The sequence below is a fragment of the Paenibacillus pini JCM 16418 genome, assembly GCF_000576305.1.
In the GTDB taxonomy this organism is placed as follows: Bacteria; Bacillota; Bacilli; order Paenibacillales; family Paenibacillaceae; genus Paenibacillus_AQ; species Paenibacillus_AQ pini.
This window is the reverse complement of sequence record NZ_BAVZ01000020.1, coordinates 1-57,671: the sequence shown is the minus strand read 5'-3', so window position 1 is coordinate 57,671 and position 57,671 is coordinate 1. Positions and strand designations below refer to the sequence as shown.

The 57,671-nt window shown below is 43.3% G+C and carries 66 protein-coding genes, 6 pseudogenes and 1 other annotated feature (1 of these 73 running past the window's edge); of the genes and pseudogenes, 1 reads left to right on the top strand and 71 read right to left on the bottom strand.

The window, feature by feature from the left end; all coding sequences use genetic code 11:
* From cwlD to JCM16418_RS19730, 63 genes and pseudogenes are all read right to left on the bottom strand, one after another.
* Positions 1-661: pseudogene (gene cwlD, locus JCM16418_RS20035) on the bottom strand (N-acetylmuramoyl-L-alanine amidase CwlD) (it extends 1 nt beyond the left edge of the window).
* A 166-nt stretch (positions 662-827) separates the two neighbouring features.
* Positions 828-2,000 carry a sulfate adenylyltransferase gene (gene sat, locus JCM16418_RS20030; RefSeq protein WP_036652554.1) on the bottom strand — a complete coding sequence of 391 codons (1,173 nt, stop codon included), beginning with the start codon at positions 1,998-2,000 and terminating at the stop codon, positions 828-830.
* A 22-nt stretch (positions 2,001-2,022) separates the two neighbouring features.
* The gene (locus JCM16418_RS20025; protein WP_036652553.1) at positions 2,023-2,715 is read right to left on the bottom strand and encodes a phosphoadenylyl-sulfate reductase; all 693 of its coding nucleotides are present in this window, start codon (positions 2,713-2,715) and stop codon (positions 2,023-2,025) included.
* 190 nt (positions 2,716-2,905) lie between these two features.
* Complete coding sequence (rpsI, locus tag JCM16418_RS20020; RefSeq protein WP_036652551.1) at positions 2,906-3,298, bottom strand: 30S ribosomal protein S9; 393 nt, start codon at positions 3,296-3,298, stop codon at positions 2,906-2,908.
* A 19-nt stretch (positions 3,299-3,317) separates the two neighbouring features.
* The gene (gene rplM / locus JCM16418_RS20015) at positions 3,318-3,755 is read right to left on the bottom strand and encodes a 50S ribosomal protein L13 (RefSeq protein ID WP_036652549.1); all 438 of its coding nucleotides are present in this window, start codon (positions 3,753-3,755) and stop codon (positions 3,318-3,320) included.
* Positions 3,756-3,929: 174 nt separating this feature from the next.
* Entirely contained in the window at positions 3,930-4,715 is a 786-nt protein-coding gene (gene truA, locus JCM16418_RS20010; RefSeq protein ID WP_036652547.1) for a tRNA pseudouridine(38-40) synthase TruA, read from the bottom strand.
* Positions 4,716-4,920: 205 nt separating this feature from the next.
* Complete coding sequence (gene rplQ / locus JCM16418_RS20005) at positions 4,921-5,286, bottom strand: 50S ribosomal protein L17 (protein ID WP_036652545.1); 366 nt, start codon at positions 5,284-5,286, stop codon at positions 4,921-4,923.
* Positions 5,287-5,321: 35 nt separating this feature from the next.
* Positions 5,322-6,266: a DNA-directed RNA polymerase subunit alpha gene (locus tag JCM16418_RS20000; protein WP_036652543.1), complete on the bottom strand. Its 945-nt coding sequence runs from the start codon at positions 6,264-6,266 to the stop codon at positions 5,322-5,324.
* Between the two features lie 132 nt (positions 6,267-6,398).
* The gene (rpsK, locus tag JCM16418_RS19995) at positions 6,399-6,794 is read right to left on the bottom strand and encodes a 30S ribosomal protein S11 (RefSeq protein ID WP_036652541.1); all 396 of its coding nucleotides are present in this window, start codon (positions 6,792-6,794) and stop codon (positions 6,399-6,401) included.
* Positions 6,795-6,813: 19 nt separating this feature from the next.
* Positions 6,814-7,182 carry a 30S ribosomal protein S13 gene (rpsM, locus tag JCM16418_RS19990; protein WP_036652539.1) on the bottom strand — a complete coding sequence of 123 codons (369 nt, stop codon included), beginning with the start codon at positions 7,180-7,182 and terminating at the stop codon, positions 6,814-6,816.
* 19 nt (positions 7,183-7,201) lie between these two features.
* Positions 7,202-7,315: a 50S ribosomal protein L36 gene (rpmJ, locus tag JCM16418_RS19985; protein WP_026688601.1), complete on the bottom strand. Its 114-nt coding sequence runs from the start codon at positions 7,313-7,315 to the stop codon at positions 7,202-7,204.
* 145 nt (positions 7,316-7,460) lie between these two features.
* Complete coding sequence (infA, locus tag JCM16418_RS19980; protein ID WP_036652535.1) at positions 7,461-7,676, bottom strand: translation initiation factor IF-1; 216 nt, start codon at positions 7,674-7,676, stop codon at positions 7,461-7,463.
* Between the two features lie 2 nt (positions 7,677-7,678).
* Positions 7,679-7,987: a KOW domain-containing RNA-binding protein gene (locus JCM16418_RS19975; RefSeq protein WP_036652533.1), complete on the bottom strand. Its 309-nt coding sequence runs from the start codon at positions 7,985-7,987 to the stop codon at positions 7,679-7,681.
* A gap of 10 nt (positions 7,988-7,997) precedes the next feature.
* Complete coding sequence (map, locus tag JCM16418_RS19970; protein WP_036652532.1) at positions 7,998-8,750, bottom strand: type I methionyl aminopeptidase; 753 nt, start codon at positions 8,748-8,750, stop codon at positions 7,998-8,000.
* Positions 8,751-8,755: 5 nt separating this feature from the next.
* On the bottom strand, positions 8,756-9,400 hold the full coding sequence (locus tag JCM16418_RS19965; protein ID WP_036652530.1) for an adenylate kinase: 645 nt from the start codon (positions 9,398-9,400) through the stop codon (positions 8,756-8,758).
* A gap of 87 nt (positions 9,401-9,487) precedes the next feature.
* Complete coding sequence (gene secY / locus JCM16418_RS19960) at positions 9,488-10,789, bottom strand: preprotein translocase subunit SecY (protein WP_036652528.1); 1,302 nt, start codon at positions 10,787-10,789, stop codon at positions 9,488-9,490.
* Positions 10,789-11,229, bottom strand: coding sequence for a 50S ribosomal protein L15 (rplO, locus tag JCM16418_RS19955; protein WP_036652525.1), 441 nt, complete (start codon positions 11,227-11,229; stop codon positions 10,789-10,791). The genes secY and rplO overlap by 1 nt, the downstream gene beginning before the upstream one ends.
* 44 nt (positions 11,230-11,273) lie before the next feature.
* Positions 11,274-11,459: a 50S ribosomal protein L30 gene (gene rpmD, locus JCM16418_RS19950; RefSeq protein ID WP_036652523.1), complete on the bottom strand. Its 186-nt coding sequence runs from the start codon at positions 11,457-11,459 to the stop codon at positions 11,274-11,276.
* Between the two features lie 12 nt (positions 11,460-11,471).
* Entirely contained in the window at positions 11,472-11,969 is a 498-nt protein-coding gene (gene rpsE / locus JCM16418_RS19945; protein WP_036652521.1) for a 30S ribosomal protein S5, read from the bottom strand.
* 26 nt (positions 11,970-11,995) lie between these two features.
* Entirely contained in the window at positions 11,996-12,364 is a 369-nt protein-coding gene (gene rplR, locus JCM16418_RS19940) for a 50S ribosomal protein L18 (RefSeq protein WP_036652519.1), read from the bottom strand.
* Positions 12,365-12,447: 83 nt separating this feature from the next.
* Positions 12,448-12,990 carry a 50S ribosomal protein L6 gene (gene rplF / locus JCM16418_RS19935; protein ID WP_036652518.1) on the bottom strand — a complete coding sequence of 181 codons (543 nt, stop codon included), beginning with the start codon at positions 12,988-12,990 and terminating at the stop codon, positions 12,448-12,450.
* A 30-nt stretch (positions 12,991-13,020) separates the two neighbouring features.
* Entirely contained in the window at positions 13,021-13,419 is a 399-nt protein-coding gene (rpsH, locus tag JCM16418_RS19930; RefSeq protein ID WP_036652516.1) for a 30S ribosomal protein S8, read from the bottom strand.
* Positions 13,420-13,452: 33 nt separating this feature from the next.
* Complete coding sequence (locus JCM16418_RS19925; RefSeq protein WP_036652515.1) at positions 13,453-13,638, bottom strand: type Z 30S ribosomal protein S14; 186 nt, start codon at positions 13,636-13,638, stop codon at positions 13,453-13,455.
* A 46-nt stretch (positions 13,639-13,684) separates the two neighbouring features.
* Complete coding sequence (gene rplE / locus JCM16418_RS19920; RefSeq protein WP_036652513.1) at positions 13,685-14,227, bottom strand: 50S ribosomal protein L5; 543 nt, start codon at positions 14,225-14,227, stop codon at positions 13,685-13,687.
* A gap of 31 nt (positions 14,228-14,258) precedes the next feature.
* Entirely contained in the window at positions 14,259-14,612 is a 354-nt protein-coding gene (rplX, locus tag JCM16418_RS19915) for a 50S ribosomal protein L24 (protein ID WP_052020592.1), read from the bottom strand.
* Positions 14,613-14,691: 79 nt separating this feature from the next.
* Positions 14,692-15,059: pseudogene (gene rplN / locus JCM16418_RS19910) on the bottom strand (50S ribosomal protein L14).
* Positions 15,060-15,095: 36 nt separating this feature from the next.
* A complete protein-coding gene (gene rpsQ, locus JCM16418_RS19905) occupies positions 15,096-15,362 on the bottom strand; it encodes a 30S ribosomal protein S17 (RefSeq protein ID WP_036652510.1) in 267 nt (88 codons plus the stop codon).
* 43 nt (positions 15,363-15,405) lie between these two features.
* Positions 15,406-15,603: a 50S ribosomal protein L29 gene (rpmC, locus tag JCM16418_RS19900; protein ID WP_036652507.1), complete on the bottom strand. Its 198-nt coding sequence runs from the start codon at positions 15,601-15,603 to the stop codon at positions 15,406-15,408.
* Positions 15,593-16,027, bottom strand: a complete 435-nt coding sequence (gene rplP / locus JCM16418_RS19895; RefSeq protein WP_036652506.1) for a 50S ribosomal protein L16 — start codon at positions 16,025-16,027, stop codon at positions 15,593-15,595. Before rplP ends, rpmC begins: the two co-directional genes overlap by 11 nt.
* Before the next feature lies 1 nt (position 16,028).
* On the bottom strand, positions 16,029-16,694 hold the full coding sequence (gene rpsC / locus JCM16418_RS19890) for a 30S ribosomal protein S3 (RefSeq protein WP_036652504.1): 666 nt from the start codon (positions 16,692-16,694) through the stop codon (positions 16,029-16,031).
* A gap of 13 nt (positions 16,695-16,707) precedes the next feature.
* A complete protein-coding gene (gene rplV, locus JCM16418_RS19885) occupies positions 16,708-17,040 on the bottom strand; it encodes a 50S ribosomal protein L22 (protein ID WP_036652502.1) in 333 nt (110 codons plus the stop codon).
* A 33-nt stretch (positions 17,041-17,073) separates the two neighbouring features.
* A complete protein-coding gene (gene rpsS, locus JCM16418_RS19880; protein ID WP_036652500.1) occupies positions 17,074-17,352 on the bottom strand; it encodes a 30S ribosomal protein S19 in 279 nt (92 codons plus the stop codon).
* A gap of 68 nt (positions 17,353-17,420) precedes the next feature.
* Complete coding sequence (gene rplB / locus JCM16418_RS19875; protein WP_036652498.1) at positions 17,421-18,251, bottom strand: 50S ribosomal protein L2; 831 nt, start codon at positions 18,249-18,251, stop codon at positions 17,421-17,423.
* A 12-nt stretch (positions 18,252-18,263) separates the two neighbouring features.
* Positions 18,264-18,557: a 50S ribosomal protein L23 gene (gene rplW / locus JCM16418_RS19870; protein ID WP_036652496.1), complete on the bottom strand. Its 294-nt coding sequence runs from the start codon at positions 18,555-18,557 to the stop codon at positions 18,264-18,266.
* Positions 18,557-19,180 carry a 50S ribosomal protein L4 gene (rplD, locus tag JCM16418_RS19865; protein WP_036652495.1) on the bottom strand — a complete coding sequence of 208 codons (624 nt, stop codon included), beginning with the start codon at positions 19,178-19,180 and terminating at the stop codon, positions 18,557-18,559. Before rplD ends, rplW begins: the two co-directional genes overlap by 1 nt.
* Positions 19,181-19,206: 26 nt before the next feature.
* Positions 19,207-19,830 (bottom strand): 50S ribosomal protein L3, encoded by a 624-nt coding sequence (rplC, locus tag JCM16418_RS19860; RefSeq protein WP_036652493.1) that lies wholly within the window; start codon positions 19,828-19,830, stop codon positions 19,207-19,209.
* Positions 19,831-19,870: 40 nt separating this feature from the next.
* Positions 19,871-20,179 (bottom strand): 30S ribosomal protein S10, encoded by a 309-nt coding sequence (rpsJ, locus tag JCM16418_RS19855; protein WP_005544556.1) that lies wholly within the window; start codon positions 20,177-20,179, stop codon positions 19,871-19,873.
* A 372-nt stretch (positions 20,180-20,551) separates the two neighbouring features.
* Positions 20,552-21,742 carry an elongation factor Tu gene (gene tuf, locus JCM16418_RS19850; RefSeq protein ID WP_036652491.1) on the bottom strand — a complete coding sequence of 397 codons (1,191 nt, stop codon included), beginning with the start codon at positions 21,740-21,742 and terminating at the stop codon, positions 20,552-20,554.
* A 113-nt stretch (positions 21,743-21,855) separates the two neighbouring features.
* Positions 21,856-23,937, bottom strand: coding sequence for an elongation factor G (gene fusA / locus JCM16418_RS19845; RefSeq protein WP_036652489.1), 2,082 nt, complete (start codon positions 23,935-23,937; stop codon positions 21,856-21,858).
* A 44-nt stretch (positions 23,938-23,981) separates the two neighbouring features.
* Entirely contained in the window at positions 23,982-24,452 is a 471-nt protein-coding gene (rpsG, locus tag JCM16418_RS19840) for a 30S ribosomal protein S7 (RefSeq protein ID WP_036652487.1), read from the bottom strand.
* A gap of 39 nt (positions 24,453-24,491) precedes the next feature.
* On the bottom strand, positions 24,492-24,914 hold the full coding sequence (gene rpsL / locus JCM16418_RS19835; protein WP_036652485.1) for a 30S ribosomal protein S12: 423 nt from the start codon (positions 24,912-24,914) through the stop codon (positions 24,492-24,494).
* A gap of 141 nt (positions 24,915-25,055) precedes the next feature.
* Positions 25,056-25,307, bottom strand: a complete 252-nt coding sequence (locus JCM16418_RS19830) for a ribosomal L7Ae/L30e/S12e/Gadd45 family protein (protein ID WP_036652483.1) — start codon at positions 25,305-25,307, stop codon at positions 25,056-25,058.
* 168 nt (positions 25,308-25,475) lie between these two features.
* Complete coding sequence (gene rpoC, locus JCM16418_RS19825) at positions 25,476-29,090, bottom strand: DNA-directed RNA polymerase subunit beta' (protein ID WP_036652481.1); 3,615 nt, start codon at positions 29,088-29,090, stop codon at positions 25,476-25,478.
* Positions 29,091-29,174: 84 nt separating this feature from the next.
* Positions 29,175-32,719, bottom strand: a pseudogene (gene rpoB, locus JCM16418_RS19820) (DNA-directed RNA polymerase subunit beta).
* 344 nt (positions 32,720-33,063) lie between these two features.
* Positions 33,064-33,678 (bottom strand): class I SAM-dependent methyltransferase, encoded by a 615-nt coding sequence (locus JCM16418_RS19815; RefSeq protein WP_036652479.1) that lies wholly within the window; start codon positions 33,676-33,678, stop codon positions 33,064-33,066.
* Between the two features lie 138 nt (positions 33,679-33,816).
* Complete coding sequence (gene rplL, locus JCM16418_RS19810; RefSeq protein ID WP_036652477.1) at positions 33,817-34,176, bottom strand: 50S ribosomal protein L7/L12; 360 nt, start codon at positions 34,174-34,176, stop codon at positions 33,817-33,819.
* A gap of 66 nt (positions 34,177-34,242) precedes the next feature.
* Entirely contained in the window at positions 34,243-34,746 is a 504-nt protein-coding gene (gene rplJ / locus JCM16418_RS19805) for a 50S ribosomal protein L10 (protein ID WP_036652475.1), read from the bottom strand.
* A gap of 60 nt (positions 34,747-34,806) precedes the next feature.
* Positions 34,807-34,955, bottom strand: a sequence feature (ribosomal protein L10 leader region).
* 80 nt (positions 34,956-35,035) lie between these two features.
* Entirely contained in the window at positions 35,036-35,728 is a 693-nt protein-coding gene (rplA, locus tag JCM16418_RS19800) for a 50S ribosomal protein L1 (RefSeq protein WP_036652474.1), read from the bottom strand.
* 97 nt (positions 35,729-35,825) lie between these two features.
* The gene (gene rplK, locus JCM16418_RS19795; protein WP_036652472.1) at positions 35,826-36,251 is read right to left on the bottom strand and encodes a 50S ribosomal protein L11; all 426 of its coding nucleotides are present in this window, start codon (positions 36,249-36,251) and stop codon (positions 35,826-35,828) included.
* Positions 36,252-36,323: 72 nt separating this feature from the next.
* A complete protein-coding gene (gene nusG, locus JCM16418_RS19790) occupies positions 36,324-36,857 on the bottom strand; it encodes a transcription termination/antitermination protein NusG (RefSeq protein ID WP_036652573.1) in 534 nt (177 codons plus the stop codon).
* 31 nt (positions 36,858-36,888) lie between these two features.
* Positions 36,889-37,080 carry a preprotein translocase subunit SecE gene (gene secE / locus JCM16418_RS19785; RefSeq protein WP_036652470.1) on the bottom strand — a complete coding sequence of 64 codons (192 nt, stop codon included), beginning with the start codon at positions 37,078-37,080 and terminating at the stop codon, positions 36,889-36,891.
* A 21-nt stretch (positions 37,081-37,101) separates the two neighbouring features.
* Positions 37,102-37,251 (bottom strand): 50S ribosomal protein L33, encoded by a 150-nt coding sequence (rpmG, locus tag JCM16418_RS24430; RefSeq protein WP_081765519.1) that lies wholly within the window; start codon positions 37,249-37,251, stop codon positions 37,102-37,104.
* A 403-nt stretch (positions 37,252-37,654) separates the two neighbouring features.
* Entirely contained in the window at positions 37,655-38,299 is a 645-nt protein-coding gene (sigH, locus tag JCM16418_RS19780; protein ID WP_036652469.1) for an RNA polymerase sporulation sigma factor SigH, read from the bottom strand.
* Between the two features lie 160 nt (positions 38,300-38,459).
* Positions 38,460-38,984: an NYN domain-containing protein gene (locus JCM16418_RS19775; RefSeq protein ID WP_036652467.1), complete on the bottom strand. Its 525-nt coding sequence runs from the start codon at positions 38,982-38,984 to the stop codon at positions 38,460-38,462.
* Positions 38,985-38,989: 5 nt separating this feature from the next.
* A complete protein-coding gene (rlmB, locus tag JCM16418_RS19770; protein WP_036652465.1) occupies positions 38,990-39,736 on the bottom strand; it encodes a 23S rRNA (guanosine(2251)-2'-O)-methyltransferase RlmB in 747 nt (248 codons plus the stop codon).
* Between the two features lie 72 nt (positions 39,737-39,808).
* Positions 39,809-40,261, bottom strand: a complete 453-nt coding sequence (locus tag JCM16418_RS19765) for a Mini-ribonuclease 3 (protein ID WP_036652463.1) — start codon at positions 40,259-40,261, stop codon at positions 39,809-39,811.
* Positions 40,258-41,664 (bottom strand): cysteine--tRNA ligase, encoded by a 1,407-nt coding sequence (gene cysS, locus JCM16418_RS19760; protein WP_036652461.1) that lies wholly within the window; start codon positions 41,662-41,664, stop codon positions 40,258-40,260. Before cysS ends, JCM16418_RS19765 begins: the two co-directional genes overlap by 4 nt.
* Positions 41,665-41,696: 32 nt before the next feature.
* Positions 41,697-42,395, bottom strand: coding sequence for a serine O-acetyltransferase (gene cysE / locus JCM16418_RS19755; RefSeq protein ID WP_052020591.1), 699 nt, complete (start codon positions 42,393-42,395; stop codon positions 41,697-41,699).
* A complete protein-coding gene (locus tag JCM16418_RS19750; protein ID WP_036652460.1) occupies positions 42,355-42,669 on the bottom strand; it encodes a hypothetical protein in 315 nt (104 codons plus the stop codon). The genes cysE and JCM16418_RS19750 overlap by 41 nt, the downstream gene beginning before the upstream one ends.
* Positions 42,670-42,923: 254 nt before the next feature.
* Positions 42,924-44,387 carry a glutamate--tRNA ligase gene (gene gltX, locus JCM16418_RS19745; protein WP_036652458.1) on the bottom strand — a complete coding sequence of 488 codons (1,464 nt, stop codon included), beginning with the start codon at positions 44,385-44,387 and terminating at the stop codon, positions 42,924-42,926.
* Between the two features lie 57 nt (positions 44,388-44,444).
* A pseudogene (gene ispF, locus JCM16418_RS19740) lies at positions 44,445-44,932 on the bottom strand (2-C-methyl-D-erythritol 2,4-cyclodiphosphate synthase).
* Positions 44,929-45,627 carry a 2-C-methyl-D-erythritol 4-phosphate cytidylyltransferase gene (ispD, locus tag JCM16418_RS19735; RefSeq protein WP_036652570.1) on the bottom strand — a complete coding sequence of 233 codons (699 nt, stop codon included), beginning with the start codon at positions 45,625-45,627 and terminating at the stop codon, positions 44,929-44,931. The pseudogene ispF and the gene ispD overlap by 4 nt, the downstream one beginning before the upstream one ends.
* A 65-nt stretch (positions 45,628-45,692) precedes the next feature.
* Positions 45,693-46,780: pseudogene (locus JCM16418_RS19730) on the bottom strand (PIN/TRAM domain-containing protein).
* 214 nt (positions 46,781-46,994) lie between these two features.
* Between JCM16418_RS19730 and JCM16418_RS19725 the strand changes: the two are divergent.
* Entirely contained in the window at positions 46,995-47,390 is a 396-nt protein-coding gene (locus JCM16418_RS19725; RefSeq protein ID WP_036652456.1) for a nucleoside triphosphate pyrophosphohydrolase family protein, read from the top strand.
* A gap of 102 nt (positions 47,391-47,492) precedes the next feature.
* Here JCM16418_RS19725 and pssA read toward each other — a convergent pair whose 3' ends face one another.
* From pssA to JCM16418_RS19680, 8 genes and pseudogenes are all read right to left on the bottom strand, one after another.
* Positions 47,493-48,224 carry a CDP-diacylglycerol--serine O-phosphatidyltransferase gene (gene pssA / locus JCM16418_RS19720; protein WP_036652455.1) on the bottom strand — a complete coding sequence of 244 codons (732 nt, stop codon included), beginning with the start codon at positions 48,222-48,224 and terminating at the stop codon, positions 47,493-47,495.
* Between the two features lie 55 nt (positions 48,225-48,279).
* Positions 48,280-49,356 (bottom strand): DNA integrity scanning diadenylate cyclase DisA, encoded by a 1,077-nt coding sequence (gene disA, locus JCM16418_RS19715; RefSeq protein ID WP_036652453.1) that lies wholly within the window; start codon positions 49,354-49,356, stop codon positions 48,280-48,282.
* Between the two features lie 13 nt (positions 49,357-49,369).
* The gene (radA, locus tag JCM16418_RS19710; RefSeq protein WP_036652451.1) at positions 49,370-50,737 is read right to left on the bottom strand and encodes a DNA repair protein RadA; all 1,368 of its coding nucleotides are present in this window, start codon (positions 50,735-50,737) and stop codon (positions 49,370-49,372) included.
* 230 nt (positions 50,738-50,967) lie between these two features.
* Positions 50,968-53,417 (bottom strand): annotated as a pseudogene (gene clpC / locus JCM16418_RS19705) (ATP-dependent protease ATP-binding subunit ClpC).
* Positions 53,418-53,499: 82 nt separating this feature from the next.
* Positions 53,500-54,561 carry a protein-arginine kinase McsB gene (gene mcsB, locus JCM16418_RS19700; protein ID WP_036652449.1) on the bottom strand — a complete coding sequence of 354 codons (1,062 nt, stop codon included), beginning with the start codon at positions 54,559-54,561 and terminating at the stop codon, positions 53,500-53,502.
* A gap of 33 nt (positions 54,562-54,594) precedes the next feature.
* A complete protein-coding gene (gene mcsA, locus JCM16418_RS19695; RefSeq protein ID WP_036652447.1) occupies positions 54,595-55,119 on the bottom strand; it encodes a protein-arginine kinase activator protein McsA in 525 nt (174 codons plus the stop codon).
* Positions 55,120-55,147: 28 nt separating this feature from the next.
* Positions 55,148-55,609: a CtsR family transcriptional regulator gene (locus JCM16418_RS19690; protein WP_036652445.1), complete on the bottom strand. Its 462-nt coding sequence runs from the start codon at positions 55,607-55,609 to the stop codon at positions 55,148-55,150.
* 344 nt (positions 55,610-55,953) lie between these two features.
* Complete coding sequence (locus JCM16418_RS19680; protein ID WP_036652441.1) at positions 55,954-57,132, bottom strand: GNAT family N-acetyltransferase; 1,179 nt, start codon at positions 57,130-57,132, stop codon at positions 55,954-55,956.
* Between the last annotated feature and the right edge of the window lie 539 nt (positions 57,133-57,671).

Sequence of the window (57,671 nt, the reverse complement as noted above, 5' to 3'; positions counted from 1 at the left end):
TATGACGATATCTTACCCTTTTCCCCGGAAAAATACCGCAAGATTCCTTTATACACCGAAGCTGCCACCTTACGCTGATAATTCTCATCCCTTAACAATTTGGACTCTTCTGGATGAGACAGAAAACCGACTTCCACAAGGCTGATGGCATTTTTAAAGCCTGCAATATGTAAACCGTGTTCATTGTCTTGGCTATACGATCTGTATTTTCTAAATTGCGTTTAATTTCTTCTTGAACGAGTGTTGCAAGGTTCGCGTTATCTGGATGATTAGGGTAATAAAAGGTCTGTGCTCCACTCCACCGATTAGATGGGATACTATTGAGGTGAATACTCATAAATAAGTCAGCGCGCTTATCTTCAATTAGCTTAACTCTCTGCTTTAGATCTTCTGTTTTACGTTTAGAATATCCTTTAGTATCCTGCAGGGCCAAATCATAGTCACCTTCACGTGTAAGCACAACAAGAGCACCTGCTTGCTGTAGATAATCCCTTAGATATAACGTTATAGCGAGGTTAATATCCTTCTCTATTACGCCTTGGCGACTGACAGCTCCGCCATCCGGCCCTCCATGTCCCGCATCAAGAGCAACAATTTTACCCGCAAGCGGTAAACTCCAGTAACCCGATGTTTTGACAGCAGGTATCTGATACGTTGCCACACCAATAAAAATAGCAAGCAATGCAACACCAATGAGCATTCTTTTAACCATACTCATCCGGATCCACAATACGGCTGGATCTGATTTAGGCTTGGACATAATAAATCCACCTCCGTTCCCATAATGATTCTAATCACACTATATGGGGGAAGGTGGACAAATAGTACTATGAAGAGGTGACTTGTTCAGCCATACCCTCGATTAACACTTGAGCAACTTCTGGGCGTGTAAACTCGGGCGGAGGACATTGACCATCACGAAGGAGACCACGCACCTTTGTACCCGAGAGTGCCATATGCTCTTCTTTACCATGAGGACAAGTCTTGCTTGATGCCATATTGCCACATCGTTTACAAAAGAAGCTATGTTCAAAAAAGAGCGGAGTAATATCGAGTTCTTCTGCCGTAAAATTGGTGAAGATTTCTTGAGCTTCATACGTGCCATAATAATCACCAACACCTGCATGATCACGGCCAACGATGAAATGAGTGCATCCATAATTTTTACGTACCACAGCATGGAAAATGGCTTCCCTCGGCCCTGCATAACGCATTGCTGCTGGAAATACGCCTAGGAATGTACGATCCTGTGGATAATAGTTTTCTAATAAGACCAAATAACTTTTCATCCGAACATCTGCAGGTACATCATCGGATTTGGTTTCACCCACTAATGGATTCAGAAACAATGCATCTACAATTTCCATTGCACTCTTCTGAATATATTCATGGGCACGGTGTACAGGATTACGAGTTTGAAAACCAACTACACTCTTCCATCCTTTTTCCTGAAATATACGCCGAGTCTCGGATGGGTCAAAATAATATTCATTAAACTTAGCCGGCTGAGGTCTGTTTAACAGCTGTATTGATCCACCTACATAAGTAGATGGGCGCTCAAGTAGCTTTTGCACACCGGGATGCTCTGGGTCATCTGTCTTAAATACATATGTAGCTTCCTCTAATTGGTTGACAGCATAGATGCTTTGAATATCTAAAAGAGCGTATACAACGTAATCGTCCTCACCTATGAGAGCAACCTGCTCATTCACTGAAAGTTCAGCAGCTTGTTCCTCATTCACTGCCAAAGTGATAGGTATACTCCAGACTGTACCGTCTGCAAGACGCATAGATTGTAATACTGAGCGATAATCCTGTTCATTCAGAAAACCTTCCAGAGGAGAAAAAGCCCCCACGCCAATTAGATCTAAATCAGATAATGTCCACTTATTTATACGAATTTGCTTCAATGTAGCTGCTACTTCCAAAAGCTGCTCTCTCGCTTTACCTTCTACAACGCGATTAATGAGTGTACCGCCGTGAGGTTGTATTGACGTCATCTCTATCTCCCCTTAAATATATTTACTTGTGAAGCCCGCATTCTGTTTTATCATTGCCAGACCAGCGGCCTGCGCGCGGATCCTCACCAGGCATGACAGGACGTGTGCAATATTCGCATCCCACACTCGGATAATTCTTATCATGGAGCGGATTGTAAAGTACATTATTCTGGCGGATATAATTCCAAACATCTTCCGAGGTCCAGCTAGCTAGTGGATTAAATTTAACAAGTCCGAATTTAGCGTCGTATTCCACTTTCTTAGCATTCGCACGCGTTGGAGCCTGGTCACGCCGAATCCCTGTAATCCAAGCATCATATTGAGACAAAATACGTGTCAACGGCTCGACTTTACGAATATTACAGCACTGATTAGCATCTACCGTCCAAAGCGCCTCACCGTGGGCTTCAACCTGTTCTAGTGGTGTTAGCTTAGGAGATACTCTCACAAACTCAATACCATATTTGGCTGCCATCTGATCACGGGTATCATAGGTTTCTTTAAAATGAAAATCCGTATCTAAATAAAAGATATCTGCGGATGGACGGATTTTCTGAAGGATATCCACCAACACGACATCTTCTGCACCAAAACTACACGCGAACGTAATATTAGGAAAAGTATCAACTGCCAACTTAACGACTTCTTCAGCCGTCGCATCTTCAAACTCTTCCGCCTTGATGCGGATCCATTCTTCTTTCTCAAATAAGTTCATCTTCAGCAATTCCTCCATCTTAAAATATTAAATCCATTAAATACCTACAGAATTAATATGAATTAAATCAAGTATAAATAATTTTAGTTGGATGTCAATGCCAAACCATGAATAAAACCCCATATTGCTATAAAAATACAACAAAAAAAGACCCCTTCTGTACATGACAGAAAAGGTCTTTGTTGAAATCTTAACGTTTCGAGAACTGTGGTGCACGACGTGCTGCTTTAAGACCGTATTTTTTACGCTCTTTCATACGTGGGTCACGAGTCAAGAATCCTGCTTTTTTCAAAGCTGGACGGTACTCAGGATCTGCTTTAAGCAATGCACGGGAGATACCGTGGCGGATTGCGCCAGCTTGACCTGAAGTTCCTCCACCATGAGCAATAACGAGAACATCGTATTGTCCCAAAGTTTCAGTCAAGTTCAAAGGTTGTTTAACGATCAATTTGAGAGTTTCCAAATTGAAGTATTCATTGATGTCGCGTTTATTGATGACAATGCGTCCTTCACCCGGTATAAGGCGAACACGTGCTACCGAATGTTTACGACGACCTGTCCCATAGTATTGTACTTGTGCCATGAAACTGTCCTCCTTTTAATTATCCGCGAAGTTCGTAGACTTGCGGATTTTGTGCTGCATGTGGGTGTTCCGTTCCTGCATATACTTTAAGTCTCAGCTTCATCTTGTCGCCCATACGGGTTTTAGGAAGCATACCGTGTACAGCAAATTCCAATACGCGCTCAGGTTTAGTGTTAAGCAAATCGTGAGCATTCGTCACTTTCAAACCACCTGGGTGCATGGAGTGGCGATAGTATTTTTTGTTTTGAAGTTTCTTACCAGTTAGGTGAATCTTCTCAGCATTGATGATGACAACGAAGTCACCTGTGTCAACGTGAGTTGTGAATTGAGGCTTGTGTTTGCCACGGATAAGAGCAGCGACTTCGCTTGCCAGACGGCCAAGCGTTTTGTCTTCGGCATCGATGATGTGCCAGTTGCGCTCAACTTCATTTGGCTTAGCCATATAGGTGGTACGCATGAATAGTTCCTCCTTGTTTTCGTCGAAAAGTCAAACTTGATATTTATATTCGGTCATTGTAACTCATTATTAACGTTAGGTTGTTTGCAATCTCTTAAATGGGGCTGTGGGAAAGCCATTAAGAAAACACAACTTTTATTTTACAGTATAGGCCTATAAATCGCAAGCTGTATTTTAATAATTTTCAAACAATTCCCCATAGTCCACATTCCAGAGAACTAATCCCTTGGAAACCGCTGTTGGCCCTGCCTTTGATCTGTCCATCATCTCGAGAATCTGAGGCATTTCTTTAGGTAGTTTCTTACCTTCGCCAATTTCAAGCAGTGTTCCCATGATAATTCTTACCATGTGCTGCAGGAAACCACTACCGGTAATATACATATGAATTAATCCCTGATCCCTAGAATTAGGACGACACATAGAGTCATCAACTACAATGTGCGCATCGAAGACAGTACGAACATGAGAAGGCTTAGTAGAATGTCGTGATGCGAAGGAAGAAAAGTCAAACGTTCCAATCAGATACTTTAGTCCTTCAGCCATCGCCGGCACATTCAGCTTCCCTGAATGATGATACTGCATCTTCCGCTGGAACACATCTGGAAACTGGTTAGCATTGATGGTGTAGCGATATGTTTTACGTTTCGCCGAATGTCTCGAATGAAACGCAAGTGGAACCTCTACCGCATCTCTAACAATGATATCCTCAGGCAAGCGGGTATTGAGTGCAATGCACCAACGTTCTATAGGGATCTTAGAAGATGTTAAAAAATTGAACACTTGGCCATAAGCATGCACACCTGCATCTGTACGACCCGAGGCCAAAATTTTCAACTCTTCTCCTGTCAAAAGCATAATTGCTTTCTCGAGACAATCCTGCACCGTACTCCCCTTGGGCTGGGTCTGAAAACCGCAATACCGACTACCGTCATAACTAACTTTCATACACAGGTTACGCATTCCAATTGTAAACCTCCTGTATCCAAACCGCGTGTTGACCATAAATGCAGAAACGGCATCACCGTAAAAGACGGCGATGCCGTTTCTTTAAATAATGGTCATAAAAAGAAGCTCCTTACGGAGCCTCTCTCCCGTCTATGACGAGAAAAAAGGGTTTGATCAGAATCCAATGATTCCTTCCACCCTTTCCTTATCCTCATCTATCCTACGCGCGATCAACCAGTTCCAAATAAACCATAGGTGCTGCGTCTCCGCGGCGTGGTCCCAGTTTCAAGATACGAGTGTATCCACCTGGACGCTCTGCGTAACGTGGAGCTAGATCGCTAAACAATTTCTGAATAGCATCTTGCTCACCGTCAACAGTTTCACGACGAACGAATGCTGCCACTTGACGACGGGCATGAAGATCTCCCTTTTTCGCTTTAGTGATCAGTTTTTCAGCGATAGAGCGAACCTCTTTTGCTTTCGCTTCAGTCGTTTGAATACGTTCATATAAGAACAGGTCGGTCACCAGGTCACGGAACAATGCTTTACGTGCGCTGGAATCGCGGCCCAACTTTTGGTATGCCATGTATTTTCCCCTCCTTCGCTAACAAATCTAAGAAGCTATTCTTCAGTACGGAGACCTAAACCAAGTTCCTCAAGCTTTTCCTGAACTTCTTCCAAAGATTTGCGGCCCAAGTTACGAACCTTCATCATATCTTCTTCAGTTTTAGTGGTAAGCTCTTGTACTGTATTAATACCAGCACGTTTAAGGCAGTTGTAGGAACGAACAGAAAGATCCAGCTCTTCGATTGTCATCTCAAGCACTTTTTCTTTTTTGTCTTCTTCTTTTTCAACCATAATTTCAGCATCTTTCGCTTCATCCGTGAGACCCACGAACAGCATCACATGCTCGGTCAAAATTTTGGCGCCGAGGCTTACAGCCTCTTCTGGTCTGATGCTACCATCAGTCCATACTTCAAACGTCAATTTATCATAGTTGGTCACTTGACCAACCCGCGTATTTTCCACGCCATAGTTGACACGGCTAATTGGGGTATAGATAGAATCGACCGGGATGACGCCAATCGGCTGATCATCACGCTTGTTCTTGTCTGCCTGTACATAGCCGCGACCGCGATTAGCAAAAATACGCATGTGGAGTCTAGCTCCTGGACCCATAGTAGCGATATGCAGGTCAGGATTTAGAATTTCTACATCACTGTCCGCGCGGATATCAGCTGCCGTAACAACGCCTTCGCCTTCAGCATCAATCTCGAAGACTTTCTCTTCATCAGAATGAATTTTAAGCGAAAGAGCTTTCAGGTTCAGAATAATCTCCGTTACGTCTTCCATTACACCCGGGACCGTTGAGAATTCGTGCAGAACGCCGTCAATCTGAACAGATGTTACGGCTGCGCCTGGTAGCGAGGATAGTAGAATTCGGCGAAGTGAATTCCCCAAAGTCATACCATATCCTCTTTCAAGCGGTTCTACGACAAACTTTCCATAAGCTCCGTCTTCACTGACGTCTACGGTCTCAATTTTCGGTTTTTCGATTTCAATCACGCAAGTACCCCTCCTTCAAACGTCGCTCCTATATGAAACTGTCACCTTATCTTGTGTAAACATGTAGTATGCCTAAACAACCATTATTAGCAGATTGTGCCGGATTTATACCACATTCCAGGTTGACTTCAATTAGACACGACGACGTTTTGGTGGGCGGCAACCGTTATGCGGAACTGGAGTTACGTCTTTGATCAGGTTGACTTCCAGACCAGCAGCTTGCAAAGAACGGATCGCTGCTTCACGGCCTGCACCTGGACCTTTAACCATAACTTCTACCGATTTCATACCATGTTCCATTGCAGCTTTAGCAGCCGACTCAGCAGCCATTTGAGCTGCGAATGGAGTGGATTTACGGGAACCTTTGAATCCGAGTCCGCCTGAGCTTCCCCAAGAGATTGCGTTTCCGTGAGGATCCGTAATCGTTACGATCGTATTATTGAAAGTGGAACGAATATGAGCCACTCCGGATTCAATATTTTTGCGGTCACGACGTTTAGTACGTACGACTTTTTTCGGTTTAGCCATTGTCTTTTATCCCCCCTTATTATTTCTTCTTGTTCGCTACAGTACGACGAGGGCCTTTACGTGTACGAGCATTCGTCTTGGTACGTTGTCCACGAACCGGTAGACCGCGGCGATGACGTACTCCACGATAACATCCGATTTCTACTAGACGTTTAATATTTAAAGAAATTTCACGACGCAGGTCGCCTTCTACTTTAACCGTTTTGTCGATCGATTCGCGCAATTTGCTGACTTCATCTTCCGTCAAATCGCGGACACGAGTGTCCCGATTGATGCCTGTAGAGTTCAAAATTTTCTGGGAAGTTGTTTTACCAATCCCGAAAATGTAAGTCAAGGCGATCTCAACGCGTTTATCACGTGGTAAATCCACACCAGCTATACGAGCCATTTTACGCTACACCCCCTTCTTAACCTTGTTTTTGTTTGTGTTTCGGGTTTTCACAGATAACCATTACAGTTCCCTTGCGACGAATAACTTTACATTTTTCGCACATTGGTTTTACAGAAGGTCTCACCTTCATGTTAATTACCTCCCTCAAGTTTTGCCGAGCAAAACTCACTTCGTAAGGACTTGCTTAGATTCAAACCATGTTACTGATACAAATATTAAGTCTAACAATATGGATGAATTCACATCCTAATCGCTTTCCGAAGAAAACAGATTATCTATTTACGATAAGTTATACGCCCTTTGGTTAAATCATAAGGTGATAACTGTATAACCACTTTGTCACCTGTCAGAATACGGATAAAGTGCATCCGTAGCTTCCCAGAAACATGAGCGAGTATTTGATGACCATTCTCAAGCTCAACTTTGAACGTTGCATTCGGCAAAGGTTCAAGTACCGTACCTTCAACTTCAATTACATCTTCTTTGGCCACAGTTAGTCTCCTCTCTCTTCAGTTTTGGATTCGGTGGACTTCATAAACTTCAAAACTGCAAAACGCAGTTTTCCATTCGTGACCCGACCGCTTTCATTTAAACTGTCTACAACCTCACTACTGACGAAGGGCTGAGGTTCCAAGTGAAGAAGGTTTTTCTTCTTCCGCTGGTCAAACTTCCGTTTGTCCCCATCCGCAATATACACAAACCTACTGTCTTCAACTGAGACGATAATGGCGATCTGTCCAGCATCTTTGCCTTTCAGGATTTTTACAATTTGACCGATTTGCAGGCTGCTTTGATTACTCAAAATACCTCACCTACAGATCCAGTTTCGTAAAAATTTCCATACCATCTGGTGTAACAGCCACCGTGTGCTCAAAATGAGCGCACAAGGATCCATCCACCGTAACAACCGTCCAGTTATCTTCCAGCGTCTTCACGTATCTCGAACCAACGTTCACCATTGGCTCGATAGCTAAGACCATGCCAGGCTTCAAACGCGGTCCGCGATCCGGTAAGCCAAAGTTCGGAATACTTGGTTCTTCATGCAGTTCTGCCCCAACACCATGACCGACATACTCCCGAACAATCGAGAAGCCAGCGTCTTCAACAACACGTTGAATGGCATGAGAAATCGTAAACAAGCGCACATCTGGTTTGACAAGTTCTAACCCTGCATACAAAGATTGTTCAGTAATGTCCAGCAGTCGCTGAGCCTCATCCGAAATCTTGCCTACAGGATAAGTCCAAGCGGAGTCTCCATGATAACCACGGTACTGCGCACCAATGTCTAGCGTTATAATGTCGCCTTCGTTTAATTTGCGTTTGCCGGGAAAACCGTGCACCAATTGATCGTTGACTGAAGCGCAAATGCTGGCAGGAAAACCATTGTAGCCCTTAAAAGAAGGCAGTGATTGTTGACTACGAATGTATTGGTCGGCAATACGGTCTAGTTCCCCGGTCGTAATACCCGGTTCAATATGCTTTGCCATAAGACGGTGGCATTCAGCCACAATTCGCCCTGCTTCTCGCATAAAGCCCAGTTCTGTTTCGGACTTACAAATGATCATTACGACTAACCCCGCAGTATCGTTGCGATTTCAGATGAAACCGTTCCGATTTCCTTTTCACCATCGATCTGACGCAATAGATCTTTGTTCTCATAAAATGCAAGGAGTGGTGCAGTTTTGTTGATATATTCGTCAAGACGAGTACCGACGCTCTCTTCGTTGTCATCTGAACGTTGGTATAATTCGCCCCCGCATTTATCACATATCCCTTCCTGCTTAGGCGGGTTGAAGATCACATGGTACGTAGCTCCACAGTTTTTACAAATACGGCGCCCAGTTAAGCGTGCCATTAATTTGTCGCGGTCTACTTTCAAGTTGATGACATGATCAAGTTTTGTATGGAGTCTGCTTAGAATTCCATCCAGCGCTTCCGCTTGCGAAAGGGTTCTTGGAAAACCGTCCAATAAGAAACCTTTTTCGCAATCGGACTGCTGCAGACGTTCCTCTACAATCCCGATTGTTACATCATCTGGTACCAACAGACCTTGATCCATGAATTCTTTAGCTTTAATCCCAATGGGAGTCTCCTGTTTAATCGCCAGACGAAATGCATCGCCTGTTGAAATGTGAGGAATACCAAATTCATTCACGATCATTTCTGCTTGTGTTCCTTTTCCTGCCCCAGGAGGGCCCATGAATATAATGTTCACGTTTCGTCACTCCCTCCGACACTGACCTTTACAAGAAACAACGCAATAAGTACCGGGAAGTTCAGTCAACTTCGCCGGACCTATTACTTATTTATTGATAAACCCTTTGTAATGGCGTTTAATCAATTGACTTTCAATGGTCTTCATCGTATCCAATGCTACACCAATGACGATGAGCAATGTGGTACCTCCGATTTTAACGGAGCTAGGTAGTCCAGCAAGCGTTCCTAATCCAATAGGTAGAAGAGATATTGCAGCCAGGAAAATTGCACCCGTCATTGTAAGACGAGTCAGAACCCGCGTTAGATATTTCTCAGTCGCTTTACCAGGACGAATACCTGGAATATAACCACCGTTTTTCTTCATGTTGTCAGCCATTTGGTTCGGATTCATCTGCACGAATGTGTAGAAAAACGTAAATCCAATAATCATCAAGACATACAGTACCATTCCAAGTGGATAGTCGAACCTTAGATTCTGGGTGACCCATTTTGCCCAAGCATGCCCTGACCAAAAATTAGCAATAATAATTGGGAACTGCAGCAAAGATGATGCGAAAATGACTGGAATAACACCTGCCGCGTTGATCTTAAGCGGAATATGTGTATTCTGTCCACCATACATTTTGTTTCCTACCACACGTTTTGCATACTGCACCGGGATTTTACGAATCGCTTGCTGGATGTATATAACACCTGCAATGATCGCTACGATTACGATGAAAACAAGAATCGTTTTGATCGTATTCATAAATACCTGGCCTTCTTGAATGAAATTTGAAGTTGCCGTAGTACGAATGTACATCGGGATATTAGCTACAATCCCTGCAAAAATGATGATCGAGATACCGTTACCGATACCCTTTTCAGTAATTTGCTCACCCAGCCACATTAAGAATGCGGTACCGGCTGTCAATACAATCGCTATAAGCAGGTAATCTACAAATGTGGCATTCGGTATCATTTGGGCCGAGTACATTCGGTTAAACCCGATGGACATGGCGAATGCCTGAATCAGGCCCAATACTATCGTACCATAACGTGTCAATTGTGCCGATTTCTTTTTACCATGCTCGCCTTCTTTTGCCCATTCAGCAAGCTTTGGAATAACGTCCATCGACAACAACTGAACAATAATGGACGAGGTAATATACGGCATGATCCCGAGGGCGAGAATAGAGAATTGATGAAGCGCGCCACCCGAGAACGTGTTTAAAAGACCAAATAATTCGTTACCTTGCTGATTATTCGCTTGTGTCAGAACCGATTTGTCTACACCTGGAACAGGAACAAACGAACCAATACGGTAAACGATGAGAACTAACAAGGTGAACAGAATTCTTTTACGTAGGTCCGCAACACGCCATATATTCTTTAGGGTCTTAAACATTAGATCACCTCGGTTTTACCGCCGGCAGCCTCGATTTTCTCTACCGCAGATTGAGAGAACTTATTAGCTTTTACAGATAGTTTAACGGTTACTTCACCATTTCCAAGAATCTTGATGCCGCTCTTCGTATTTTTAACTACGCCGCTCTCCACCAAAAATTCAGGAGTTACTTCAGTACCTTCTGCAAAGTTGTTTAGTTCCTCGATGTTAATGACCGCATACTCTTTCCGCGTAGGATTTACGAAACCACGTTTTGGCAAACGACGATACAATGGGTTTTGTCCGCCTTCAAAGCCAGGACGTACGCCACCGCCAGAGCGGGAGTTTTGTCCTTTATGACCACGACCGGATGTTTTACCCGTTCCACTACTTGGACCGCGACCAACGCGTTTGCGTTCTTTACGGGAACCAGGAGCAGAAGAAAGTTCGTGTAACTTCATCGTTCGTTGCACCTCCTTATTATTTCTAGGTTAATCTTAGTAGATTAACCTTCAATTTCTGTTACAGATACAAGATGGTTCACTTTATTGATCATTCCGCGAATAGCAGGATTGTCGTTATGAACCACAATTGAATTAACTTTGCCCAAGCCAAGTGTTTTAACAGTCGTACGTTGAGTCTCAGGACGACCGATCAAACTACGAACGAGGGTGATTTGAAGTTTAGCCATGACATTCCCTCCTTAACCGCGTAGGTCTTCGACGGATTTGCCACGCAATTTAGCAACTTCCTCAATGCGTTTCAGACGGGACAAGCCCTCTAAAGTTGCATTGACCATGTTCATGGAGTTCGAAGAACCCAAAGATTTTGTCAAAATGTCACCTACACCAGCAAGTTCCAGTACAGCACGTACAGGACCACCAGCGATAACACCAGTACCTTCAGAAGCTGGCTTCAGAAGAACGCGTCCAGCGCCAAAGTGACCTGTTACCAAGTGAGGAATCGAAGTTCCTACGATTGGTACGTGAATAAGATTTTTCTTTGCATCATCAATGCCTTTACGGATGGCGTCAGGTACTTCGCCTGCTTTACCGATACCGGCACCAACGTAGCCTTTGCCATCTCCGACGACAACCAATGCGCTGAAGCTGAAGCGACGTCCACCTTTTACAACTTTAGCAACGCGGTTAATATTTACAACTCTTTCAGTCAGTTCTAAAGTATTCGGATCTACACGCAAGTCGTTAACCTCCTTTTTAAAAAATTCTAGAATTCTAAGCCAGCTTCACGAGCTGCATCAGCTAATGCTTGAATTCGTCCATGATACAGATATCCTCCACGGTCAAATACAACCGAAGTGTGGCCTTTATCTTTTGCACGCTTAGCAACCAATTCTCCAACCTGACGAGCAGACTCTACGCTGCCACCGTTTTTGATAGATTCGCTAATTTCTTTGTCTACTGTAGATGCCGATACGATTGTTACACCAGCAACGTCATCAATCAGTTGAGCATACATATGTTTAGAAGAACGGAAAACGTTCAGTCTAGGACGTTCTGCAGTTCCTTCAATTTTCTTACGGACACGCAGGTGACGTCTTACACGAGCTTTGTTCTTATCTTGTTTTGTAATCATGAGTTCCCTTTCACTCCTTTCAGTTTGCCATTACAGCTTCACTTTAAGACGCACGGGGTAAAGAGCAAGCAAGAAAAAATATATTATTTTTTCTTACCAGCTTTACCTTCCTTACGGATAATACGTTCACCTTCATACTTAATACCTTTACCTTTGTAAGGCTCAGGCTCGCGTACGGAACGAATTTTAGCAGCGTATTCACCAACGCGCTCTTTATCGATTCCTTTTACGATGATTTTCGTATTTGAAGGTAATTCGAATTCGATACCTGATTCTGGAGTGATTTCAACAGGATGAGAGTAACCAACGTTCAGAACGATTTTATCTCCGGATTTACTTGCACGATATCCGACCCCAACCAATTCCAGAGATTTCGAAAATCCATCAGTTACACCACTCACCATATTGCTGACTACGCTACGAGTCGTTCCGTGCAGGGAACGATGCGTTTTGTTATCTGATGGGCGCTCAACGACGATTTCGTTGTTATCAACCGTTACCTTCATGTCTTTATGAAGTTCACGAGTCAGAGTTCCTTTAGGTCCTTTAACAGTGATCACGGTGTTGTTTAGTGTGACATCCACACCACTTGGTACTGAGATTGGTTTGCGACCAATACGAGACATGTGTTGCACCTCCTTGTTTTGTGACGTGTATTACCAAACGTAGCAGACAACTTCTCCGCCGGATTTGGATTGACGAGCTTCTTTGTCGGTCATAATCCCCTTAGAAGTGGAGATAATCGCGATACCTAGACCGCCGAGAACACGAGGAATTTCGTTACTCTTCGTGTAAACGCGAAGGCCTGGCTTACTAATTCTTTTCAAACCGGTGATAACGCGCTCATTGTTCGCGCCGTATTTCAGGAAAACACGGATAATCCCTTGTTTACTATCATCGATATATTCAGCATCACGGATGAAACCTTCACGCTTCAAAATGTCAGCGATTTGTTTTTTCATCGTAGATGCGGGCATTTCTACAGTTTCGTGACGCACAGTGTTAGCGTTACGAATACGTGTAAGCATATCTGCAATTGGATCAGACATAGTCATTGTGTGTAAACCTCCTTCCCGTTTATGGACTTCTTACCAGCTTGCTTTTTTCACGCCAGGAATCTGGCCCTTATAAGCTAATTCACGGAAACAAATTCTGCAAACTTTGAACTTTTGCAGTACTGAATGTGGACGACCACAACGTTCGCAACGTGTATATGCACGTACTTTGTACTTAGGCGTACGTTGTTGTTTAACTTTCATCGAAGTTTTTGCCACTTAACCTGACACCTCCTAAAAATTTTCGGAGGAATGGATTTGCGAATTATTTCGCAAAAGGCATTCCCAATTGAGTGAGCAGCTCGCGGGACTCTTCGTCAGTTTTAGCTGTCGTTACGATAACGATATCCATACCACGAACTTTATCCACTTTATCATACTCAATCTCAGGGAAGATCAATTGTTCCTTGAGGCCAAGTGTGTAGTTACCACGTCCGTCAAATGCTTTCGTGGAAACACCATGGAAGTCACGAACACGTGGAAGTGTAACGTTGAACAATTTGTCCAAGAAGTAATACATGCGCTCTCCACGCAACGTTACCTTAACACCGATCGGCATATTTTCACGAAGTTTAAATCCAGCGATGGATTTCTTAGCGCGAGTAATGACTGGTTTTTGACCAGAAATCAACTGCATATCACTTACTGCGGCATCAAGCACTTTAGAGTTCGAAACAGCTTCACCAACACCCATGTTGATAACAACTTTTTCGATTTTCGGCACTTGCATAACCGTAGAATAGCTAAACTTCTGCATCAAAGCAGGAGTAATTTCATTCAGAAAACGATCTTTCATTCTTGTAGACATGAATCATGGACCTCCTTTCTTTACTGTTCGATTAGTCGATGATTTCTCCGGATCTTTTCGCTACACGAACCTTCTTACCGTTATCGAGCACTTTGTAACCTACACGGGTTACTTTACCGCTCTTAGGATCAAGATGCATCACGTTAGATACATGGATCGGTGCTTCTTGTTCAAGAATTCCGCCTTGAGGGTTGGACTGGTTTGGCTTCTGGTGCTTCTTCACCATGTTTACACCTTCAACCAGTACACGGTTTTCACGTGGATAAGCTGCAATGACGCGACCTTTTTTGCCTTTGTCTTTACCGCTGATTACGAGAACATTATCGTCTTTTTTCACGTGAAGCTTGTGGCTGTGAGATTCCAGAACTTTTTTCACTTTTGGCATTTGTTACACCTCCTGCGGCTTGCTGATGCAAGCGTAACTTGAAACTATTTTTCATTCGGATAACCGAAGTTTGTATATATTAGATAACTTCCGGAGCCAAGGAAACGATTTTCATGAAATCTTTATCGCGAAGTTCGCGAGCCACAGTCCGAAAATACGTGTTCCGCGTGGTCCTTTGTCATCCTTGACAACAACCGCTGCGTTTTCGTCAAATGCGATGTAAGATCCGTCTTTACGACGAACAGAACGCTTCGTACGAACGACAACTGCTTTAACAACATCACCTTTTTTGACAACGCCGCCTGGTGTTGCTTGTTTAACGGAACAAACGATTAAATCACCGATTGCAGCAGTGCGACGTCCTGTACCACCCAAAACGCGGATACACATAAGTTCTTTCGCACCGGAATTGTCAGCTACATGCAGACGTGTAAATGGTTGAATCATTGTAATTTCCTCCTTTCGGAAAAACTATCTCTATCTTTAGACGATTACTGCCGTTTCAACGATCTCTACCAGTCTCCAACATTTATCTTTGGATAGTGGGCGAGTTTCCATGATTTTAACAGTATCTCCGATTTTTGCTGTATTGTTCTCATCATGCGCTTTAAATTTCTTAGTCGATTTAATGCGTTTATGATAAAGATTATGCTTTTTGTAAGTTTCAACAGCTACAACAATGGTTTTATCCATTTTGTCACTGACTACTTTACCAACTTGCACTTTACGAGCATTACGTTCTTCACTCATAGTTAGCCTCCTTCCTGAATACAGACGGTTGCGAATGTATCAATTAACTAATCCCAAGTTCTCTTTCACGAACAACGGTTTTAGCACGAGCTATTTCTTTACGAACATCACGGATCCGAGTGGGGTTATCAAGCTGTCCGGTAGCCAATTGAAAACGGAGGTTAAAGAGTTCTTCTTTAAATCCCGCAATCTTTTGCTCGATTTCTGCAGTGGTTAAGTTACGCAGATCATTAGCTTTCATTTGCTTCACCACCCAATTCTTCACGTTTCACAAACTTCGTTTTGATCGGCAGCTTGTGAGCGGCGAGACGCATCGCTTCACGAGCGATTTCCTCTGACACGCCTCCAAGTTCGAACATGATCTTGCCTGGTTTAACCACGGCAACCCATTTTTCAACATTACCTTTACCACTACCCATCCGCACTTCGAGAGGCTTTTGAGTAATCGGTTTATCAGGGAAAATTTTAATCCACACTTTACCACCACGTTTGATGTAGCGCGTCATAGCAATACGAGCAGCTTCGATCTGACGGTTAGTGATCCAAGTTGGCTCTAGAGCTTGTAAACCGAATTCGCCGAAGCTTACTTCAGTTCCGCCTTTTGCCATACCTTTCATGTGTCCGCGTTGTTGCTTACGGTGTTTTACACGTTTTGGTACCAACATGTTAGTTGCCTCCTTCCTGAGCAGCTTGTTTCTTAGCCGGAGGAAGTACCTCACCACGATAGATCCATACTTTTACGCCGATACGGCCATAAGTAGTATGCGCTTCTGCTGTACCATAGTCAATATCAGCACGAAGCGTATGAAGAGGAACTGTTCCTTCACTGTATCCTTCCGAACGAGCGATCTCAGCACCGCCAAGACGTCCGCCGACTTGAGTTTTAATTCCTTTTGCACCAGAGCGCATTGTTCTTTGAATCGCTTGTTTCAAAGCGCGACGGAAAGATACACGACGTTCCAATTGTTGAGCGATACTTTCAGCAACCAAGATTGCATCCAGATCCGCATGTTTAATTTCGGAGATATTGATGTGAACTTTCTTACCGCCTGCAATTTTAGTAACTTGGCTCCGTAGTACTTCTACTTCAGATCCGCCTTTACCAATAACCATACCTGGTTTCGCAGTGTGGATCGTAACATTCACACGGTTTGCTGCTCTCTCAATCTCGATGTGAGAAACAGCAGAGTCTTTAAGTTTATTCTTAAGATACTCACGAATTTTGACGTCTTCCATTAGAAGAGTACCAAAATCTTTGCCTGCATACCATTTTGATTCCCAATCACGAATAATACCGATCCGGAGTCCGACTGGATTTACTTTTTGGCCCACACGTTATCCCTCCTTATTTTTCAGATACCACCAAAGAAATGTGGCTAGTACGTTTATTGATTCGGCTCGCACGTCCCATAGCACGTGGACGGAATCGTTTCATTGTTGGTCCTTGGTTAACGAAAACCTCAGAAACAACTAATTTATTAATATCCAAAGAGTAGTTATGTTCAGCATTAGCAATCGCTGAATTTAGAAGCTTCTCTACTACTAGGGAAGCCGATTTCGGAGTGTGGCGAAGAATGGCAATAGCCTCACCAACTTGCTTACCGCGGATCAAGTCAACAACCAGTTTGACTTTACGAGGAGCAATCCGAATGGATTTTGCATGTGCTTTTGCTTCCATTGTTTTACCTCCTTTCAAACAAAGAGATTCAAATTATCTTCTTGTCTTCTTGTCGTCGTCCGTATGACCTTTGTAAGTACGTGTTGGAGCGAATTCGCCCAATTTGTGACCTACCATGTCTTCCGTTACATATACAGGAACGTGTTTGCGTCCATCATATACACCGAACGTGTGACCGATAAATTGTGGGAAAATCGTTGAACGACGGGACCAAGTTTTGATAACAGCCTTTTTGCTCGCTTCGTTCATGTCTTCCACTTTCTTTAGCAGGTACCCATCAATGAAGGGTCCTTTTTTCAAACTGCGACTCATATATATATCCTCCCTTCGTCCAATCTCTCGTTACTTTCGGCACTTCACAAAGTTATGCACAGCGTGCATTATTTTGTGCGGCGGCGAACGATATATTTGTCAGAAGCTTTTCCTTTTTTACGCGTTTTGTAACCAAGAGTTGGTTTACCCCATGGAGACATTGGCGATTTACGTCCGATTGGAGCGCGTCCTTCACCACCACCGTGTGGGTGATCGTTAGGGTTCATTACTACTCCGCGTACTTCTGGACGTTGTCCCTTCCAGCGGTTACGTCCTGCTTTACCAATCTTAATAAGTTCGTGGTCTTCGTTACCAACAGAACCGATTGTAGCGCGACATACTTTAAGAAGTTTACGTACTTCTCCAGAAGACAAACGTACGGATACGTATTTCTCTTCTTTACCAAGAAGTTGAGCTTCAGTACCAGCTGCACGAACCAATTGTCCGCCTTTACCTGGTTGAAGTTCGATGTTGTGGATAACAGTACCTACTGGAATGTTTTCCATTGGAAGCGAGTTACCGATTTTGATGTCGGCACTTGGTCCGGACTCAATGCGATCTCCAACTTTCAGACCTTTAGGAGCGATAATGTAGCGTTTCTCTCCATCTGCATAGTGGATCAAAGCAATGTTAGACGTACGGTTCGGGTCATACTCGATTGTAGCAACGCTACCTGGTATGCCGTCTTTAGTGCGTTTGAAATCGATAATACGGTATTTACGTTTGTGTCCGCCGCCGTGGTGACGAACTGTAATTTTACCTTGGTTGTTACGACCAGCAGTTTTGCTAAGTGGAGCAAGCAACGATTTCTCTGGTTGGTCTGTGGTGATTTCTTCAAATGTAGATACTGACATACCACGTCTAGACGGGGTGGTCGGTTTATACTTTTTAATAGGCACAGATATTCCTCCTTACTCTACAGATTCAAAAAACTCTAGCGCTTTACTGTCTTTGCTCAGCGTTACAATGGCTTTTTTCCACTCGGTTGTGTAACCGTTGTATTTACCATAACGCTTAGGTTTAGCAGGAACACGCATTGTGTTAACGTTTGTTACTTTAACTTTGAAGATTGATTCAATAGCATGTTTGATTTCCGTCTTATTCGAACGAATATCTACTTCAAAAGCATATTTCATATCGCTCATGTAGTCAGCAGTACGTTCAGTAATAACCGGGCGTTTAATAATATCACGAGGATCTTTCATTACGCGAGCACCTCCTCTACCTTCTGAACTGCTTCTTTCGTAATGATCAGCTTGTCGTACAATAGTACGTCAAGAACATTAATGCCGTCTGCCGCTACGAATTTCACTCCAGGAATGTTACGTGCGGAAAGAGCTACATTATCATCATAACTAGGAGCTACAATCAGAGCTTTACGATCTACTTTAAGGTTGTTTAAGATTGCTACGAAATCTTTGGTTTTAGCTGAAGTCAGCGCCAAAGCATCAAGCACAATCAGGTTATTGTCGATCACTTTAGAAGACAATGCGGATTTAATAGCTAGACGACGAACTTTTTTAGGAAGTTTGAACGTGTAGCTGCGCGGTGTTGGGCCGAAAACGACGCCGCCGCCTTTCCATTGTGGTGAACGAATCGATCCTTGACGAGCACGTCCGGTTCCTTTTTGTTTCCAAGGTTTACGTCCGCCGCCACGCACTTCAGAACGACCTTTCACTTTATGTGTACCACGACGCAAAGACGCTCTTTGCAAGAGTACAGCTTGATTTAGCACGTGTACGTTAGGTTCGATACCGAAAACTGCATCATTCAGTTCCAGTTCTCCCACTTCGCCACCGCCAACATTAAAAAGTGTTACTTTAGGCATTGTTTGTTCCTCCTTTCTTCAGGTAATTATTTTTTCACCGTTTGATGAACTTTTACATAACCATTCTTTTGGCCTGGTACAGCGCCTTTAACAAGAATAACGTTACGTTCTACATCAACTCGGATTATTTCAAGTTTTTGTACTGTAATTGTAGTATGGCCCATATGTCCTGGCAGACGTTTTCCTTTAGGAACACGGTTTGCTTGGATAGAACCCATTGAACCTGGTCTACGGTGATAACGCGATCCGTGAGACATTGGTCCGCGGCTTTGACCCCAACGTTTAATTACACCTTGGAAACCTTTACCTTTGGAAGTACCTGTTACGTCAACGAATTCGCCTTCTGCGAAGACATCAGCCTTCAATTCCTGGCCAACTTCATACGAAGAGAGATCAATACCACGAATTTCGCGAACGTAGCGCTTAGGTGCAGTGTTTGCTTTCTTAGCATGTCCTGCTTCCGGCTTAGTAGCGTTCTTTTCTTTTTTATCAGAAAAGCCTAGTTGGATCGCTTCGTAGCCATCGTTTTCAATATCTTTCTTTTGCAGAATCACACAAGGACCTGCTTCGATTACCGTTACAGGAATTACGTTACCCTCTGGGGTAAACACTTGAGTCATTCCGAGTTTTTTTCCTAAGATACCTTTCATGTTGACACCTCATTTCCCTTCTTAATTCCATTACGGAAAATTACAATTTAATTTCGATATCTACACCGGACGGCAGGTCCAAGCGCATAAGAGCATCCACAGTTTGTGGAGTTGGGTTTACAATGTCGATCAAACGCTTATGTGTGCGCATTTCGAATTGTTCCCGAGAATCCTTATACTTGTGTACCGCACGGAGAATAGTAATAATTTGTTTTTCAGTTGGAAGTGGAATCGGTCCAGATACACCAGCACCCGAACGTTTTGCAGTTTCAACAATTTTCTCAGCGGATTGATCAAGAATTCTGTGATCATAAGCTTTCAAACGAATACGAATCTTTTGCTTTGCCATTTTAGTCCCTCCTTCTATCGCCCAATTTGGTATCGGACATACTCCGTGAAAATTTTCTAACACATCGCTCCATGCAAAGGGGCCGGGTGTGTCAGTAACCTCTCACATCATCGCAACGTCTCAGAACAACATTTATTATTATATATAAAGAATAGACACTTTGCAAGCTTTTAAAGAAATCATTCTCGATTTATTTGAAAGATTCAGTATTATTCTTAAAATAGTCACTTCTTTTATTATATATAAAGCTACTCAATAAAAAAAACAAGGTATGCTGCCTTCACGAGGAAGTCGCATACCTTGTCTCTTATAGTTACAGTACATCGTTGCTAGTTACAGTACATTGTTGCTTTATCGAAGCTTACGCCTTTATTATTTAGAGATTGTTGCTACCGCACCGGCACCAACTGTACGTCCGCCTTCACGAATAGAGAACTTAGTTCCTTCTTCGATTGCGATCGGGTTGATTAGGGCAACAGTAACAGTGATGTTATCACCAGGCATTACCATTTCAGTACCTTCTGGCAATGTGATGATACCAGTTACGTCAGTTGTACGGAAGTAGAACTGTGGACGGTAACCAGTGAAGAAAGGTTTATGACGTCCGCCTTCTTCTTTAGTCAACACGTAGATTTGTGCAGAGAACTCAGTGTGAGGTTTAACAGTACCTGGCTTAGCAAGTACTTGACCACGCTCGATTTGAGTACGATCTACACCACGAAGCAATGCTCCGATGTTGTCACCAGCTTGAGCGGAATCAAGCAATTTGCGGAACATTTCCACACCAGTAACAACGGATTTTTTGGATTCTTCATGAATACCAATGATTTCGATTTCTTCGCCGACTTTAACAGTACCACGCTCTACACGACCTGTAGCAACTGTACCGCGACCAGTGATAGAGAATACGTCCTCGACAGGCATCAAGAAAGGCTTGTCAGTGTCACGTACTGGGTCTGGAACGTAAGTGTCGATGATTTCGAACATTTCAACGATTTTCTTAGCCCAATCGCCATCAGGGTTTTGCAACGCTTCACGAGCAGAACCTTGGATGATTGGAGTGTCGTCGCCTGGGAAATCATATTCAGTGAGCAAGTCACGAACTTCCATTTCAACCAATTCCAACAACTCTTCGTCTTCAACCATATCACATTTGTTCAAGAATACTACGATGTAAGGAACACCTACTTGGCGGGACAATAGGATGTGTTCGCGAGTTTGTGGCATAGGGCCATCAGCTGCGGATACAACCAAGATTGCTCCGTCCATTTGTGCAGCACCAGTGATCATGTTTTTAACATAGTCGGCGTGACCTGGGCAGTCAACGTGTGCATAGTGACGGTTAGGTGTTTCATATTCAACGTGTGCAGTAGAAATTGTGATACCGCGCTCGCGCTCTTCTGGAGCTTTATCGATTTGGTCAAATGCTACAGCAGCACCACCATAAGTTTTAGACAATACAGTAGTGATTGCTGCAGTCAATGTTGTTTTACCATGGTCGACGTGACCGATAGTACCAATATTAACGTGGGTTTTGTTACGTTCAAACTTTGCCTTTGCCATTTGAACAATTCCTCCTTAAATGGATTGATTCTTTGTGTATGTTAGACTAACCGATCATCATGCAATGTGATCTGAGACGTTGGATGTGCTCGGTTAGTATTTAAAACGTGATATTACTCAGCAGTTCCTTTTTGCTTAGAGATAATCTCTTCAGAGATGCCCTTAGGAACTTCATCATAGTGAGACAGTTCCATTGAGAACACACCGCGTCCTTGTGTACCAGAACGAAGCGTAGTTGAGTAACCGAACATTTCGGACAATGGTACCTTCGCACGAATAATTTGAGCTCCAGAGCGAGTATCCATACCTTCGATTCTTCCGCGGCGGGAGTTCAACATACCCATTACGTCGCCCATGTATTCCTCAGGGACAGTAACTTCAACTTTCATGATTGGCTCAAGCAGTACTGGCTTACACTTGTCTTTAGCTGCTTTCAGAGCTAAGGAACCGGCAACTTTAAACGCCATTTCATTGGAGTCAACATCGTGGTACGATCCGTCTACAATTGTAGCTTTAACGTCTACAAGAGGGAAGCCGGCAAGGACACCATTCTTCATGTTTTCTTCAATACCTGCTAGTGCTGGCTGAACGTATTCTCTTGGTACAGAACCACCGACAACTTTACTTTCGAACTGGCTGCCTGTTCCTGGCTCAAGAGGTTCAAACTCAACCCATACGTGTCCATATTGTCCACGACCACCGGATTGACGAACGAATTTACCTTCAACACGAGCAGCTTGACGGAAGGTTTCACGGTAAGCAACTTGTGGTTTACCCACGTTAGTTTCTACCTTGAACTCACGACGCATACGGTCAATGATGATGTCTAGGTGAAGCTCACCCATACCAGCCAAAATAGTTTGACCAGTTTCTTCATCTGTGTGCGCACGAAGTGTAGGATCTTCTTCTGTCAATTTGCCTAGGGCTACGCCCATTTTGTCTTGGTCAGCCTTCGTCTTAGGTTCTACAGCGATTTCAATAACTGGATCCGGGAAGTTCATGGATTCAAGAATTACCGGATGTTTCTCATCACAAAGTGTATCACCTGTACCTGTGTCTTTCAAACCTACAGCAGAAGCGATATCTCCACAGTAAACTTCAGAGATCTCTTGACGACTGTTTGCATGCATTTGAAGGATACGTCCGATACGTTCGCGTTTGCCTTTAGTTGCATTCAGTACATACGATCCGGATTGCAATACACCCGAGTATACACGGAAGAACGTAAGCTTACCAACGTAAGGGTCAGTCATGATTTTAAATGCAAGCGCTGCGAAAGGCTCGCTATCATCAGAGCGACGAACCGTTTCTGAACCATCTTCAAGATGACCCGTAATAGCAGGTACATCTGTAGGAGCTGGCAAGTAATCAACAACAGCATCCAACATCAGCTGAACACCTTTGTTACGGTAAGAAGAGCCACAAATAACTGGGAAGATTTTAACTTCAACAACACCCTTACGAAGTGCTGCTTTAAGTTCTGGAACAGTGATTTCCTCACCTTCCAGGTACTTCATTGTTAATTCTTCATCCAATTCTGCAACTTTCTCAATCAATTCTGCACGAAGTTCTTCTACTTTCTCTTTGAACTCCTCAGGAATATCAGTTTCCTCGATATCTTGACCCAAATCATCTTTGTACATATGAGCTCTTTGCTCAACAAGGTCAATGATACCAAGGAAGTCATTTTCTGCACCGATTGGCAATTGAATTGCAACAGCGTTTGCTTGCAGACGATCACGCATATCAGATACAACGTTCAAGTAGTCAGCACCAATAATATCCATCTTGTTTACATATGCAATACGTGGTACGCCATAACGATCAGCCTGTCTCCAAACGGTTTCAGACTGAGGCTCAACGCCCTCTTTTGCACTGAAAACACCAACTGCCCCATCCAATACACGAAGGGAACGTTCAACTTCAACTGTGAAGTCAACGTGCCCCGGGGTGTCAATGATATTTACGCGGTGACCTTTCCAAGAAGCGGTCGTCGCAGCGGAAGTAATCGTGATCCCGCGCTCTTGTTCTTGCTCCATCCAGTCCATTGTAGCAGCACCCTCGTGAACTTCACCGATTTTGTGCGTACGGCCTGTATAGAACAAGATCCGCTCCGTAGTGGTCGTTTTACCAGCGTCAATATGAGCCATGATCCCGATGTTACGTGTATTTTTCAAGGAGAACTCTCTAGCCATAAATCAGTCTCCCTTCAAAATAATATTTTATAGTTAACTGAATCCTACCAACGGTAGTGAGCAAACGCTTTGTTCGCTTCAGCCATTTTGTGTGTATCTTCGCGTTTCTTAACAGAAGCGCCTGTGTTGTTGGAAGCATCAATAATTTCAGCTGCCAAACGTTCTTCCATCGTCTTCTCACCGCGGTTACGGGAGTAGTTTACGAGCCAACGTAATCCCAAAGCAGTACGTCTCTCTGGTTTTACTTCGATTGGCACTTGGTAGTTAGAACCGCCGACACGACGAGCTTTAACTTCCAATACTGGCATGATGTTCTTGATAGCTGCTTCAAACACTTCCATAGGGTCTTTACCCGTACGTTCTTGAATTAACTTGAACGCGTTATATAGAATGCTTGCAGCAACACCTCTCTTACCATCCAGCATAATGCGGTTGATCAAACGAGTAACCAACTTGCTGTTATACAATGGATCTGGCAATACGTCTCTTTTGGTAACTGGACCTTTGCGTGGCATGGATATCCCCCTTTCTTAAGTCATGTATTCATTGTAATATTATGATTTTTTTACTTTTGGACGTTTAGCACCGTATTTAGAACGAGCTTGCATACGGTTGTTAACACCAGCTGTATCTAAAGCACCGCGAACGATATGGTAACGAACCCCTGCAAGGTCCTTAACTTTACCTCCACGAATCAATACTACACTGTGTTCTTGAAGATTGTGTCCAATACCCGGGATGTATGCTGTCACCTCGATGCGGTTCGTCAAACGAACACGGGCATATTTACGAAGCGCTGAGTTCGGTTTACGTGGAGTCATTGTGCCCACACGAGTACAAACACCGCGTTTTTGTGGAGCGCTCAAATCCGTTTCTTCACGTTTCAAAGCGTTAAACCCTTTTTGAAGAGCTGGAGACTTTGATTTGTAAATTTTGGCTTGACGTCCTTTACGAACTAGTTGGTTAATAGTTGGCATGTTGCCACCCCCTTCCTTTATTGTTCATTCTCTTGATAAACCTCATTATTAAGTCCACAGACCCAGGCGGTTCATAAAAGAACAAATGAAAAGTCTTTGTCAGAAGAAAATAAGCGTTCTTCAACAAAAACATCTCTGATACTATTGTTTAATGATGGCAGCCATAGCTGCACCCACTTCAATTCCACATGCTTTACCTAAGTGCTGCATGGTATCCACGTAAGTAATCTTCACGTTGTGCTTACTGCACAAGGACACTATCTTTGAAACGAGCCGTTGATCCGCATCTTCAGCTACATAAACTTCAGTAGCTTGGCCCAACTCAACAACCTTTATGGTCTGTTTGGCACCGATCTTGACATGAGCATCCTGTAAACCTTTATCATTAGACATCTTAGGATTCCTCCAAAAGCACAGGGATACATCAACTACTCACGCACCTTTGCTATATTAGCACCTGCGTATAACATTGTCAAGAGTTTCAATGATTATTACTTTGAAAATAATAACACACTGCGAAAGACTTTGCCAAGGCCTAGTCCCTCGCAGTGCATCAATTGTTTAATCTACAGTTACTGTTTCCAATGCTTTAGCATCGCTGCCTTCAGCTTGAGGGTCATCAAATTTCACACTGCGGTAACGGTTCATACCAGTACCAGCAGGGATTAGCTTACCAATGATGACATTTTCTTTCAAGCCAAGCAATTGGTCAACTTTACCTTTGATAGCCGCATCAGTAAGAACCCGAGTGGTTTCTTGGAATGATGCTGCAGACAAGAATGAATCAGTTTCCAAAGATGCTTTCGTAATACCAAGTAGTACCGGTTTAGCAACTGCCGGTTCTTTACCCGCAAGAATAGCTTCTTTATTTGCTGCTTCATATTCATGAATATCAGAGAATGATCCAGGCAACAGCTTCGTATCTCCAGCATCTACGATGCGAATTTTACGTAGCATTTGTTTGATCATAACTTCGACGTGTTTATCGTTGATTTCTACACCCTGGTTACGATATACGCGTTGTACCTCTTGCAAAATGTAGTTTTGCACTCCACGAATACCTTTAATACGTAACATTTCTTTAGGGTCAATAGAACCATCAGTCAACTCGTCACCAGCTTCGATTTCCATACCTTCGCTAACACGTAAACGTGATCCGTAGGTAATCGAGTACGTTTTGGTTTCTGCTTCGCCTTGGACTTCAATTTCACGACGGTCCTTAGCTTCACGAATTTCCTTCACGACACCATCAATTTCACTGATTGTTGCTTGACCTTTTGGATTCCGTGCTTCAAACAGCTCTTGAATACGCGGTAGACCTTGGGTAATATCGTCTCCGGCAACACCACCGGTATGGAACGTACGCATAGTAAGCTGGGTTCCTGGTTCACCGATAGATTGAGCGGCAATAATACCAACCGCTTCTCCGATTTCCACGAATTTACCTGTTGCCAAGTTACGTCCATAACATTTCTTACATACTCCATGACGTGCACGGCAGCTGAGAACAGAACGAATTTGCAGTTTCTTCACGCCTGAATCAACAATTAGATTAGCTTTATCCGAATCGATTAGCTCGTTACGGCTGACCAGTACTTCACCTGTTTCCGGATGACGAACAGTCTCAAAGCAATATCGACCTTCAATACGATCATACAGATCCTCGATAACTTCCTTACCGTCTTGAATCCGGCTTACAGTGAAGCCCTTATCTGTACCACAGTCTTCCTCACGCACGATTACATCTTGCGCAACGTCAACCAGACGACGAGTTAGGTAACCCGAGTCAGCTGTACGAAGTGCTGTATCCGCCAGACCTTTACGAGCACCGTGAGTAGATAGGAAGTACTCGAGTACTGTTAGTCCTTCACGGAAGTTCGATTTAATTGGTAGCTCGATGATACGACCAGATGGGTTTGCCATCAGACCACGCATACCACCCAGCTGAGTGATCTGCGATTTGTTACCCCGTGCTTTGGAGTCAACCATGAGCATGATGGAGTTAAAACGATCCATCGATTTCATAAGCACTTCGGTAATTTCGTCTTTCGTTTTAGACCAGATATCGATAACGCGGTCATAACGCTCTTCATTCGTAATCAAGCCACGACGGTATTGGTTCGTAACTACAGCAACCTTAGCATCGGATTCCTTAAGAATTTCTTGCTTCTCATCAGGCACGATAACGTCAGATACTGCAACTGTAACACCAGCTCGAGTTGAGTAAGTGAATCCGAGCTTCTTAATATCATCCAAGATAACCGAAGTTTTCGTTGTGTGATAAATTTCGAAACAACGCGCGATGATTTGACCAAGATACTCTTTACCCACAGCGCTACTAATTGGAAGATCATTCATCAATTCACGGATGTTAGCACCCTTTTCATACACGAAGTACTTCTCAGCGGTACCATTAAACAAGTTATCACGCGTAGCTTCGTTAATATAAGGGAAACTACTTGGGTAAATTTCATTGAAAATGATGCGACCCACAGTAGTCATAAGCATTGCTTCTTGTTGCTTATCTGTAAAGCTTGTTTTACCAAGCGCTTTTACTGGAATAGCTACGCGAGCATGCAAACCTGCCGTACCACGTTGATAAGCTGATACTGCTTCGTTGACTGTACGCAGGATCATTCCTGAACCTTTTTCTTCTTTGTTATCCATAGTGAGATAGAAAGAACCAAGGACCATATCCTGTGATGGAGTTACAACTGGCTTACCATCTTTAGGGTTCAAGATGTTACCCGATGCTAGCATCAGAATACGAGATTCTGCTTGTGCTTCTGCAGACAACGGAACGTGAACCGCCATTTGGTCACCGTCAAAGTCGGCATTGTAAGCCGTACATACGAGCGGATGGAGTCGAATAGCATGGCCTTCAACCAAAATAGGTTCAAATGCTTGAATACCCAATCGGTGAAGCGTAGGTGCGCGGTTCAATAGAACCGGGTGCTCCTTAATAACTTCTTCTAGCACATCCCAAACTTCAGGACTGACGCGCTCTACCTTGCGTTTCGCACTCTTAATGTTATGAGCCAAACCTTTGTTAACCAATTCTTTCATGACGAATGGCTTGAACAATTCTAGAGCCATTTTCTTCGGCAGACCGCATTGGTACATTTTTAGGTAAGGTCCTACAACGATAACGGAACGACCAGAGTAGTCAACACGTTTACCGAGCAAGTTCTGGCGGAAACGTCCTTGTTTCCCTTTCAGCATATGGCTGAGGGACTTCAACGGACGGTTACCAGGACCCGTAACAGGACGACCACGACGGCCGTTATCTATCAATGCGTCAACTGCTTCTTGCAGCATACGCTTTTCATTCTGAACGATAATATCCGGTGCTCCTAGATCAAGCAGTCTTTTCAGACGGTTGTTCCGGTTGATTACCCGACGATATAGATCATTCAAGTCAGATGTTGCAAAACGCCCACCGTCTAGTTGAACCATCGGACGAAGCTCTGGTGGAATGACAGGAAGAACATCCATGATCATCCATTCAGGCTTATTACCGGAGTTACGGAAAGCTTCGATAACTTCAAGGCGTTTAATCGCACGATTACGACGTTGACCTTGAGCCGTACGAAGTTCTTCTTTTAGAAATTCCAATTCTTTCTCAACGTCGATGTCCTGAAGCAATTTCTTAACCGCCTCAGCACCCATACCCGCATGGAATCCATATCCGTATTTCTCACGATAACTACGATATTCCTTCTCGGACAAAAGTTGTTTTCGCTCGAGAGGCGTATCTCCTGGATCAGTTACAACATACGATGCAAAATAAATAATCTCTTCGAGTGATCTTGGAGACATATCTAGTGCCAGACCCATCCGGCTTGGAATACCTTTAAAATACCAGATGTGTGATACTGGAGCAGCCAATTCAATATGGCCCATGCGTTCCCGCCGGACTTTCGCCCGAGTTACTTCTACGCCACAACGGTCACAAACTACGCCTTTATAACGGACACGTTTGTATTTACCACAATGACATTCCCAATCCTTCGTTGGTCCGAAGATCTTTTCACAGAATAGACCTTCTTTTTCCGGTTTTAACGTACGATAGTTAATCGTTTCCGGTTTTTTAACTTCTCCGCGAGACCAAGAGCGAATTTTTTCAGGGGAAGCAAGCCCGATTTTCATGAATTCAAAATTGTTTACGTCCAACAAGGAGCAACCCTCCTAAATCTAGTCCTAAATGTTCGATCCGTGAATGAGGCAGACGGTAATACCGTCCGCCTTTCACGATTCTTTTTATTCCACTCCGACTTCTGAACCTTCCAGATTGAGACTCAATTTATCATTGATTGCCTCATCTTCATCATCGAGTTCTTTCATCTCGATTTCTTGCTCATCACCGCTCAATATTTTAACGTCCATACCTAGCGACTGAAGCTCTTTAATCAATACTTTGAATGATTCTGGAACACCAGGCTCCGGAACATTCTCACCCTTAACGATGGCTTCGTAAGTTTTCACCCGTCCGACCACGTCATCGGATTTAACTGTCAAAATTTCTTGTAGCGTGTATGCCGCTCCATAAGCCTCAAGCGCCCACACTTCCATCTCACCAAAACGTTGTCCACCAAACTGAGCTTTACCACCCAGAGGCTGTTGTGTAACTAGTGAGTAAGGTCCTGTAGAACGTGCATGGATTTTATCGTCAACCATGTGTGCTAGTTTGATCATGTGCATGACACCAACAGTAACTTCACGTTCGAACAATTCGCCCGTACGTCCATCATACAAACGTGTTTTACCGTTACGCTGCATACCGGACTCTTCCATCGTGTCGAATACATCATATTCATTAGCTCCATCAAATACCGGAGTTGCTACATGGATACCAAGACGCATTGCAGCGAAACCTAAGTGAACTTCGAGGACCTGACCAATATTCATCCGTGATGGTACGCCGAGTGGATTCAGTACAACCTGTACAGGAGTACCATCCGGTAAGAACGGCATATCTTCTTCTGGAAGAATACGAGCTACGACACCCTTGTTACCGTGACGTCCAGCCATTTTGTCACCCTCAGAGATTTTACGTTTCTGAGCGATGTATACACGAACCAGTTGATTTACACCAGGAGCAACTCATCGCCATTCTCACGGGTAAATACTTTAACATCAACGATAATACCATCACTACCGTGAGGTACACGTAGCGAAGTATCACGAACTTCACGAGCCTTCTCACCAAAGATTGCATGAAGCAAGCGTTCTTCAGCGGTAAGTTCAGTAACTCCCTTAGGTGTAACTTTACCTACAAGGATGTCCCCAGCACTAATTTCAGCACCGATGCGAATAATACCTCGCTCGTCGAGATTCTTGAGTGCATCCTCACCAACGTTAGGGATATCACGAGTAATCTCTTCAGGTCCAAGTTTAGTATCACGCGCTTCTGATTCATATTCTTCAATATGAATCGAAGTGTAGACGTCTTCTTTAACTAGTTTCTCACTAAGCAAGATAGCATCCTCGTAGTTGTAACCTTCCCATGTCATAAATGCTACGACAACGTTACGTCCAAGAGCCAGTTCGCCCATCTCGGTAGAAGGTCCATCAGCTAGAATGTCACCAACCTTAACAATATCACCAATTTTGGCAATCGGACGTTGGTTAATACATGTTCCTTGGTTCGAACGCATAAATTTGTGTAATTTATGTTTAATAACATCGCCTTTGACTTCTTTGCCATCTACAGTTTCGATGCGGCGCACCCAAATTTCATTGGCAGAAGAGCGTTCAATTACACCATCATGCTTAGAAACGATACATACGCCCGAATCTTTAGCTGATTTATGTTCCATTCCTGTACCTACAAGCGGAGCTTTCGGAATCAACAATGGAACGGCCTGCCGCTGCATGTTCGATCCCATCAGTGCACGGTTAGAGTCATCGTTCTCTAGGAACGGAATCAGAGCTGTAGCGACTGACACAACTTGCTTAGGAGAAACGTCCATATAATCGACGCGTTCACTAGGCATAGGCAAAATATTATCAGATTGCTTGTTATAACGGACGATAACCATATCGTCAGCAAACTTACCTTCTTCATTAAGTTGCGCATTTGCCTGAGCGACAACATAGTTGTCTTCCTCGTCCGCAGTCAAATAATCAATTTGTTCGGTAACAATACCTGTCTTAGGATCAACCCAACGGTATGGAGCTTCAATAAAGCCATACTCATTAATACGAGCAAATGTAGACAAGGAGTTTATTAAACCAATGTTTGGACCTTCCGGTGTTTCAATTGGACACATACGACCGTAGTGACTATGGTGAACGTCGCGGACTTCAAAGCCTGCGCGCTCGCGCGTCAAACCGCCGGGTCCTAGTGCAGACAGACGACGTTTATGCGTAAGTTCTGCAAGTGGATTCGTTTGGTCCATAAATTGAGACAATTGCGAACTACCGAAGAACTCTTTAATCGAAGCAATTACAGGACGTATGTTAATTAACGCCTGAGGTGTAATAACATTTGCATCTTGAATGGACATTCTCTCGCGTACAACACGTTCCATCCGCGACAAACCAATACGGAATTGATTTTGAAGAAGTTCGCCTACAGAGCGCAAACGACGGTTACCCAAATGGTCAATATCATCCGTATTACCAATGCCGTGAAGCAAATTAATAAAGTAGCTGATCGAGGAAATAATATCAGCAGGGGTAATATGTTTAACCGATTTATCGATATTTGCATTAGCAATGATTTTGATTACTTTACCCTCTTCAATCGGGGAGAAGACATCAATGCTTTGCATTGGAATATCATCCGCATTAAGCGCGCCGTTAGCTACATGGTAAGTCTTCGAGCCAACGCCTTCCTCAAGGTAAGGCAATATTTCATCAAGCAAACGACGGTCAACCATCTGACCAGCTTCTGCAATGATTTCACCCGTATTGGTATCAATCAGAGTTTCAGCCAAGCGTTGATTGAACAAACGGTTTTTAATATGAAGCTTCTTATTGATTTTGTAACGTCCTACGTTAGCCAAATCGTAACGTTTTGGATCAAAGAAGCGCGCTACAAGCAGGCTCTTTGCATTATCTAGCGTAGGCGGTTCGCCCGGACGGAGACGTTCATAAATTTCAATGAGCGCTTTCTCCGTAGAATCGGTATTGTCTTTGTCCAGCGTATTCCGGATGTACTCGTCATTGCCGAGCAGGTCCAAAATTTCAGCGTCACTGCCGAAACCAAGAGCCCGAAGCAAAACAGTAACCGGAATTTTACGGGTGCGGTCTATCCGGACATACATGATGTCTTTGGCATCCGTCTCCAGTTCAAGCCAAGCTCCACGATTTGGAATAACCGTGGCGGTGTATGTTTTTTTACCGTTCTTATCGACTTTTGTGCTGAAATAGACGCTTGGAGAGCGAACCAACTGGCTGACAATAACCCGTTCTGCACCGTTGATAACAAACGTACCAGTCTCCGTCATCAGTGGGAAATCTCCCATGAATACTTCCTGCTCTTTGACTTCTCCGGTTTCTTTGTTGATGAGCCGTACTTTAACACGAAGTGGTGCCGCATACGTCACGTCGCGTTCTTTAGCGTCATCGACAGTATATTTGGGTTCACCAAGACTGTAGTCAATAAACTCCAGTACCAAATTGCCCGTAAAATCCTGAATTGGCGAGATATCCTGGAACATTTCGCGCAATCCTTCCTCCAAAAACCAGTCGTATGATTTTTGTTGGATTTCGATCAGGTTCGGAACCTCTAGTACTTCATTAATTCGCGCATAACTTCGTCGAGTGCGTCGACCATACTGAACAAGATGTCCTGCCAACTTTAACTCACCCCTCATGTCTACTCACTTTAAAAATTGATTGCGAACCTCTGTTTGGAACCTTATAATGGATTCATACAGAGGTTTCTTCCACAAATAAAGAAAAGCCCTTACCCGAATACTTCGAAATAAAGAGCAACTTATCCATGGCCTTCCTTCAAACACAGAAGTAACTTCATATCCGTAGATTTGCCCAAAATGTACATATTATACGTAAACACGCTCGTCTTTATGCATATATCCGCAGAAAGACTATTGACATTTCAGTAAACTAAAGACAAAAAGCCTATCCTAATACTGACATTTTATAATAATAACACAATGGAATTTCCAAGTCAATAGTCCTATTGCAATTTAGAAATGGATTTTGTAGCCTTAAATATCCGATATCCTTTATCTTTTGTCACTTCTTCCACCTTGCCAAACAAGCTTTCTAGTTTGGTTTTCGCTGAAGGAGCTCCTTGCTTCTTTTGAATAACTACCCATATCGATCCATTATCACGTAAATGTTCCCAAGCTTGTTCAAATATCGCATGTACCGTTTCTTTTCCAGCACGAATAGGCGGGTTCGTTAGAACTACATCAAACAACTTCCCTTCCACTGCATCAAACAAATCACTTTCAAGGATCGTAACGTTATGGATTCCATTGAGATTTGCATTCTCTTTAGCGAGTTGAACTGCACGGCTATTTACATCTAGCATGATCACATGCCCCTTATGGGCAAGACGTGCAGCGGAAAGTCCGATCGGACCGTATCCACAACCGAGATCCAGCACATCAGCATTCACAGGTATATCCATCGCTTCTATTAGTACCTTACTGCCAAAGTCTACGCCTTTTTTGGAAAACACTCCTGCATCACTAATGAATCGGTACTTTTCGCCCCTCAAAAGTTCATCAAGTGTCTTCCGATCATGCTGGGCATCCGGTTTATTGGAATAGTAATGCTGTGGCATAGTTCTCCCCCGAATCTTCCATTTATCATCTTCAGGTTGTCCAGAATTTCATTCATATAGACTAGTTCAACCCACTTACAAAAACAAACCCCTTGAGAAATCAAGGGGTTTGCTATGTTTTTCTTCAGTGAGAAGGAATTACTTCACTTCTACAGAAGCGCCTGCTTCTTCCAATTTAGCTTTAACGGAATCAGCTTCTTCTTTGCTAACTTTTTCTTTCAATGGTTTTGGTGCATTGTCAACTAGGTCTTTAGCTTCTTTCAAGCCTAGGCCAGTGATTTCGCGAACTGCTTTGATAACGTTGATTTTGGAAGCGCCAGCGCCAGTCAAAATTACGTCAAATTCGGATTGCTCTTCAGCTTCAACAGCTGCAGCACCAGCAGCAGCTACAGGAGCTGCAGCAGTTACGCCGAATTCTTCTTCGATTGCTTTAACAAGATCGTTCAGTTCCAAAACAGTCATACCTTTAATTGCTTCTAAGATTTGCTCTTTACTCATGGTTGAACCTCCATTTTATATTAAAATATTTGTTTAAATCTTTACATTGCAGAGAGTACAGGAAGCCTAAGCTCCTTGTTCTTCTTTTTCAGCAACAGCTTTAACTGCAAGCGCGAAGTTGCGCATTGGAGCTTGAAGCACGCTGAGGAGCATTGAAAGGAGACCATCGCGTGATGGCAGTTCTGCCAACGCTTTAACTTGATCGACGCCAACTACACGGCCTTCAACCACGGCACCTTTAATTTTCAAAGCATCGTTCTTTTTAGCAAAATCGTTAAGGATTTTTGCTGGAGCTACGGCGTCTTCTGTACTGAATGCAATCGCTGTAGGACCGGTTAAAACTTCATCCAGTTCTGTCAGTTCTGCAGCAGCAGTCGCACGGCGCAGCAATGTGTTTTTCAACACTTGGAATTCAATGCCTGCTTCACGAAGCTGCTTACGCAGTTCAGTTACTTGGGCAACGTTCAATCCGCGGTAATCCGCTACAACGACAGTCACGCTTTCGCGTAATTTAGCCGTTACTGCATCAACTGCTTCTTGTTTCGTTTGAATCAATTTTGCATTTGCCAATGTCTACACCTCCTGAAAGTTTCACTAGCTTAGCAGCTGTAGCTGCTTTGCTTATTCTACATAGGCAAGTAAAAAGCCTCCGTAGAATCACGAAGGCCTGATGAATCACGATTTGCAGCGGGCAAATCATGTATATTCTATCACAACACCTCGGTAGGAAATTAAGCCTTATGGGCACCTACTGTCTACGGTAAGCATATTCAACTTTAACGGTCTGTTCGTCACGAAGACTTCACAGCAACTTAAATATAATATCAGATAACATGACCGAAGTCAATGGTTAACTTAATTATTTGAATGAAGCTGTGTTCACACGTGCGCTAGGTCCCATTGTGGAAGAGATCGCGATCCCTTTCAAATAAACACCTTTTGCCGCAGCCGGTTTCGCACGATTAAGAGCTTCGATGAGAGTTTTGAGGTTCTCATTCAATTTATCAGCTTCAAAAGATGCTTTACCGATTGGTGCGTGAATTTGACCTGCTTTGTCAAGACGGTACTCGATTTTACCAGCTTTGATTTCTTGCACAGCTTTGGAAACATCGAATGTAACCGTACCTGCTTTAGGGTTAGGCATAAGGCCTTTACCACCGAGCAGACGGCCCAATTTACCGACTTCACTCATCATATCAGGTGTCGCTACGCAGACATCAAATTCGAACCAGCCTTGTTGAATTTTGTTGATCATATCTACATCACCAACAAAGTCAGCGCCAGCCGCTTCAGCCTCTTTCGCTTTATCACCTTTTGCAAAAACCAATACGCGTTGTGTTTTACCCGTGCCGTGAGGCAGGACAACAACACCACGAACGGCTTGGTCTTGTTTACGCGGGTCTACGCCCAAACGCACTGCAATTTCGACAGTTTCGTCAAACTTAGCAGTAGCAGCCTTTTTCACCAGTTCAACGGCTTCTGCAGGCTCATATGTTGCTTCGCTGTCAATCAGCTTAGCAGCTTCAAGGTATTTCTTACCGTGTTTTGCCATGATTGTTCCTCCTTTGTGGTTTTAGCGGAAATTCCTCCCACATGTACCGTGTCTTGCTTCAGAAGCAAGCTCGGTTGTCGACAGAAAAAACCAAATACTAGTCTTCGATTGTAACACCCATGCTACGGGCAGTTCCTTCAACCATACGCATTGCAGCTTCTACAGATGCAGCGTTTAGATCAGGCATTTTTTGTTCAGCAATTTCGCGTACAACAGAGCGTTTAACGGTTGCTACTTTTTTCTTGTTAGGTTCGCCTGAACCCTTCTCGATTTTAGCAGCGACACGAAGCAATACTGCAGCTGGTGGAGTTTTAGTGATGAAAGTAAATGAACGATCTTCAAACACTGAGATTTCAACTGGAATGATCAATCCTGCTTGATCTGCAGTACGAGCGTTAAACTCTTTACAGAAAGCCATGATGTTCACACCTGCTTGACCCAATGCTGGACCTACCGGTGGTGCCGGATTCGCTTTACCTGCTGGAATTTGCAGCTTCACCATTTTGATTACCTTTTTAGCCATGTAAGACACCTCCTTGAATCAATAGTGGTTAAACGGGCGCAAAGAGCCCTCCCACAAGAAACCTGAAGAACTCTATATCTTCTCCACCTGAGTATAATCTAACTCAAGCGGGGTTTCCCGCCCAAACATGTTTACGTGAACCTTAACTTTACTCTTCTCGACGAGAATCTCCTCAATCGATCCAACAAAGTTAGCAAAAGGGCCAACTTTAATACGCACGGATTCTTTAATTTCGAATTCAATCTTAGCTTTTGGTTCTTCCATACCCATATGCTTCAGAATCTGTTCAACTTCTTCTGGAAGCAATGCAGTCGGTTTAGAACCAGAACCAGTGGATCCGACAAATCCAGTAACCCCTGGCGTGTTGCGAACAACATACCAAGAATCGTCAGTCTGAATCATTTCGACCAAGACATAACCGGGGTAAACTTTTCTCATGACGATCTTTTTCTTACCGTCCTTGTTCACCACTTCTTCTTCCATAGGAACAAGAACGCGGAATATCTTGTCTTCCATGCCCATAGACTCAACGCGCTTTTCTAAATTGGCTTTGACTTTGTTCTCATACCCTGAATAGGTATGCACGACATACCATCTTTTTTCCATATTTTCCATATCAAGCCACCCGGGACCCTTCTTAAATAATCCGTTCGATCACAGCGGAAATGCCGATATCTAGAACCCAAAAATAAATCGTGACGAACGCAATGGTGCCAAGAACGATAAGAGTATAATTCGTCAACTCTTTACGATTAGGCCAGCGAACTTTTTTAAGTTCCGCCCAGCTTTCAGAGAAAAAGGAAAACACAGACTTGAAACTACGTTTCACGCCGACTACACCTCCAAAAAACTATCTGGTTTCGCGATGAGGAGTTTGCTCGTTGCAATACTTGCAAAATTTCTTCATCTCCATGCGGTCGGGGTGATTTCGCTTGTTCTTGGTAGTCGTATAGTTTCTTTGTTTGCAGTTCGTACAAGCCAAAGTGATTATTACCCGCATGCTGTGCACCTCCCGAAGACGTCCTTCTATTCAGAAGGCTCTATATTGAACCTTAGTAGAAACTGTATTTCTCTTCAATTTCTGAAAAGGAATACGATGTTCCTGCGAGACGAACAAGAAAGTATGACCGAAGTCTAACTCTTTCTTATCCACTAAAAACGCGCAAATTTAGGCCTACCTAAATTACTTTATCATAAGGGGCAAATCATGTCAACGAAAGTACAGGCTTTATTTGCACAGTACTTCATCACTTTCGCTTGTTGTTTAAAGACTTTTTCTCTGGGTAAGCTACCCTGCATTCTTTTACCAGTATGATTCATTCATTGGTACACTAAACCTTATGGCCTTCCGAAGTTAAAAAAAAGACTCCTGCGAGCCTCTTCTCATCGAACGTCTGTTTAGTTTAGTTATCGCGAACTTCCAAGTAGCGCTCTAGTTTACGTTTTACACGTTGAAGAGCGTTATCAATCGATTTAACATGCCGTTTCAAATCAACTGCAATTTCTTGATAAGATCGGCCATCCAAATACAACATCAGCACTTTACGTTCCAAGTCGCTCAGGATTTCGGACATTTTGTCCTCTAACCCTGTAAACTCTTCCTGGTTAATAACGAGTTCTTCAGGATCGCAAACTTGCGTTCCACATATGACATCAAGCAGTGTACGGTCGGAATCTTCATCATAGATCGGCTTGTCCAGCGATACATAGGAATTAAGTGGGATATGCTTCTGCCTCGTGGCGGTCTTAATCGCCGTAATGATCTGCCTCGTAATACAAAGCTCGGCAAATGCTTTAAATGAGGATTGCTTGTCCCCTCTGAAGTCCCGAATCGACTTGTATAGACCAATCATGCCTTCCTGAATAATATCTTCACGGTCGGCTCCAATCAAGAAATAAGATCTGGCTTTGGCACGGACAAAATTCCGGTACTTATTAATCAAGTACTCCAGCGCTTCACTGTCGCCTTCACGGAAATATTCAACAACGTCCTCATCCGTTTTGTAATCGTAATCGGACAACATTAACTCTTTGAGGTCGACACTCACCAAGAATCCCCCCGGCTGCAACGCAAGGTACCCCGTTACTCTGTGAAATATAGGATCAGTATATATTATGTAACCTAGAACCGTCAACCACGATATATCCAGAAAAGACTATCAATAACAATATTGTCCAGAGCTTCAGCTGTCAATTATTATCCATATATTAGTTATTTCGTCGCCATTGTTCGAATATTTCACGGATATCCGGCTTTAATTTACTATCAAGCGTATTGCGTGAGGACTTGGTGTGATCTGTCTTTATCCGCTCTTTAATAGCCTTTTCACTGTTCTCGACTTCAATGAATAATTCTCGAGCCGACAGACGAAGCGCACCTCTTGCAAAGATGACATGTTGTTCAATTGAGTCACTTGTTGCGACATAGATCTGCCTACTTCGAAGGCTCATTTCTCCGACTAGTCGTTCAATACATTCATCTGCGGTCTCTTTTTCCTTTGTGAAGTAAACTTGGACTCTAGACTGCGTAAAGGATTTGCCTAATCCAGGAACACGGTAGGCATCGAATACTGCGATGACCTTTCGACCTGAAAATGCTTGATAATCCGCAAGTCTCGCAAGCAACTGATCTCTGGCTTCCTGCATACTGATTTGCGATAACTGCGATAGAGATGACCATCCACCTATCATGTTGTAGCCATCCACGAGGAGCACATCCCGCAAATCTGCCATCCAAATTACCCTTGATCGCGGCGCCGGCGAAGAACCTCGTACATTACAACTCCTGCAGCCACGGAGGCATTCAACGAGTTAATACGACCAGACATCGGTAATTTCACCAGTACATCACATTTCTCGCGAATCAGTCTGCCTATTCCTTTACCTTCATTACCAATAACAATGGCAACGGGACCATCAAACACATTTGTTTCGTACATATCCTGCACTGCTTCGAGATCCGTTCCAACAATCCAGACCCCTTTTTCCTTCAACTGATCCATGGTTTGGCTTAGATTAGTTACACGTGCCACTGGTACATACTCAACTGCACCCGCTGATGTCTTAGACACCGTAGCAGTAATTTGTGCTGAGCGGCGTTTAGGAACAATGACTCCATGAGCTCCTGTACAATCTGCCGTCCGCAAAATTGATCCTAGATTATGAGGATCTTCAATTTCATCCAAAATAATCAAAAATGGCGCTTCTCCCTTTGCTTCAGCAGCCAATAGCAGATCATCAACCTCAGCGTAAGCATAGGGAGCTACCTGAGCTACAACTCCCTGATGTTGCACATCTGGTGTCAATTGGTCCAGTTTGCGCCGATCTACCTGTTGGATCACGATCCCTAGCTTTTTAGCCTCTGCAACGATAGGTAGCGTCAAATGTTTTTGAGCATTTTCCGCAATCCAAATTTTATTAATTGTCCGACCGGAGCGCATCGCTTCTGTAACCGAATGCTTACCGGCAATAAGTTCTTCTTCCATGATAATCCTCCTGCTGAATCCGGTCGTCTAAAGCGTCCGAATAGCTACTTTGTATGTTATTACCCTGATTTCTCAGGGTTTATTAATCATAAATTCAATACCCTTGCCTATGAGCTCTGCCATCCGCTCTTGCTGATTCGTATAGTACAGATAACCAACCAAACACTCAAGAGCTGTAGCATGTCGATATTCTAGTACATCCGCATTCTTTGGAGTACTACCCGACTTTGCATTACGTCCTTGGCGAACGACCTCCCGCTCTTCTTCCGTAAGTACCGCATCAAGTTCAGTTATAATCATACTCTGAGCCTTAGCCGACACTAGCCCTGTTGCGGTGCGGTGCAATTGATTAGGTCTGAGATTTGCTTTTGATATCAGATACTGTCTAATTGCGACTTCGTAAATGGCATCCCCGATATAGGCAAGCACAATAGGTGGAATCAACTTTGCTGCTCTGGATGGCGGATAAGGAAACCAAGTGTTTAGTTCTTCACCATGCGTGCCGTTACCATCTATATTACTCATTTGCGCCGCCAGCGCATACCCTGTGCTGTATCCTCCAGCAGTATGCCTTGAGCCGCAAGTTCATCACGGATTTCATCCGCACGGCCCCAGTCTTTATTTTTACGAGCATCGACACGTTCTGCTATAAGTTTCTCCACATCTTCGTCAAGCAGTCCACTATCATCTGGAGAATATAGACGAAGAACCATGTTCATTTTGTCGAATACCGACAATAGTTCCTTAAGTTCTGCAGCAACTGCCACCGATTCCTGGAGCAATAAGTTAGCCTCGTTCACCCATTCAAACATAGCCGTAATTGCATCAGGCGTATTGAAGTCGTCATCCATTTTATCATGATAAGCTTTGAGAATCGCATCCAACCTACTCTTAAAGCTCTCGCTTACTTCATCATGACTCTCTTCTGCAATCATATCAAGCCTGTGCCGGACATTATTCACTGCATTCGCAATACGTTCCACACTCTTCTCAGCTTGATCCATCGTTTCCGCATTGAAGTTAAGCGGGTTACGATAATGTGTAGTGAGCATAAAATAACGAATAGCTTCTTTCTTATATTGCTTACGCAAATCTTTAACTAGGATACCGTTACCGAGTGATTTAGACATTTTCTCATTATCAATACGGATATACCCGTTATGCATCCAGTAATTCGCAAGCGGTTTTCCAGTCAAAGCTTCTGATTGAGCAACCTCACATTCATGGTGAGGGAACTGCAAGTCCTGTCCACCGCCATGAATATCAATCGTGTCACCTAAATATCTACGTGCCATAGCGGAGCATTCAATATGCCAACCTGGGCGGCCATTTCCCCATGGACTAGACCAGTAAATTTCGCCCGGCTTCGCTGCTTTCCAAAGTACGAAATCCTCAGGATTCTCTTTACGCTCATCTACACCGATCCGAATGCCAAACTGAAGCTCATCGAGCTTTTGATGTGACAATTTGCCGTAACCTTCGAATTTACCTGTACGATAGAAGACATCGCCGCCTTTTTCGTAAGCAAAACCTTCGTTCTCCAGCTCCTGAATAAATTGAATAATGTCATCCATATTCTCAGTCACGCGTGGATTAATGGTTGCTTTGGCGATACCCAAACCCTCTTGATCTTCGTAGTAGGCATCAATGAAAGTACCCGCTACCACTGGAACCGTAGTATTCATTTGTTCTGCCTTACGAATAAGCTTATCATCCACATCCGTAAAGTTAACGACGTACTTCACTTCGTTACCTAGCTGTTCCAAATACACGCGCACAATGTCGAAAAATATCAACGGACGTGCATTTCCAATGTGTATATAGTCATATACCGTAGGACCGCAAACATATATTTTTACTTTTCCTATTTCTTGTGGTGAAAAAGTTTCTTTTGCTCTTAGTAGTGTGTTATAAATTTGAAGCGTCATATCCACAATCCTTTCGGTCAATAGATTCTGTTCTAACGTATATCGTTACCGTTTGATTTCGTTAAGGAAAAATTCTGTTCATCTTGATTCAGTCGAGCATTTTCTTTCTTGGCTTGTTCTAACTCACTGCGTATCTGCGCGAGCTCCAGTTGCAGTATTCGTATGGAATCCACAACGGGATTCGGCAGCTGGTGACTAAGTCGATCCACACGACGACCGTGCTGCTTGACAATTGCTCCTGGAATACCAACCACCGTACTGTTGGGAGGAACCTCCTTAAGTACAACAGAATTTGCTCCAATATCACATTGATCACCCACAGTGAATGAACCCAGAACCTTTGCTCCAGAACCAATAACGACGTTGTTGCCTATGGTAGGATGGCGCTTACCCTTTTCTTTACCCGTTCCTCCAAGAGTCACACCCTGGTAAATGACTACGTCATCACCAATTTCACAGGTTTCCCCAATGACTACACCCATGCCATGGTCGATAAATAGTCTACAGCCGATTTTTGCCCCCGGATGAATTTCAATGCCTGTCATGAATCGACTGAACTGCGATACGATACGTGCAAGCGTAAACCAACGATGCTTGTATAGAGCGTGTGCTAACCGGTGGGCCCAGATCGCATGTAGCCCAGAATAGGTGAATATCACCTCAAACAGTTTTCTGGCCGCCGGATCATTCTCAAATACCGTTCGAACATCCGATTTGATGTGCTTTAACATATCCGTTCCCCTCTTCACCCTCAGCTGAGCTCCACCCAACATGGAAGACAACTGTTCTCTTCTCTTTATTATAATGACCAAAAACAACCAAAAAACGCCTCCGCAGCTTACGCTGCAGAGACGTTATAACGCGGTCCCACTCTGCTTGAACTCTTACAAGTGTCATTATTAGCTTAGAGCTACATGCCAAACTTGCTAAGAAGAGTCCCCCTCCAGTGTCTATATAACGGCAGACAACCCGGCGTAGACTAACGGCTTCATGACTGCCGCTCATCTATGCAGCTCCTGGGTGCATTTCCGCTGCTGGCATAGGATAACTCACAGCCCTAAGAGAACTTATAAGTTCTCTTACGGTTATCCTCTCTGTCATATGCCTAAAAGCCTGCGTACTTCTCCCGCTCATCGCTGATTCATCATCGGAATCCAGCTCCCTGCAAAGCAGAGAGACTTGGACTGTATTTTGGTAGTAATTATAGCTGAAAAGATGTCGAACTGACAAGAAATGTTTCGGGCACTGAAAAGAGTATGCTACGCTCCTTTGATTTGTGCCTGAAGGCGCTCCATTACCCGACCTTTTCCAAGCAAATAAATCGTTTCATTAAGATCACGTCCGTGAGTTTGGCCAGTCAATGCTGCACGAATCGGCATAAATAGCTGTTTACCCTTAAATCCGCTTTCCTTTTGAACCTGCTTAATGAGCACTGCAATATGACTTGCTGTATACTCTTCCGTTTCTTCTATTTTAGCCAAGAAAGCAGCAAGTACAGTTGGCACCTGCTCTTCAGCGAGAATTTGTGCGGCGTCTTGGTCCATCTCCAAATGTGTGCGGAAGAACATATCAGACAAAGCTACAATCTCCGAGGCAGCTGTCATCTGTTCTTGATACAAAGCAACAAGTGCTTTGGCCCAAATTAACTGATCTTCATTCAGATGTTCTGGCAATTTGCCTGCACGTTGCAGATGTGGGATCGCCATTTCAGCAATACGCTCAGGAGCTGCATGTTTAATATAGTAGTTATTTAAGTGTGCTAGCTTGTTTTGATCAAATACTGCTGGGCTTTTGGAAAGACGTGCTGGATTAAATATCTTAATCAATTCATCCTTGCTGTAAATCTCTTCTTCACCTTCAGGTGACCAGCCAAGTAACGCAATAAAGTTAACCATTGCTTCTGGCAAATACCCAAGCTGATCATATTGCTCAATAAACTGAATAATGGATCCATCCCGCTTACTTAGCTTTTTATGGTTTTCATTAACGATTAATGCCATATGACTAAATACGGGAGCATCCCAGCCTAGAGCTTCATAAATCATAAGCTGTCGCGGCGTATTGGAGATATGTTCTTCTCCACGAAGTACATGCGATATTTCCATTAGATGATCATCAACTACAACTGCGAAGTTGTAGGTTGGAATCCCATCTTTTTTTACAATAACAAAGTCCCCAGATTCTTGGGTATTAACTGTAATATCACCTTTGACCATATCGTTAAACGTATACGTTTTATCCTCTGGTACACGGAAGCGAATGCTAGCTAAACGGCCCTCTGTTTCAAAAGCACTGCACTGCTCATCTGTTAAATCACGGTGTTTACCAGAATAACGAGGGTTCTCTCCACGTTCGATCTGTTCTTCCCGCTCCTTCTCAAGCTCCTCTTCAGTGCAGTAACAACGATATGCCAGACCACGTTCAACAAGATCTTTCCAATACTTATCGTAAATTTCTAAACGCTCTGTTTGACGGTAAGGACCATATTCACCACCGATATCGATGCTTTCATCCCACTCCATACCAAGCCATTTCAAGTATTTCAGTTGGCTTTCTTCTCCGCCTTCAATGTTACGCTTTAAATCCGTATCTTCAATGCGGATAATGAAATCCCCACCTTGATTTCGTGCATATAAATAATTAAATAAGGCCGTTCTAGTATTACCGATATGTAAATGTCCTGTTGGACTTGGTGCATAACGTACACGTACTTTTTTAGTCATCATGATCGCCTCCATTTTATATATATTCCCTAATCTTGTTCGTTCATTGTAAATACTTCAAGATGATAGCATATCTTGGACGAGACAGACAACAGATTGGGCTGCAATACCCTCTCCCCGACCGGTAAAGCCAAGTTGTTCCGTCGTTGTCGCTTTAACGTTAACCTGACTAACCTCGCATCCAGTGCATGTGCAATCACTTCTGCCATTTGTGGAATATAAGGCTGCATCTTTGGTTTTTGTGCAATAATAGTCGAATCTATATTACCAAGGCGATATCCTTTGGATTTCGCAAGTTCCCAAACGTTAAGCAACAGCTTCAAGCTGTCCGCATCTTTGAATTCTGGATCTGTGTCAGGAAAATGTTTACCGATATCACCCAGACCTAGCGCTCCAAGAATCGCATCTGTAATAGCATGCAGCAATACATCTGCATCCGAGTGGCCTAGTAGCCCCTTATCATAAGGAATCGTTACCCCGCCAATAATACACGGTCTGCCTTCAACCAATTGATGTACATCAAAGCCCTGTCCTACTCTTATCATTCTTTATTCTCTCCCCTACGTTTATCCATGAATGCAGCATAATCCAAATCTTCTGGGGTCGTAATTTTAATATTGGTATAGCTACCCTCAACTACGGACACCCGAATCCCCATACGCTCCATCAGCATAGCGTCATCCGTACCCACAAATCCGTTTGTACGTGCCTGCTCATGCGCTTGCTTCAATTCAGAAAGACGAAAAGCCTGTGGGGTTTGAATAGCCCACAGACTTTGACGGTCAGGCGTTGCGACAATAATGCCCGAACCATTCACTTGTTTGATTGTATCCTTCACAGGTACAGCGAGAACAGCTGCTCCATCCTCCTTCGCTTTAAGGAAGCATGATTCAACATGAGCAGGTTCAACAAACGGTCGAACTCCATCATGAACCATGACCCACTCTGTGCTAACTTCACTCAAACCTTTATATACCGAATGCTGTCTTTCAGTTCCACCCGGAATAACCTGAGCAACTTTATCCAGCTTATAATCATATACCCACTGCTTACAGCGCTCAACATCATCAGCACCTGTCACGAGTATTACCTCACAAACCACAGGCATCTGTTCAAAAACTTCTAAGGTATGAACGATAATTGGCTTGTCCTTCAAAAGTAAATACTGCTTACTTTCAGGCGTTCCCATTCTCGTCCCCTTACCTGCGGAAACAACGATTACACTTACTTGCTTTTCTATGCCCAACCTTTGCTGGCCTCCCTCAAACGCTGACAGAAAAAATAGATACTTCCATCATAACGCTTTTACTGGGCTTTTTCCAACAGTTTTGGTTTGGCAAAGATCATTCGGCCTGCAGATGTCTGCAGTACGCTTGTAACCAGAACCTCCATCATGTTTCCTATATATTCGCGTCCGCCTTCGACCACAATCATCGTACCGTCGTCTAGATACGCCACACCCTGACCATGCTCTTTGCCATCTTTGATCACCTGAACCATAATTTCTTCCCCCGGCAGGACGACTGGCTTGACCGCATTTGCTAAATCATTAATATTCAGTACAGAGACTCCTTGTAGTTCACAGACCTTATTCAAGTTAAAATCGTTTGTAACGACCTTACCTTGTAGAACCTTTGCTAGCTTAACAAGCTTGCTATCTACTTCAGAAATTTCTTCGAAATCCCCTTCATAAATTAGCACACTAACATCCAGCTCTTTCTGTATTTTATTCAGAATATCCAGCCCTCTGCGTCCCCGGTTACGCTTTAGTAAATCAGAAGAATCCGCGATATGTTGCAATTCTTCAAGAACAAATTCAGGTATTACAATCGTGCCTTCGATAAAACCAGTCTTACATATGTCCGCAATTCTTCCATCGATGATGACGCTAGTATCAAGGATTTTATGCTCCTCAATCTTCCGCTCTTCCGATAATCCAGCTGTCCCCATTTACCAGAGGTCCATAATGAAGCAAGTTCTTCCTTCTTCTCCAGACCAATACGCAGCCCCATATACCCACAGGCCATGGTTACTGCAACCCCAGTAATTTGTCCGACTTTACCTAACCACGTAAGACTGGGATAGATGAGAATTGCAAGGAGCAATCCCCCAATAAGTCCAGTGGCTCCCGCTGCAAGCTCACTCATCGGTGTATTAGAAAAAGACGCAATAAAAGAATGCAAGCGGCTGGACACCCATTGTGCGCACAGGGAACCTATCAACAGAAATAAAATTGCACCAAGCGCTGCAAACACTAAACTTCCCCAAACCGAATCATTAATATTTAAAACTCCGTTTAATTCAGGGAACTTCCATCCTGCAATATGATGTAAAGTGTATCCCAGCCAAGCTCCGCTTAATCCCGCAAATGCCAGTATGAATTTTTTAAGCACCGTTCCCTCACCTCCTAATTTTGTTTAGATTGATTTCTTTATCCAGTATGGTCCAATTTATAAGTCTGTAACCCTAGCGCTTTCAAAATTTTCCATACGCTGTTTTGCTCACTCATTTAGCTGTTTCAGTACATGTGTGTCATTTCTGGTTGAAAATGGGCAAAAGACTGGCATATAATAAAGTCAATTCATAAAACTAGAGGTGAAAAGGAAAATGAGTGCACCAAGTTTACAGGCTTTTCAGGACCAAGTTTCCGAACTGTTACTACGTCACCGCAGTCTGCTTGATGTCCTATCGAAGACCGGACAAAGCAGTGCCTCCGTTAACCGTGCTGTTGCCAAAGCCATTACGGACTGCGGCTGTATTGAACTGCACGCTACTAAACAAACCTTTGAACCTGATGTTGATTTAGAGGATGCCAAGGAAGTTGTGCATACCCATGTACACGGGGAACTATGTGAAAATTGTAGGGAAGTTGTGAGTGCTGAATTAGGACGAAATCTGTTCTATATGTCCGCACTTTGCAATTTGCTGGATATTAACATGGATGATGTAGTACAGAGAGAATCTCAGAAATGTTCTACGCTTGGTTTGTTTAACTTGTCTTAATTGTTAATTCCCTCTCCTTACTGTTGAACCGCAGTCCATATAATCAAAAAAAAGCATTTATCTCTCTGCCGAAGCAGGAAATAAATGCTTTTTATTGTGAACTTATGAATGATCGTTATATACTTTCTTATCCGATTGATCACGATGACGACGTCTACGTCGAGTCATCTTCGTGAAGCTCTGCTTCAGTCCATAAGAAGCATAAATAACTAGCGGGATAAATATAAGCTTGGAAATTTGTTCTGGAAAAATCACAGCTATAGCCACAGCTACAATAATAACAATTGGGGCGAACATCACTGCTTTTTTAGGTAATCCCACTTTCTTGAAGTTTGGATATCTAACTGAACTAACCATCAAATAAGAAAGAAGTAGCATTGCAGTAATCATATAAGGGGCCGAAATTTCATTATGAAATAGGGATAATGTAGCTAAAACACCGCCAGCTGCCGGAATGGGCAAGCCGATAAAGTATCCTGGAATTCCTGATTGAACATTAAATCTTGCAAGTCGTACTGCTCCACACATCGGGAAAACCGCCGTGACGGTCCAAATCAGTGCATGGTGCATGCCGTGAAAGGAAGTTACATACATGATGAGAGCAGGCGCAACACCAAATGAAATTACATCCGAGAGGGAGTCAAGTTCCTTGCCAAATTCACTCTGAGCATTGAGCGCCCGGGCCACCCGGCCATCCAATCCATCAAGAAGCATCGCAATAATAATCATAATGGCCGCTAAATTCAACTTATTGTCAAAAGCCAACATGATTCCGATCATTCCGAGAAACAAGTTACCTAACGTAAACATGTTCGGAATTGATTTAGTAAACATTTCTTCACCTCGAATTTAATTAGTGCCCCGTTATCATCCATTGATTGTATGGTATTTAAATTTGTCTGTCAATGAATACTTGCTCCTGCAAACGCTTCAAACCTTCCTTAATGTTGCGCGCTCTAACTTCCCCAATTCCATCCACTTCATCCAGTTCTTCGGTGGTTGCCAACATAATTTGAGGCAATTCGTCGAAACGTTCCACCAGATTATGAATTATAACATTTGGTAAACGCGGAATTTTATTTAACATGCGGTAACCCCTTGGTGCAACGGATTCTTCTGATGTTGCAGCCGATATGGGATACCCAAGCAGACGTACTACATGTTGTATATCAAGTAACTCATCATCTGTAGCTCGTTTGAGCCCAGCTATGATTTCCCTGATTTTCTCGTCGTTGTCTTCACGCACATAATCCTTATACAGGAGCCATGCTTCTTCCTCCATGTTGCTGACTAGTTCCTCCATCTGCATGCTGATTAAACGACCTTCATTGCCGAGTTCATTAATATAGCGTTTAATCTCCATTTTAATACGTAACACCATTTCCACCCGTTGAATGACATTCACCACTTCGGACACGGTGACCAATTCTTCAAATTCCGAAGCAGATAAGTTCGTAAGCGACTGATTCAGAACAGCTCTGTACTTCTCCAGTGTCTGAATAGCCTGATTTGCTTTGGTTAAAATTACTCCGATTTCTTTAAGCGCATAACGCAATGTTCCTTGATACAATGTGATAATATTCCGCCGCTGGGAAATGGAAACTACCAATTTTCCTGTCTGTTTCGCTACCCGCTCCGCTGTACGGTGACGAATCCCTGTTTCGATGGATGAAATGGATGAATCAGGAATCAACTGCGTATTTGCATATAAGATTCTTTTCAAATCCTCACTTAATATAATGGCACCATCCATCTTGGCCAACTCATACAAATAATTGGGTGAAAAATCGCAGTTTATAGAGAACCCACCATCTACAACCTCCATAACCTCAGGACTGTACCCTACGACGAGCAGACCACCCGTTTTGGCCCGCAGTACATTTTCCAGACCATCCCTAAAGGGGGTGCCCGGTGCAACCAATTTCAGCAAATCGTTCATCTTATCTAATTGGCTCGACTCTTTCATCTCTATATGCCCCCTAATCTAACGCGACCCTTAGTGCCTCTGCCACGGTATTTACCCCGATAATTTCAATTCCTTTCGGATGCCTCCACCCTTTCAAACTTTTCTCTGGTAAAATAATTCGTCTAAAGCCCAGTTTCTCTGCTTCTTTCACACGCTGCTCAGCGCGTGAGACGCCCCTGACTTCTCCTGTTAGGCCTATCTCCCCAAACATAACGTCATATGGCTTGGTCGGTATATCCCGAAAGCTTGAGGCAATGCTAACTGCGATCGCCAAATCGACGGCAGGTTCATCAAGTTTCACACCACCAGCCACATTAAGGTACGCATCCTGATTTTGAAGAAACATTCCCATCCGCTTTTCCAGTACCGCAATAATTAAACTCATGCGTTGATGATCTACACCTGTACTCATCCGCCGTGGAGAAGGAAAGTGCGTCGAGGAGATTAAGGCTTGAATCTCAACTAGTATGGGGCGCGTTCCTTCCATGCTCGCCACAACAGTCGATCCTGCTACCCCAAGCGGGCGTTCGGATAGGAATAATTCTGATGGATTTTCCACTTCCACCAGCCCTACCTCATTCATTTCAAAAATGCCGATCTCATTAGTGGAGCCAAAACGATTCTTAACTGCTCGAAGCAGACGATACGTATGGTGACGTTCACCTTCAAAATAAAGAACACAGTCAACCATATGCTCCAACATTCTTGGTCCGGCAATAGCGCCTTCCTTCGTAACGTGCCCTACGAGCACCGTAGCAATCCCTAGACCTTTTGCTACCCGCATAAATCGTGCTGTACACTCTCTTACCTGAGTCACACTACCGGGTGCACTAGTAACCTCTGGCAGATACACCGTCTGTATAGAGTCAATCACAAGGAACTGAGGTTGAACATTCTGAATAGCTTCTTCAATGACTTCCATGTTCGTTTCACTTAATACATATAATTCTGGAGAAAGAGCCCCTAAACGATCTGCCCGCAGCTTAGTCTGACGTACGGATTCTTCTCCAGAAATATAGAGCACACGAAGACCAGATTGCGTCAGTGCATGCGAAGTTTGAAGTAATAATGTCGATTTCCCTATTCCAGGATCTCCCCCTACAAGAATAAGCGAACCTGGAACAATCCCACCACCAAGTACACGGTTCAATTCTCCAATTCCAGTCTGAACTCTTGCCTCGTTACTGCTCTCTATATTTATGATGGGAAGGGGCTTTTCTTTACTATGAATAAGCGAGGAATTCATCCCTTGCGTTTTAACTACACTTTCTGTTTCTTCAATTAATGAATTCCAAGTTTGACATCCTGGGCATTTGCCGTACCACTTAGGCGATTCATAGCCACATTCAGTACAGTAAAACTTTGTTTTTGTCTTAGCCATGGATTTCTCCTTTGGTTTGCATGATTGTCTATATTTGTCGTTCACTCAGAATTTTGTCATTATTATAATTTTACCATTTATTAAGTTTTATCGTAAAGTATCTTCAAAAAGTTTACATACCCTGCTGTCCGCCTATTATTTCCACAATGGAATGCAATGAATAAAGGGATCGCCCTCCGTTCATAACGGTAGGGCAATCCCTTCAGACTTCATGTTATGCATTGAATCTTTTAAGACTCAGATTCAGTGGAAATATTACCATTCTTAACAACAGTTAATTCACCGTTATTCTCATCTATTAGAAGAGAGTCACCCTTAGACACGCCACCCGTAAGTAATTCTTCGGATAAACGATCCTCGATATGTTTCTGAATCGCCCGGCGTAGCGGCCGTGCACCAAATGCTGGGTCATACCCTTCTTTAGCCAAGAATTCCTTCGCTTTATCCGTGAGGACAAAGTCCACGTCATACTCCCGAAGCCGTTTACGCAACTCTTCGGACATAAGCGTCACGATTTCTGCGATATGTTTCTGCTCCAGAGAGTGGAAGACAATCACTTCATCAATCCGGTTCAAGAATTCAGGACGGAAGCTTTTCTTGAGCTCACCCATCACTTTGTCTTTCATATTTGTGTAGTCTGCTCCCGAATCGATAGCAGCAGTGAATCCCAATGTCGAATTACGTCGAATTTGATCTGCTCCAACATTGGATGTCATGATGATTAATGTATTACGGAAGTCAACAACACGACCTTTGGAGTCTGTTAAACGACCATCTTCTAGTACTTGCAGTAAAATGTTGAATACTTCTGGATGTGCCTTCTCAATTTCGTCTAGCAAAACAACAGAATATGGTTTACGACGAACTTTTTCGGTCAATTGACCGCCTTCTTCATAACCTACATATCCTGGAGGTGCCCCAACTAAACGAGAAGTTGAATGTTTCTCCATATATTCGGACATATCTATCCGAATCACTGCATTTTCATCTCCAAACATCGCTTCTGCCAAAGCACGCGCAAGCTCTGTTTTACCAACACCTGTTGGTCCTAGGAAGATAAATGATCCAATTGGACGCTTCGGATCTTTAAGACCAGCGCGAGATCTACGAACTGCACGGCTCACTGATTTAACTGCTTCATCCTGACCAATTAGACGCTCATGTAGAATAGATTCCATATTCATCAAGCGTTCTGTTTCTTCTTCTTTCAGCTTGCTAACAGGAATTCCCGTCCAACTAGCAACCACTTGCGCGATATCCTCTGGAGTAACTTCTGAATCTGTACGGCCTTGTTTCTCTTTCCACTGGTTCTTCGTGATATCTAGTTCTTCGCGAATTTTCTGCTCTGTATCCCGCAGCGCAGCTGCCTTCTCGAATTCCTGACTTTGCACAGCTGAATCTTTCTCCATGCGAATATCATCCAGACGGCTTTCTAATTCCTTTAGATTCGGTGGAATAGTATACGTGTGAAGTCTTACTTTCGATCCTGCTTCATCAATCAAGTCAATCGCCTTATCCGGTAAGAAACGATCAGGAATGTAGCGGTCTGACAATTTAACAGCCTCGACAATGGCCTCGTCTGTAATTTTTACACGGTGATGCGCTTCATAACGGTCACGCAAACCATACAAAATTTGAATGGCCTCTTCTGGCGAAGGTTGATCCACCGTAATCGGTTGGAAACGACGCTCCAAAGCTGCATCTTTTTCAATATATTTACGATATTCATCAAGTGTTGTAGCACCAATACATTGCAGCTCACCACGTGCTAATGAAGGTTTAAGGATGTTGGAAGCATCAATTGCCCCTTCAGCTCCCCCTGCACCAATCAAGGTGTGTAACTCATCAATGAATAGAATAATGTTACCCGCTTGACGAATTTCATCCATGATTTTCTTCAGACGATCTTCAAACTCACCACGGTATTTCGTACCTGCAACAACAGATCCCATATCCAAAGTCATAACACGCTTATCGCGTAATGTTTCTGGAATTTCATTGTTAATGATTTTCTGAGCAAGACCTTCTGCAACAGCTGTCTTACCTACCCTGGTTCACCAATCAGTACGGGGTTATTCTTCGTACGGCGACTTAAAACCTGGATAACTCTTTCAATTTCTTTACTACGTCCGATTACCGGATCGAGGTTGCCCTCTCTCGCACTGGCAGTAAGATCACGAGCCAAGCTGTCGAGCGTAGGTGTGCTAACGTTAGCTTGTGCACCATGATGACTAGATACAGCCTCACTGCTTCCTAGAAGCTGGAGTACCTGCTGGCGTGCCTTATTCAGGCTGATACCAAGGTTATTCAGCACACGCGCTGCAACGCCTTCACCTTCACGAATCAGACCTAGCAAGATATGCTCTGTTCCCACATAGGTATGTCCCAACTTACGTGCTTCGTCCATAGATAATTCAATAACTTTCTTCGCACGTGGAGTATATGCAATATTCGTTGGTTGCTCTTGACCGCGACCGATGAGTGTTTCAACTTCATCCTGAATTTTCTCGAGACCTAGTCCAAGCCCGATCAGCGCTTTAGCAGCTATGCCATCACCTTCACGAATTAGACCTAGTAAAATATGCTCTGTTCCAATATTGTTGTGACCCAAACGAACAGCTTCCTCTTGTGCTAAAGCCAACACCTTCTGCGCACGCTCCGTAAATCTTCCGAACATCATAATCTCCTGCACCTCCATGATTTTTAACATATCCGCATATATTCATTCAAGTTCTTCGTTCTTCAAAAAGGATTCTGTACCACTAGCTTATAGCCAGCGTTTCTCGGATGAGCTTAGCCCGGCACATATCACGATCCTCAACATTCGAATCATGACCATAGGTTTTTTGTAAAAAACCTGGCTGTGTCATCACATTTAATTCGTTCATCACTGCGATAGACGGCCCCTCAATAATCCCCAAATCGATACCGAGCCGTAAATCTGACAAGCGCTGTGCAGCTTCCTTCGAATCCATAACTTCCGCATAAGAGAGAATCCCATAGGATCTTTTAACTCTGTCAGTCATTCGAACTCTAGATTCATCGAGCAAATGCTGACGTGCGTTCTTCTCATGCTCAATCATTTGTAAAACGACACTGTGTAAATTATCAATAATCTCATTCTCGGTTTGTCCTAGCGTAATTTGGTTTGAAATCTGAAACAGATTTCCGAGTGCCTCACTGCCCTCACCATAAATACCTCTCACCGTTAATCCAACCTGCGATACAGCAGATAAAATCCGATTAATCTGTTGCGTCATCACAAGTGCTGGCAAATGCATCATAACCGATGCTCTAAGTCCCGTACCTACATTCGTAGGACAACTCGTGAGGTAGCCACGTCGATCATCAAAAGCGTAGTCAACATGATTCTCAAATACATCATCTATGGATGTTGCTCTATCCCACGCATCTCTTACCTGAAATCCAGGATACAAACATTGAATGCGAAGATGATCCTCTTCGTTAATCATAATACTTACAGATTCATCTTCATTTAAAATAACTGCCCCATTCGGCGATTCTGACGCAAGATTCGGGCTTATTAAGTGCTTCTCCACCAGAACTTTTTTATCCAGTGAATCAATTTCATTCATTTTAATCATGTAAAAAGTTCCTAAAGACTGCAGTTCTTCCTGATTCGGAATATCTGTCAGACGTTCAAGCACTTCCTCCAACTGCTCGGGATTAGCCAAAAGTGGAAACGGAAGATGCTGCAGGTTGCGCGCAACCCGTACCCGGCTACTAATGACAATGTCAGAATCATTACCTTGACCCCGCATCCAGTCACTCAGCGCTTTCTCGGTAAACCGGAGATTTGGCATCACGCATTCCTCCTCCTTAAGCGAACTTTACTGTTACTGTCCGGATATTTCTTTCTCAAGATTCCGGATCTGATCACGAAGCTCTGCAGCTTCTTCAAATTCTTCTTGCTGTATTCTTTGCTGTAATTCTTGTTTCAGGTCATCAATCTTTCGTTTCACCTGAATTCGGCCTCCGCCCCTTTTAGGAACTTTACCGACATGGACTAGGCTACCGTGAACCCTTTTAAATAGTGGATCCAACCGGTCATCAAAATATTTATAACAAGAACTACAACCAAAACGTCCAATTTTACTAAATTGCGAATACGTCATGCCACATTCTTCACAACGTAATGTCTGTGACGCTTTGGTAGCGCCTGTAGCGTTCTTTCCCATCGTTTCAATATCGAGAAGTCCAGATAACAAGCTGTGTATAGAAAATCCACCTGAGGTACCGGGGATCATTTCCCCCTTCTCTCGGGCACAGGATTCACAAAAATGGAACTCCGTCTTCTCCCCATTCACAATCTTTGTAAAATGTAGAGTAGCCGGTCTCTTACCGCATTCTTGGCAGAGCATACAGACCTACCTCCTCTTCTTCGTCGACTTATCTGCCCAACAAAGAGATTAACATTGCCTTCATCAATCGTGCACGCAATTCATCCCGGTAAGGAAGTTTAATCATTAGGCATTCCCTAGATATCGCCGCACGCATCAAGCTTGCCTCACGTTTACTGACAAATCGTGCTTCTTCTAACTGATAAATCAGTCCCTCAGCCACCGTCTGATCCATACTTTCTCCAATGGTTTGCTGGAGATGCTCATGAATAGCAGCATGTTGTGGAAGTTCGATGCGCTGAATTCGGATATAACCTCCGCCACCGCGTTTACTTACAACGAGATACCCTTTTTCAAGAGTAAACCGTGTACTAATTACATAATTGATTTGCGATGGTACACATGAGAATTGATCAGCTAAATCATTACGCTGAATTTCAATTGTTCCTTCGGGACTTTCATGCAAAATACCCTTCAGATATTGTTCAATAATATCAGAGATATTACGCATCACTCATCCTCCACTGTTCCATATCATATGGCCTTGCTCAGAAGTGTATTTCAATCGTACTACAGACCATATATTAAAATTAACCAAAGGATTTGCGGACGAATCCCTCGTCCTTCTAGTTTGACCAACCTCAGCCAACGATCATACATTCTTTTAAAAGACCATGTATGAAACGGAACTTTAATGTATATTATTTGATTATTAGTTGACTTTGACTTTCTTTGATCTATATTATCACACATTCTCACGTTTTGCCAAGGGCATATCATCATTTTTTGCGAAATCATGATTTTTAATCCATTTATAATAAATAACTCCTCCCGACAAGAGAGAGGAGCTTCCTATTAAAAATAGTCCATAAACAGCGTTTGTTGCGGAGCTATGATTTGATCAAGCATATTCGCCATTTCCACGGGACCTGTTAACCTACCCAAACGGTGCAATTCAGTCGGCCTCATATACCCGATTAACATTGCACTGAATGTTGAAATATCACAGCTAAGTTTTTCGTCACCGTCATTAGCTGTTTCATTCAGCAGTCCTACAGTAGATTTACCCTCCCCATTTATATTTACACTCCAAATTCCTTCGTTCCAAGGTGCATCACGGTCCTTAATTTGTATCTTCCAGTGCCCTTCGTGCTCTGTAGGTTTAAAAGGAAATGCTTCAAGCAGCCGCTTCACATTTACGATGCGCGCCATCCCATATGGAACAAACTCCTGACCGATTCTCGGATCGGGAAGGGTATATGGCAACATATCGTTTGCCGGTATATTTGTAAACACAATTTTCGTAACCATAGAATCATGATTTGATAAAAATGTCCATAATCCGACTCTTGCTTCATCAGTCAGATAAACGAATTCATCCACAAGTAATTCTTTATTTTCTATTTTATATAGAAGATATCCGCTTGCTTCACCTGATGCATTATAAAAAACTGCTGTATGACCATCGTCATCTAAAACGGATCTCTCCCACCATGATTCATCTCGAACAAGAGTTCCATTATATTCGATCGCATATTTCTGATATATACGATCAAGTGTAGCAATATCCACTACATCTCGGCATACTTTTCCCTCAACGATTTCCTTTGGGGGAAATTTATCTGTTGTGACTATGTATTTCTTAAAATCGGAAAGCATCTCCCAACCAAACTTTCGATAAAATGCAACAGAGAACGGATGCAGAAATGATAACATCTGACCAGAATCATTCATAACCTGTAGCGCATGTCTCAACAAAAGACTAACCCATCCACTACGACGATGCTCTGGCCATGAGGCAACCCCACCGATTCCTCCCATAGAAAACACTCTTCCATGTAGATACACTTCAAGAGGAATAATCACAAGCTTTGCAACCAATTGCTCATCCTCAAAAAGGCCCCAGTTTCTCTCGGGAATGTATTTCTCCTGTGCTTCTTTCTTTTCTTCCTCGTTGAGCATATATTGGAACGCATATTGAGCCAGCTCCAAGCTTTTTTCAAGCTCATCAAGTCTTACATTTCTAATCTCCATATCATTCACCTCACAGCTCGATTATAAAAGGGGTGATTACAAGTCGAGTATGGCGAATGAACCTATCAAAGTCAAACGTCATCAAGTTGATATCAACTTAAATCTATTAAATAAATATTGAATAAAGCACCCCCTGCCAAAATTTATCCACAGTTCGTGATTTTTCGGCAAATTCCTCCCCGTAAATAAGCTATTAATTAGTGCTACTTCCATGTTAGAAGCACGCTTTGTACAGCTTTATTCAGTGGTTGTACACAGTTTGTGTATAGTTCGGATTTAATGTGAATAGAACAAAATCAAAATAGACTTAGAGAGGGATTACTATGCATGGGTTTGTGTATATTGTTGATGAAATTTGTGGATTAGTGTAGAAGAATCTATAGATCCTCGTAAATGGAAGGAGATATTGTGTATAAAGAATGTAAAAATTTATTAGAATTCTTAATATTGTGGATAGAACAATCAGCTTTAAATAAGATATCCACATGTGTACAGACAAAATAAAAACCACCGTCGATGTGCATCAACAGTGGTTCTTT

Bases quoted from the DNA above. Each gene is read 5' to 3' on its own strand.
- sat (WP_036652554.1), bottom strand. From the start codon at position 2,000: ATGACGTCAATACAACCTCACGGCGGTACACTCATTAATCGCGTTGTA.
- JCM16418_RS20025 (WP_036652553.1), bottom strand. From the start codon at position 2,715: ATGAACTTATTTGAGAAAGAAGAATGGATCCGCATCAAGGCGGAAGAG.
- rpsI (WP_036652551.1), bottom strand. From the start codon at position 3,298: ATGGCACAAGTACAATACTATGGGACAGGTCGTCGTAAACATTCGGTA.
- rplM (WP_036652549.1), bottom strand. From the start codon at position 3,755: ATGCGTACCACCTATATGGCTAAGCCAAATGAAGTTGAGCGCAACTGG.
- truA (WP_036652547.1), bottom strand. From the start codon at position 4,715: ATGCGTAACCTGTGTATGAAAGTTAGTTATGACGGTAGTCGGTATTGC.
- rplQ (WP_036652545.1), bottom strand. From the start codon at position 5,286: ATGGCATACCAAAAGTTGGGCCGCGATTCCAGCGCACGTAAAGCATTG.
- rpsK (WP_036652541.1), bottom strand. From the start codon at position 6,794: ATGGCTAAACCGAAAAAAGTCGTACGTACTAAACGTCGTGACCGCAAA.
- rpsM (WP_036652539.1), bottom strand. From the start codon at position 7,182: ATGGCTCGTATAGCTGGTGTGGATTTACCACGTGATAAACGCGTTGAG.
- rpmJ (WP_026688601.1), bottom strand. From the start codon at position 7,315: ATGAAGGTGAGACCTTCTGTAAAACCAATGTGCGAAAAATGTAAAGTT.
- map (WP_036652532.1), bottom strand. From the start codon at position 8,750: ATGATCATTTGTAAGTCCGAAACAGAACTGGGCTTTATGCGAGAAGCA.
- secY (WP_036652528.1), bottom strand. From the start codon at position 10,789: ATGTTTAAGACCCTAAAGAATATATGGCGTGTTGCGGACCTACGTAAA.
- rplO (WP_036652525.1), bottom strand. From the start codon at position 11,229: ATGAAGTTACACGAACTTTCTTCTGCTCCTGGTTCCCGTAAAGAACGC.
- rpmD (WP_036652523.1), bottom strand. From the start codon at position 11,459: ATGGCTAAACTTCAAATCACCCTCGTTCGTAGTTTGATCGGTCGTCCT.
- rplR (WP_036652519.1), bottom strand. From the start codon at position 12,364: ATGATTACAAAACAAGATAAGAACAAAGCTCGTGTAAGACGTCACCTG.
- rplF (WP_036652518.1), bottom strand. From the start codon at position 12,990: ATGTCTCGTATTGGTCGCAAACCAATCTCAGTACCAAGTGGTGTGGAT.
- rpsH (WP_036652516.1), bottom strand. From the start codon at position 13,419: ATGACTATGTCTGATCCAATTGCAGATATGCTTACACGTATTCGTAAC.
- rplE (WP_036652513.1), bottom strand. From the start codon at position 14,227: ATGTCTACAAGAATGAAAGATCGTTTTCTGAATGAAATTACTCCTGCT.
- rplX (WP_052020592.1), bottom strand. From the start codon at position 14,612: ATGCCAAAAGTGAAAAAAGTTCTGGAATCTCACAGCCACAAGCTTCAC.
- rpsQ (WP_036652510.1), bottom strand. From the start codon at position 15,362: ATGAGTGAAGAACGTAATGCTCGTAAAGTGCAAGTTGGTAAAGTAGTC.
- rpmC (WP_036652507.1), bottom strand. From the start codon at position 15,603: ATGAAAGCTAATGATCTGCGTAACTTAACCACTGCAGAAATCGAGCAA.
- rplP (WP_036652506.1), bottom strand. From the start codon at position 16,027: ATGTTGGTACCAAAACGTGTAAAACACCGTAAGCAACAACGCGGACAC.
- rplV (WP_036652502.1), bottom strand. From the start codon at position 17,040: ATGGAAGCAAAAGCACATGCAAAATCCATTCGGATTGCTCCTCGTAAA.
- rpsS (WP_036652500.1), bottom strand. From the start codon at position 17,352: ATGAGTCGCAGTTTGAAAAAAGGACCCTTCATTGATGGGTACCTGCTA.
- rplW (WP_036652496.1), bottom strand. From the start codon at position 18,557: ATGAAAGATCCTCGTGATATTATTAAACGCCCGGTTATTACTGAACGT.
- rplD (WP_036652495.1), bottom strand. From the start codon at position 19,180: ATGCCTAAAGTAACACTTTTTAATGTTGGCGGTGGCGAAGTGGGAGAA.
- rplC (WP_036652493.1), bottom strand. From the start codon at position 19,830: ATGAAAGGTATCTTAGGAAAAAAACTCGGAATGACTCAAGTGTTTACC.
- rpsJ (WP_005544556.1), bottom strand. From the start codon at position 20,179: ATGGCAAAGCAAAAGATTCGTATTCGTTTGAAAGCTTATGATCACAGA.
- tuf (WP_036652491.1), bottom strand. From the start codon at position 21,742: ATGGCAAAGGCAAAGTTTGAACGTAACAAAACCCACGTTAATATTGGT.
- fusA (WP_036652489.1), bottom strand. From the start codon at position 23,937: ATGGCTAGAGAGTTCTCCTTGAAAAATACACGTAACATCGGGATCATG.
- rpsG (WP_036652487.1), bottom strand. From the start codon at position 24,452: ATGCCACGCAAAGGTCCAGTTACCAAAAGAGACGTATTGCCAGATCCA.
- rpsL (WP_036652485.1), bottom strand. From the start codon at position 24,914: ATGCCAACTATTAACCAACTAGTTCGTAAAGGACGTCAAGCCAAAATT.
- JCM16418_RS19830 (WP_036652483.1), bottom strand. From the start codon at position 25,307: ATGTCTAATGATAAAGGTTTACAGGATGCTCATGTCAAGATCGGTGCC.
- JCM16418_RS19815 (WP_036652479.1), bottom strand. From the start codon at position 33,678: ATGCCACAGCATTACTATTCCAATAAACCGGATGCCCAGCATGATCGG.
- rplL (WP_036652477.1), bottom strand. From the start codon at position 34,176: ATGAGTAAAGAGCAAATCTTAGAAGCAATTAAAGGTATGACTGTTTTG.
- rplA (WP_036652474.1), bottom strand. From the start codon at position 35,728: ATGGCAAAACACGGTAAGAAATACCTTGAAGCTGCTAAGCTGATTGAC.
- rplK (WP_036652472.1), bottom strand. From the start codon at position 36,251: ATGGCTAAAAAGGTAATCAAAATGGTGAAGCTGCAAATTCCAGCAGGT.
- nusG (WP_036652573.1), bottom strand. From the start codon at position 36,857: ATGGAAAAAAGATGGTATGTCGTGCATACCTATTCAGGGTATGAGAAC.
- rpmG (WP_081765519.1), bottom strand. From the start codon at position 37,251: ATGCGGGTAATAATCACTTTGGCTTGTACGAACTGCAAACAAAGAAAC.
- JCM16418_RS19775 (WP_036652467.1), bottom strand. From the start codon at position 38,984: ATGGCAGATTTGCGGGATGTGCTCCTCGTGGATGGCTACAACATGATA.
- rlmB (WP_036652465.1), bottom strand. From the start codon at position 39,736: ATGGAAGAAGAACTTATTGCCGGTAAGCATTCGGTTACAGAAGCGATG.
- JCM16418_RS19765 (WP_036652463.1), bottom strand. From the start codon at position 40,261: ATGAGTAATATAGATGGTAACGGCACGCATGGTGAAGAACTAAACACT.
- cysS (WP_036652461.1), bottom strand. From the start codon at position 41,664: ATGACGCTTCAAATTTATAACACACTACTAAGAGCAAAAGAAACTTTT.
- cysE (WP_052020591.1), bottom strand. From the start codon at position 42,395: ATGTTAAAGCACATCAAATCGGATGTTCGAACGGTATTTGAGAATGAT.
- JCM16418_RS19750 (WP_036652460.1), bottom strand. From the start codon at position 42,669: ATGAGCGGCAGTCATGAAGCCGTTAGTCTACGCCGGGTTGTCTGCCGT.
- gltX (WP_036652458.1), bottom strand. From the start codon at position 44,387: ATGACTAAAAAAGTACGTGTACGTTATGCACCAAGTCCAACAGGACAT.
- JCM16418_RS19725 (WP_036652456.1), top strand. From the start codon at position 46,995: ATGAGTGCACCAAGTTTACAGGCTTTTCAGGACCAAGTTTCCGAACTG.
- pssA (WP_036652455.1), bottom strand. From the start codon at position 48,224: ATGTTTACTAAATCAATTCCGAACATGTTTACGTTAGGTAACTTGTTT.
- disA (WP_036652453.1), bottom strand. From the start codon at position 49,356: ATGAAAGAGTCGAGCCAATTAGATAAGATGAACGATTTGCTGAAATTG.
- radA (WP_036652451.1), bottom strand. From the start codon at position 50,737: ATGGCTAAGACAAAAACAAAGTTTTACTGTACTGAATGTGGCTATGAA.
- mcsB (WP_036652449.1), bottom strand. From the start codon at position 54,561: ATGCCAAATCTCCGGTTTACCGAGAAAGCGCTGAGTGACTGGATGCGG.
- mcsA (WP_036652447.1), bottom strand. From the start codon at position 55,119: ATGCTCTGCCAAGAATGCGGTAAGAGACCGGCTACTCTACATTTTACA.
- JCM16418_RS19690 (WP_036652445.1), bottom strand. From the start codon at position 55,609: ATGCGTAATATCTCTGATATTATTGAACAATATCTGAAGGGTATTTTG.
- JCM16418_RS19680 (WP_036652441.1), bottom strand. From the start codon at position 57,132: ATGGAGATTAGAAATGTAAGACTTGATGAGCTTGAAAAAAGCTTGGAG.